Genomic DNA, 57,671 nt, shown 5'->3' with positions numbered 1-57,671 from the left:
CATGTGGGCATGGGTGCTTCATCGCATCAGTGGCGCAACGATTTTCTTTTTTCTGTTTGTCCACGTGATGGACATGGCGATACTGCGTGTCAGTCCCGAGACCTTCAACGAAGTCGTCTCGACGTACAAAACCCCGCTCATCGGCATGATGGAGTACGGCCTGGTTGCCGCGGTGCTTTTTCACGCGCTCAACGGGATCCGGATCATCTTGATCGACTTCTGGTCCGAAGGGCCGCGCCACCAACGGAAGATGCTGTGGATCGTCGCAGTCACATTCCTGGTGCCGCTGGTGATGGCAGGGGTAGTAATCGGCATCCACGCGTGGGAGCACTTCAAATGAGCACACCCGATCTGCAACTCGGTCCCGGCCAGGTCGCGCCGGTTTACCAAACCAGCTACGACCGTCCAGCGAGCCTCGATAATCCGCGCTCGCCGCGGCGCCGGGCCGGCATCCCGAATATCGAGAAATTCACCTGGCTTTTCATGCGATTCTCCGGTATTGCCTTGGTATTCCTGGCAATCGGGCACTTGTTCATCATGCTGATGTGGGACAAGGGCGTTTATCGCATCGACTTCAACTTCGTCGCACAGCGCTGGTCGTCCCCGTTCTGGCAATTCTGGGATTTGGCGCTGCTCTGGCTGGCGCAATTGCATGGCGGAAACGGCCTGCGCACCATCATCGATGACTACAGCCGCAAAGACGTGACGCGCTTCTGGCTGAACAGCGTGCTGTTGTTGTCGATCGGATTCACCTTGGTGCTGGGCACGTATGTGATCGTGACCTTCAACCCCAACATCTCCTGACCCGAGACCCCTCGAAAGGCGATCCGTGATCCAGCAACACCGATACGACGTAGTGATCGTCGGCGCAGGCGGCGCCGGGATGCGCGCCGCGGTTGAGGCGGGTCCGCGCGTGCGGACCGCGGTGCTGACGAAGCTCTATCCGACCCGTAGCCACACCGGCGCCGCCCAGGGCGGCATGTGCGCTGCGCTGGCCAACGTCGAAGAGGACAACTGGGAGTGGCATACGTTCGACACCGTCAAGGGCGGCGACTATCTCGCCGACCAGGACGCGGTGGAGATCATGTGCAAGGAAGCCATCGACGCCGTACTCGACCTGGAGAAGATGGGGATGCCGTTCAACCGCACCCCCGAGGGCCGAATCGACCAGCGCCGCTTCGGCGGACACACCCGCGACCATGGCAAGGCCCCGGTGCGCCGGGCCTGCTACGCGGCCGACCGCACCGGCCACATGATCCTGCAGACGCTCTACCAAAACTGCGTCAAGCACGACGTGCAGTTCTTCAACGAGTTCTACGCACTCGACCTGGCACTCACCCAGACTCCGACCGGCCCGGTCGCCACCGGTGTGGTGGCGTACGAGTTGGCGACGGGAAATATTCACGTCTTCCACGCCAAGGCCATCGTCCTGGCCACCGGCGGTTCCGGCCGGATGTACAAGACCACCTCCAACGCGCACACGCTCACCGGCGACGGCATCGGCATCGTGTTCCGCAAGGGACTTCCCTTGGAGGACATGGAGTTTCACCAGTTCCATCCGACCGGGCTGGCCGGCTTGGGCATCCTGATCTCCGAGGCGGTACGCGGCGAGGGCGGCCGATTACTCAACGCCGACGGTGAACGCTTCATGGAGCGTTACGCACCGACGATCGTCGACCTGGCACCTCGCGACATCGTCGCGCGCTCAATGGTTTTGGAAGTCCTGGAGGGACGCGGCTGCGGCCCGCACAAGGACTACGTCCACATCGACGTCCGTCACCTCGGCGAAGAGGTACTGGAGTCCAAGCTGCCCGACATCACCGAGTTCGCCCGCACCTATCTCGGTGTGGACCCGGTGCACGAACTGGTGCCGGTCTACCCGACGTGTCACTACGTGATGGGCGGCATTCCCACCACCGTCGGCGGACAAGTGTTGCGGGACAACACGAATACCATTCCAGGTCTGTACGCCGCCGGCGAATGTGCCTGCGTGTCGGTGCACGGCGCCAACCGACTCGGCACCAACTCGCTGCTGGACATCAACGTCTTCGGACGCCGCGCCGGCCTTGCCGCGGCCGCCTACGCCCAGGGCCACGACTTCGCGGACATGCCACCGGAACCCGCGGCGATGGTGGTCAATTGGGTCAGCGACATCCTCTCCGAGCACGGCAACGAGCGTGTCGCCGATATCCGTGGCGCCTTGCAGCAGTCGATGGACAACAACGCCGCGGTGTTCCGCACCGAGGAAACCCTCAAACAGGCGCTCACCGACATCCATGCCCTCAAGGAGCGGTACTCCCGAATCACCGTGCACGACAAAGGCAAACGCTTCAACAGCGACCTGCTGGAGGCCATCGAGCTGGGCTTCCTGCTGGAGTTGGCCGAGGTCACCGTGGTCGGCGCGCTCAATCGCAAGGAGTCCCGTGGCGGTCACGCCCGCGAGGATTACCCGAACCGCGACGACGTCAACTTCATGCGCCACACCATGGCCTACAAGGAAGGCACCGACCTGCTCAGCGACATCAGGCTGGATTTCAAACCCGTTGTGCAGACCCGCTACGAGCCGAAAGAGCGGAAATACTGATGACCGCAGGCGACACCATCGAGAAGAGCGACACCCAGGAGCCACCCTTGCCGCCGGTTCCCGACGGCGCAGTGATGGTGACCCTCAAGATCGCCCGTTTTAACCCCGACGATCCCGATCTATTCACGGAAACCGGTGGCTGGCAAAGCTTCCGGGTGCCGTGTCTGCCCAGTGACCGGTTGCTGAACCTGCTGCTCTACATCAAGGGCTACCTGGACGGGACGCTGACCTTCCGCCGGTCCTGCGCGCACGGCGTGTGCGGCTCGGACGCGATGCGGATCAACGGCGTCAACCGGTTGGCGTGCAAGGTGCTGATGCGCGACCTCCTTCCGAAGAAGAAGAACAAGAAGCTGACCATCACGGTGGAACCGATCCGCGGGCTACCCGTGGAGAAGGACCTCGTGGTCAACATGGAGCCGTTCTTCGACGCCTACCGGGCGATCAAGCCTTATCTGATCACCAGCGGCAATGCGCCTACGCGGGAACGGATTCAGAGCCCCACCGACCGCGCCCGCTACGACGACACCACCAAGTGCATCCTGTGCGCCTGCTGCACCACCAGTTGCCCGGTGTTCTGGAACGAGGGCAGTTACTTCGGTCCGGCCGCGATCGTCAACGCGCACCGCTTCATCTTCGACAGCCGCGACGAAGCCGCCGCCGAACGACTCGACATCCTCAACGAGGTCGACGGGGTGTGGCGCTGCCGGACCACCTTCAACTGCACCGAAGGCTGCCCGCGTGGCATCGAGGTGACCAAGGCCATCCAAGAGGTCAAGCGCGCGGTGATGTTCTCCCGGTAGCTCTTCCGCCGGTCAGCCGGCAGCGAACGGCCGGGCCATGACCGAGTGACGGAATCCGTAACGCGGGACCGCTCCACCGAACTGGCCGGCCGATTGCCCCATGCGAGCCATCGGTGCGCCCATCGGCACTCCGCCGACCCCGGCTTCTGCTGCGGCCGACTGAACCGTGAGACCTGTACTCATGGCCGAAGCGGGGTTGGCCAGCGGCGCCGCCGATGCCCAGCCTGCGGGTACCGACAGGCCGCCCACGGGAAGCGCGCGCCCCAGTTCTGCGGCCACGCCCGCGCCGGCGCCGCGCACGCCTGCAGCGGCGGAAGCGCCCAATGCCTGGGCACCGCTCTCGAGGGCCTTTGCCGCAGCGGATGCCGCGGGTGCCAGGCCTTTCATGAATGAACTGACGGCGGTGACGGCGCTGGTCGCCTGCGCCGCGTTGGTCGCCAAGGGCATGAACGGGGTGATGAATTTGCCGTAGAAGGCCATCGCCTGGTCGATCGACGTCGGCACCGCGGGCAAGCCGAGGCTCTGCAGTGTGGCGGGGATGGCTGATGTCACTTTCGACAGAGCGTCTCCGACGGCCGTCTCGGCGTTGCCGACGGCAGCCGCGGCAGCCGCGGCTTCTTGCTGGACCAGCCCGGACGGTGTGGCGACCTGGGGCGCCGGCTCGAAGTCAGTCAACTGCGTCGCCACCGATGCGGAGGCCGCGTAGCCGTACATGGCGACGGCGTCCTGAGCCCACATCTGGCCGTACTCTGCCTCGGTGGCAGCGATCGCCGGGGTGTTCTGCCCCAGGAAGTTGGTGGCGACCAAGGCCGCCAGCAGCGCGCGGTTGGCCACGACCATCGGTGGTGGAACCGTCATCGCAAACGCGGCCTCGTGCGCGGCCGCTGCGGCGTGGGCCTGTGCAGCGGCCAACTCGGCCAGTGCGGTGCTGGACTGCAACCACGCCACGTAGGGAGTCGCGGCGGTCGCGAGCGCTACCGAAGCCGGTCCCAACCACGGACCGCCAACCAGTGCGGTGACAGTCGAGTGGTACGCGGTCGCGGTGAGGTTCAGGTCTGTGGCCAGCGAACCCCATGCGGTCGCGGCGGCCAGGATCGATCCCGGTCCCGGTCCGGCGTACATCCGTGCGGAGTTGATCTCCGGCGGCAGCATTCCGTAGTCCATGTCTGAGACCCCCTTCTTGCGTGTGTCTTCGGTAAGTCATGATTCAGGCCACCGCAGTGGTTTCCAGCAACTTCCCCTGGGTCGTGGTGACGAACATTCGACACCTCTTCGGAGATGGCGACCTGACAGCGAGTACATCGCTGAACTGGGTATATACGCAGATTAACGGCTTTGTATTGACACAGTCAACACTACTGTCGATATACTTCAACACTCACCGTGATTTTAATTGACACCACGTTGACAGCAATCGACAGTCCCGTTGAAGATAACCAACAGCATGTTGGTGCCCAGCTACCGAAAGGCAAGGTCAACGACATGCCCGAGCTCGCAACCCTTAGAGATCATGTGCGGGCCTCCCGAGGTCGCCGCCGGTCGCACCCATCGGGCGACGACCGCGAACGAGCGATCTTGGCGACCGCCGAGCGCCTGCTCGAAGAACGACCGCTCGCCGACTTCTCCGTCGATGATCTCGCCAAGGGCGCGGGCATTTCCCGTCCGTCGTTCTACTTCTACTTCCCGTCGAAGAACGCCGTGCTGCTGTCGCTGCTCGATCACGTCAACATGCGGGCACGGTCCGCCGTCGAACCGCTGCGCGAAAAGCTCTCCGGCCATCCCGAAACCGACTGGCGCGCCCGCATCGAGGCATTCTTCGAAGTCACGGGATCCCAGCGGGCCGTTGCCGTCGCGGGCGCGGCGGCCAAGGCCACCAACCCCGAACTGCAAGCGATGTGGTCCGACCTCATGAGCGGATGGATCGGCCACACCACCGCCGCTATCGAAGCTGAACGCAAGCGCGGCGCTGCCCCCAACACCGTCCCCGCCAAAAACTTGGCGACCGCCCTGACCCTGCTCACCGAACGGGTGATGGTCGCAACCTACGCCGACGAGAGATCAACCATTCCCGAGGCCGAAGCCGTCGACACCCTGGTGCACATCTGGTTGGCCAGCATCTACGACCGCTGAACGGCACGAGTGCTTGACTGCACAACATGCAACGCACACCCGAGTTGGCCCGGAAGTTCTACGACCGCTTCGAGCCGATCCATGCCATCACATACTTCGCACCGGAGGTGCGTGCAGCCCTCGACGGTCTGGGCTATCGCGGATTCTGGATGGGGTACTTCGCCGCCCGGTCGGCACCCTTCGGGCCGGTGCCGCCGCACGTCGTGACGGCGACGTTCTACAACTTCGCCCACACGCGAGTCGCCAAGTCGCTGCCGGCGGCGTGGGAGATCGCCGGGCCGCAACTCGCCTTGCGGGCCCGGCAGGAATCCGCAGTGGCCGTACTTCGCCGTTGCGGCCTGGATGACGACGAAAACGTCAACACCGCAGCACAATTGGCGATCCGCGCCGCGCAGCAGACTTCGGTCAGCGCACGGCCACTGTTCGCCGCCAATGTCGCCCTACCCGTGCCTTCGGATCCGGTGGCCGCGCTGTGGCACGGAACCACACTGTTGCGCGAGCACCGCGGCGACGGACACATCACGGTATTGGCCGCCGCGGGAATCTCGGGACGAGAATCGAATGTGTTACACACCGCGGCCAACGCGCTGCCACGGGAGTACATGAAGCAGATCCGGCACTACGAGGACGCCGAATGGTCCGCATGCGAAGAAAGCCTGGCAGACCGGGGCCTGCTCGCGCCGGACGGATCACTGACGCCCGCCGGACATGACCTGAAGAACGACATCGAGGCCGCCACCGATCAGCTTGCGCTGCGGATATTCGACGGACTCGACGACGCCGAACTGCAGGAGTTGTTCAGTGCGCTTACCCCGCTCGCGCGGCTGGTGATCGCCGCAGGCGATGTACCCACCACCACGCCCATGAGTGTTCGCCGCGACTACTAGCCCGGTAGTCGTCGTCGGGCGCGAGCGCGCCACCCTCGTATTCGGTCATCAGGCTTTCGACCACGCCGTTCCATGACTCACCGTCTACACAAAGGTGGCTGGCGGTGAGCACCAGCCGATCCGGCGTTCCGGGAAGCAGGGACACCGCGAACAACCGTCCGGTGCGCATGTCGTAGCCGCCGCGCTGCCTGGCGATCACCTCGGGCACCGTTGCCCCAGGTGGTTCCACCGCCCAGCTCCAGCCGCCGCCCGGCCGTGACAGCCAGCGGTCCCGGACTGGTTCGAATACTGCGCCCAGAGTTGGGTTGGCGTCGAAGACCGCGTCGACCGCTAGCCGGATCCCCGACTGGTCCAGCCTTGAGTCGGCCACCAACACCTCGGTGTGCGCCGAATCTTCAAGGTCGCTCAACACTGACTCTTCTGCGATCGCCCAGTATGACGATGTTCCCCGCTCCACCGATTCAGCTTCGGATGGTGCTCTTGGAGGATCCTTGGCGGATTCTTGGAACTTTCTTGTCACACATCTTCGGGCTGGCGCGTCAGGTAGATATGACACAGAAAACTCGCATCGAACCCCTGCCCCCCAAGCGCGCCGGCATGCTGGTCCGCACTATGTACCGAGTCGCCAAGAAGCGCTTCGGCGAGGTCCCCGAACCGTTCACGATCGTCGCTCATCACCCGCGGCTGCTGATCGCCAACGCCGTGCACGAGACCATGCTGCAGAGCGCGTCGCGCACTCTTCCGGCAAGCGTGCGTGAGTTGGCCGTGTTCTGGACCGCACGCACCATCGGCTGCTCCTGGTGCGTCGATTTCGGGGCCATGCTGCAACGCTTGGACGGCTTGGACGTCGAGCGCCTCAAGAGCATCGATAGTTACGCCACCTCCCCCGCATTCAACGACGACGAGCGGGCCGCGATCGCCTACGCCGACGCGATGACCAGCGATCCGCACTCGGTGACCGACGAGCAGGTCGCAGACTTGCGCACCCGCTTCGGCGAGGCCGGCGTGATCGAGCTGACCTATCAGATCGGCATCGAGAACATGCGGGCGCGGATGTACTCAGCGCTGGGGATCACCGAGCAGGGCTTCAATTCCGGTTCCGAAACAGGAGGGGCGTGCCGGGTGCCCTGGGCGGACACGGCTGAGCGCTGAGCGGGGGGCGGAGCGCAGCAGTCACAGGAGCCCCACCAGTCCCCGTCGGCCGACCATTAGGCGATTGCAAAATACGCTATCGCCGGTGATATCGCGGGGTGGTTGGCGCGTACTGATATCGCCCGTGATAGCGCATTTTGCAATCGCCTAATGGTCCGCTTGCGGTTACCAATGTGACTACTGTGATCTCCCGCGGTGCAGACCGCCCTCTCATCTGCCCAATCCTCAGCAGAGCCACGTTCGACCTGCCTACCATTCGCCAAGGTAGATGGGAGGCGACGATGTCGTCCTATGTGATTGCTGCACCCGAGGCGCTGGCCGCCGCGTCGGGCGACTTGGCCGGGATCGGACAGGCGATCGAGCAGGCCGCCGCTACCGCGGCACCCTCGACGACGGGGATTCTCGCGGCCGCCGGCGACGAGGTGTCGTCGGCTATTGCGGTTTTTTTCGGCAACTACGCCCAGGAGTTTCAGGCGCTGACCGCGCAGACAACGCTGTTCGGCAACCAGTTCGAGCGTGCGTTGAGCGCGGCCAGTGCCGCGTACGGGGCCGCCGAGGCGGCCAATGCGTTGCCGTTGCAGTCGCTGGGCGCTGCTGCGGCGACCGTCGGCTTCGGGGGCAGATACACCGCGACACTGGGAGCGTTGCTCAACTGGGCGACCAATGCGGTCGGCCTGGGCAGGTGGGTGAATTTTCCTTCCACCGTGGCCTTCGCGGGCCCCAATGGCGTGACCGGAGTCCGGATCGGGTTCTCGTTCCTGCAGATTCCGCTCGGCCAGGCCTCGATCCTGGGAATTCCGCTTGGCCCGATCAGCTACCCGGCCCCCGCGTTGTGGTATTTCCCGACGCAGGCAAGCGGGTCGGTGAACGCCGTCGGCACCACCTATCTCCAGCACGGCTTCGGCGCCTTCGGCTGGCTGTATCAGCCGCTGGCGATGCAGACGGCCACGCAGACCAACAGCGTCGTCGTGACGCCGACCATCCCGTCGATCCCGCTGCCCTTCGGCATCTGGCTGAACAGTCCGGAGATGCAGCAGGGCGTTGGCTCGTTGTTCCTGGGCAATCAGCCGGCGCTGAATATCAGCGCGAACCAGACCGGTTTTCACGGCACGCTGCCGCAGGACTTCGTGCTGACAGGGCACTCCGCCGGCGGTGGTCTCGCGACGCTGGCCGCCAGCAACTACCTCACCATGCTGGGGGCAGGCACCAACCACTTGCAAGGTGTGGTGATGTTCGACGGGGTCGCCGGCAACGCCACGGCGTTCGGCAACGCGATAGCGAATCTGCAGGCGGCGAATGTCCCCGTCTATACGGTGGCTGCGCCACCTCAAGCGTGGAATGCGTTCGGCGCCACAACGACTCAACTCGCCAGCTTGTACCCGAACCAGTTCAGCGGGGTCACACTCGTCGGCGGCTCGCACGTCGACTCCATGCTCGGCGATGGTCCCGTCATCGATTTCGTCCTGCAGTTGATCACTCAGTTCTCCCCACCCGGCAACACCGCAGCGGTCTACACCCTGTCCACCGGGTGGATCAACGACTTGTACGCCGGCGGCACCCCAGCGCTTCCGATATACGGCATTTACGGACCCACCGGCCCCTACATACCTCCCGGCGGGCAGCAGATCACCCTGGGCCAAGCCACCGGCATCGTACTGCCGTAACCGACCAGAGGGCGTAATTCCCACGGCGCAAGCCGTTTTCGACGACGTCAATCTGGCTTTTCGGACCAGCACCGTCGATAGTCAAGCAACACAACTTATTTCGCTGAGAGCGAACTACTGCGACGCCCGCAGCGGCGACCCGGTGAACTTGTCGGGATTGGCGATATCCCATAGGGCGACGACCTTTCCGTCGCGCACCGTCATGGCGGTGATGCGGGGCGCCATCTCGCGACGCCCTTCGGCTGCAGCGAATCCGGGTGTGTAGGAACCTAATTCGCCGTTCACGAGTGCCAGCTGATGTTCAGTGTAGAAGTCGTCGCCGTACCGGTTGGCCAGTCCGAGCATGAACCGGATGACCTTGTCCACGCCGTGAATGACATTGACCGCCGTCGACACCTTGCCATTGGCGTCGCCGGTGAAGATCACGTCGGGATGCAGCAGCGACACGATGGTCTCGATGTCGCCGGCAGACATGGCGGCCATCAGTTTGCCGACGACCTCGGCGTGGCCGGGGTCGGCCTTCGGCGGCGGCGCCGAGGCGACCGCCTTCCGGGCCCGCGACGCGAGTTGCCGCGCGGCGGCTTCGTTGGTGCCCAGCACATCGGCGACTTCGGCGAAGGGCACGGCGAATCCGTCGTGCAGCACGAACGCGACCCGCTGGTCAGGGTTCAGTCGTTCCAGCACCACCATGGCCGCGAAACGCGCGTCTTCGGCAGCCACCACCGCCGACAGCGGGTCCGTGGTGTCGAATCCGGTGACCACGGGTTCGGGGAGCCAATTGCCTTTGTAGCTTTCGCGTCGGTAGGTCGCCGAGCGCAACCGGTCCAGCCCGAGCCGGCTCACCACAGTAGTGAGCCACGCCTGCAGGTTGTCGATCGCAGTGTCCTGAGTGCTCCAGCGCAGCCACGCGTCCTGGACGATGTCTTCCGCGTCGGCGACCGTTCCGGTCAATCGGTAGGCGACCGACATCAGGTGAGGTCGCAGCGCCTCGAACTCTGAAATCTGCTCGGCTACCGGCATGAAGGGAGCCTATCTCGATGGGGCGCTAGAGTCTGAAAACAAGATGACTGAGAACCTTTGGATGCATTTCGCCCAACACGGCAACGGCATCGCGCCGCCGGTCATTGTGCGCGGCGAGGGCGTCCACATTTTCGACGACCGCGGCAAGCGCTATCTGGACGCGCTTTCCGGCCTTTTTGTGGTCCAAATCGGTTACGGCCGTGCTGAACTCGCGGAAGTCGCCGCCCGGCAAGCCGAGAAACTGGCGTTCTTCCCGCTGTGGGGCTATGCCACTCCGCCGGCGATCGAACTAGCCGAGCGTCTAGCGGGCCACGCACCGGGCGACCTCAATCGGGTGTTCTTCACCACCGGCGGCGCGGAGGCGGTTGAGACGGCGTGGAAGATCGCCAAACAATACTTCAAGCTCAAGGGCAAACCCGGTAAGTACAAAGCCATTTCGCGATCGGTGGCATTTCACGGCACCCCGCAGGGCGCGCTGGCGATCACCGGACTGCCGTCCTACAAGCACGACTTCGAGCCGATGACGCCGGGCGGCTACCGGGTGCCGAATACCAACTTCTATCGGGCTCCCGAACCTTTTCGCGATGACGAGAAAGCCTTTGGCCGCTGGTCCGCCGATCGGATCGCCGAAGCGATCGAATTCGAGGGGCCCGAGTCCGTCGCCGCTGTCTTCCTGGAACCGGTGCAGAACGCCGGCGGGTCCATCCCGCCGCCCCCGGGCTATTTCGACCGGGTCCGCGAGATCTGCGACGAGTACGACGTGCTCTTGGTCTCCGACGAGGTGATCTGTGCGTTCGGCCGGACCGGGTCGATCTTCGGCTGCGACGACATCGGCTACGTGCCCGACATGATCGCCTGCGCCAAGGGTCTGACGTCGGGTTATTCGCCGCTGGGCGCGTTGATCGCCAGCGAAAAGGTGTTCGAACCGTTCAACGACGGCAAGACGACGTTGCGCCACGGCTACACCTTCGGCGGTCACCCCGTGTCGGCGGCGGTGGCCACGGCCAACCTCGACATCATCGAACGCGAAGGCCTCACCGACCACGTCAAACAGCAGGCACCCGCGTTCCGCGCCACTCTGGAGAAGCTGTACGACCTCCCCATCGTCGGCGACGTCCGCGGCGAGGGCTTCTTCCTCGCGCTCGAACTGGTCAAGGACCAGACGACCAAGCAGACGTTCACCGACGAGGAACGCTCAGCGGTGCTGGGACAGGCCAGCGCGGCGATGTGGGAGGCCGGACTGAACTGCCGCACCGACGAACGCGGCGACACCGTCATCCAACTGGCACCCATCTTGACCAGCGGCCAAGCCGAGTTCGACACCATCGAATCGATCCTGCGCGGCGTGCTGAGCGACATCAACATCCACTGAAATCGACGGCGCGACAACGCACCTCACGCCCAGAACCGGCGTTTACGCACCGGCCGGTCCTGGCCGGCCAGTGCCCGCTTGACCGCATCGATCCCCACCAACACCTGCTGACCCTGCGGCGCTGTCGGGTCTTGCAAGAACCGAGCCAGCGCGGCGCACAACAGGTCGAGTGCGGAGCGCAACTCCGGACCAGTGGCCGCATCGCGATGGTGCCTCAACTCGGCGAGCACCGCATCGAGTCCGGTACGCCGCACCTGGGTCCCCTTCTCCACCTGCTTGAGCAGCTTCTCCAGCGACCGCGGCGCTGCGGGCTTCTTGGGCGCCGGCAGTGGAACCGGGATGGGCGCCTCCACCGTGCGATCCGCTACGCCGTCCGGCGCTCCGCCGGGGGCGGCTCCGGCGTACATCGGCGGCGCAGCCTGGGCGTACACCGGCGGCGCGCAGGTAGGCGGGGGCGGGGGCATCATCGCGGCGGGCGCGGGCATCATCGCCGCGGGCATCGCCATGCCAGCGCCTGTCGCAAACACTCCGCGGGCCGCGAATCCGACGTTTGTCGCCCAGCCCGATGGCTCCTCGACGGGCTGGATCACCTCGGTGAGCGGGCCCGCGTCGGTGCGTTCCGGATCGACGGCCACGAACGCGGTGAACCGCGAGAGCACGCCGAACCGGACCGAGTGCGCGACGAGCTGGGCGGCCAATTCGTCGTCAGCCGAGTAGCCGCCGGAGTACGCCGCATAGTCGTCTTCGAGGTCCCGCACCACCGAACGTGCCCAGATCGTGCGCACCGCAACGGCTTCCGGCACCGGCCGGGCGGTCATTGTCGTGGTGAAAGGTCCGCCAGGTGCGTCGGCGTCGACGCGCAGCACGGCTCCCGGTGCGGCAACGCGGTAGCGACCGGAGATCACGCAGGGCACCCCGGCAAAGGCGTCGGGCAATCTGCCTGGCGTCACGCTGTTTTCGATGATCTCGACGCTCTCCGCACTGACTCGTAGGCCGGTCAGCGCCGGACGCCCGATGGTCCGGGCCAATCGCGCCATCGCCTCGTCCAACCGCTCCTCGGATTCGACCAACTCCGAACGGCCCCGGCCCAGTTGCGCGAGCCGGTCCAGGAAGCCGGCATTGACGGCGCGGTCGATGCCCACGCAGTAAATGCGGGTGTTGCCGACGGCGGACGCCAGCGTCCGCAGCAGGTGGTCCTCGCCGGCGATCTGACCGTCCGTCACCAGCACCACGCTGGCCTGCCGGTCGGCGCCGGACTCGGTCAGAATCTCCATCGCCTTGTACAGCGGTCCGACCATCTCGGTGCCGCCCCGGCTTTCCAGCGATCCCAGCCACGAGGCCGCCGCGAACCGGTTCCGGTCATCGCCGGCAACCAGACCTTCGGCCAGGTGTGCGGGAGTGTCGATCTGGTCGTCGAAGGCCAGCACGCAGAATCGGTCGGCGGTGTCGAGCATGTCCACGATGCGGCCCGCGGCCCGTCGCGCGGCGATCATCTTCCAGCCGTGCATGGAACCCGAACGGTCCAGCAGCACCACTACATCCCTTGGTGCGCTGGATGTTTCGGCGGGCGGGACCAGCGTCACCGACCAGGTGCCCTCTTCCCCGTCGGCGTCCGGGACCAGCAGGGCCGACGAGGACATGTCACTGCGGTCAATGCGGAAGCGCAGCACAAAGTCGCGGTCGGCCCGGGCGCCGGGCTCCACCCGCAGCTGAGTCGCTCCATCGGCGGCCGCGGCGGCCATCGCCGTGGACAGGCTGGACCGCAAGTCCGAGACTGCCAGCCCGGCTCCGTCGATGGTCAGCGAGATCTGCAGGTCGGGGCGCTCGTCGCTGTCGATGAGACGTGGCGGGGTCACCCGCGACGCATCGGGCACCGCGTCGGTGTCGGGCGCCACGCCGGCTCCGGTCTGATCGCCGCCGACCGCGCTTCCGGTGGTGTAGCGAGGCGCGACCACCAACGGGAATCGGAACGTGGCCTCGCCGTCCTCGAACGACAACGGACCGGTCAGTTGCATCTCGATGGTGGCTTCCTCGCCGGGGCCGATGTTGCCGACCCGCACCGAGAACACGTCGGAGCGGTCCTCCTCGACGATCGCCGCGCGCTGACCGGAAACCACGGCTTGCTCGTAGTCGGCGCGCGCCTGTCCGCGTTCCTTGAGGACACCCACCACCCGACGGCCGGCCAGGTCGGCCGCGAAATCGGTCACGCCGGCGCGGGCCGGAAGTGGGAACACGTAGGTGGCCTCGATGGTGGTGTCGCCGGAGTTGACGAACCGCTGCCGGACCGTGGACGTGGCCGTCATGCCCACGATCGCGGTCGCCACACTGAGGGCCTTGAGCGGCAGGGAACGCCCGTCCGCGGAACTCAGCTCGCCGCAGGTCGGCCTCCCCGCCGTGGCCGGTCGCGCGGATCGCACGGTTTCGATGGGGAGCAGGGGCAACAACTGAGCACTCATAGGGAGTCCTTTCCAGGGGTGGCGGTGCCGTCGGGAAGAGCGGCGAGGAGGTTCAGGAGCGGCTGCGCGGCACTGCGCAGTGCGTCTAGCGGAGGCAGTGGGCCGTCGATCAGCAATGTGACAGTGTCGGAAAGCCGGACGGCCTGCATGCTGGTCACGGCCGGCGGCAGGGTCGCCGGCATTGCGGCGACAACAGGCTCCGCCGCGGTTTCGGGGACGGTGCGCCAGAACGGGCCGGCAGCGCGGGGCGCTTGCGGCGCAGACTCGGGATCGCCCAGGCCAGGCGGCATGGCGGCGTCCGGGATTGCGGCCAGCGATTCCACTTCACTGGTCGACATTCCCTCCAATCGCTGGGCAATATCGTCCAGCGACAGACCTTCGCCCTGCAGTCGCTTGATGGCAACCAGACGCACCAGATGCGTCCGCCCGTAGGTGAGCGCGCGGCCTCGGGTGCCCGGCCGGGGCAACAGTCCCCGTGCGGTGTAGTACCGCACCATCCGCTCGGCCGGAACCGCCTTGGCCTGGCGATTGTCCGGCGCGGCGCCGGACGCCTGCACGGCGGCGGCGGCCGCGGCAGCGAATTCAGACAACGTCAACAGTGGAGTCATATCATTTGACAGTGTCATCTACATTTTCGACACTGTCAACTGCACGTCGCCAGCTCCGCTGTCCGAACTGCAACTTCCGTCTCATCAGTCACAGCGCGGCAACCTACGGTCACGTCCAGGATCGCTTAATCTGCTTTGCGATGCCCATCACACGGACCTCTTTGCGCGCAGCATCGTGCCTGGCTGCAGCGGTTTTCGCGATCACGGGATCAGGCGCGCTGCTGACGTCGGCAGGCCTGCCCAGTGCGCTGCCGATTGCCCGAGCAGAGCCTGGTGCCGCCATCAACGCCGCGGCCGAGAACTGCCCGTACAAGATCAACACCCCGCCCGCGGTGGACTCTTCGGAAGTGCCGCGGGCCGGTGAACCGCCACTTCCGCTGGCGCTGCCCCCGAGCCCCATCGGCGGAAACGCGCTCAGCGACTGCGGAATCGTCGCCGCCCCCGGCACTGCCCCGGTGCCGGGCGACGTCTCCGCCGAGGCCTGGGTGGTAGCCGACCTGGACAGCGGCGCGGTCATCGCCGCACGCGATCCGCACGGCCGCCACCGGCCCGCCAGCATCATCAAGGTGCTGGTGGCGATGGCATCCATCAACGCGTTCAACCAGAACAAAGCCGTCCCCGGGACCGATGACGACGCGGCCGCCGAGGGCACCAAAGTCGGCGTCGACGCGGGCGGCACCTTCACCATCAACCAGTTGCTGCACGGCCTGCTGATGCACTCGGGCAACGACGCGGCACACGCGCTGGCCGTGCAACTCGGCGGCATGCAGGCCGCACTGGAAAAGCTGAACCTGTTGGCCGCCAAGCTCGGTGGACGAGACACCAGGGTGGCGACGCCGTCCGGACTCGATGGACCCGGCATGAGCACCTCGGCCTACGACATGAGCCTGTTCTACCGCTACGCCTGGCGTAACCCCGTCTTCGCCGACATCGTCGCCACCAGGACGTTCAACTTCCCGGGCCACGGCGACTCGCCCGGCTATGAGCTGGAGAACGACAACCAACTGCTCTACCACTACCCCGGCGCGATGGGCGGCAAGACCGGCTACACCGACGACGCGGGCCAGACGTTCGTCGGTGCGGCCAACCGCGACGGACGGCGACTGATGGCGGTGCTGCTGCACGGCACCCGCCAACCCATTCCCCCGTGGGAGCAGGCCGCGCACCTGCTGGACTACGGCTTCGGCACCCCGCAGGGCACCAAGGTGGGTTCGCTGATCGAGCCCGACCCGTCACTGGTCACCCCCAAGGAGAGCCCGGCAAGCCGGGCGCCGGAGAACAATCAGGCGGCGGGTCTGATGTCGGCCGCCGATGCGATGCCGATCCGGGTCGGGGTCGCCGTGATCGGCACAGTCATCGTGTTCGGATTGATCCTGGTGGCGCGCTCGATGAACGGTCGGGCGCAGCATTAGGTGTCCGCGAGGGTTTGCCGAGCACGTGGTTGACCGCCCAACCCGGCCTATGGCAGCGTTCACCGCATGACGGCCCTTTACCAGGACGCCGGCCTCACCCTGGATGAGGACGGAATCACCATTCACCGTTACTACTTCCCGTTCGGCACGTCAAAGCGGGTCGCGTACAGCGCCATTCAGGGCATCAAGCGAGAGCAGATGAGCTGGTCGTCCGGCAAAGGGCGGATCTGGGGCGCCGGCGATCCGCGGTACTGGTTTCCGCTGGACGTCCATCGCGGAAAAAAGGCCACGCTGCTGGTGCTGGATGTGGGGCGCCGCGTGCGACCGTGCATCACTCCCGAGGATCCGGAGGCCGTGATCAAGTTGCTGAAGGCCAAGGTGAAGGTCTGAGCGGTCCACGGAAGCGCGGCTGGCTCGTCGGCCTCACCGCGGCCAGCGTAGGGATCATCTACGGCTACGACCTCTCCAGCATCGCGGGCGCGCTGCTCTTCATCACCAAGCAGTTCGACCTCACCATCCGACAGCAGGAGTTGGTGACCACCACGGTGGTGATCGGCCAGATCGTCGGAGCGCTGGGCGCGGGCGTGCTCGCCGACGCGATCGGGCGCAAGAAGTCGATGGTGCTGATCACCCTCGGCTATGCGCTGTTCGCGCTGCTGGGCGCGACGGCGGTCTCGGTACCGATGTTGCTGGTCGCGCGGTTGCTGCTCGGTGTGACCATCGGAGTCTCGGTGGTGGTGGTGCCGGTGTACGTGGCCGAGTCGGCACCCGCCGCAGTGCGCGGATCGCTGCTGGCGGCGTATCAGTTGGCCACGGTCAGCGGCCTCATCGTCGGCTACCTGGCGGGCTATCTGCTTGCCGGATCGCAGAACTGGCGATGGATGCTGGGGCTCGCGGCCGTCCCCGCCACCATGTTGCTCCCGTTGCTGCTGCGGATGCCCGACACCGCCCGGTGGTATCTGCTCAAGGGTCGCCTCGACGACGCGCGCCGGGCGCTGCTGCGCGTCGAGTCCGAGGCGACCGTCGACGCCGAATTGGCCGAAATCGCCCGCGCGGTGAGCGAAGACCAGAACACCCCCGGTGGCGGCCTCTCGGAGATGCTGCGGCGGCCGTATCTGCGGGCCACCCTGTTCGTCGTCGCGCTTGGCTTCCTGATCCAGATCACCGGGATCAACGCGATCATCTACTACAGCCCGCGATTGTTCGCGGCCATGGGTTTTCAGGGCTACTTCGCGCTGTTGGCGCTGCCGGCGCTCGTGCAGGTCGCCGGTTTGGCAGCGGTGGGCGCCGCGCTGTATCTGGTCGACCGGGTGGGACGACGCCCGATCCTGTTGTGCGGCATCACCATGATGATCGTTGCCGACGCGGTGCTGATCGCCGTCTTCGCCCGCGACTCCACCGGTGGCGGCGCGGTTCTAGGGTTCGCCGGAGTGCTGCTGTTCATCATCGGTTTCAGCTTCGGGTTCGGCTCGCTGGTTTGGGTTTTCGCCGGGGAGAGCTTCCCGTCTCATCTGCGCTCGGTGGGATCCAGCGTCATGCTGACCTCGAACCTGACGGCCAATGCGATCATTGCCGCGTTCTTTCTGACCATGCTGCATGTACTCGGCGGCGCGGGGGTTTTCGCGGTGTTCGGATTTTTTGCCGTGGTCGCCTTCGTCGTCGTCTACCGCTTCGCCCCGGAGACCAAAGGCCGCCAACTCGAGGACATCCGGCATTTCTGGGAGAACGGCGGGCGCTGGCCGGCCGAGAACGTAGGGACCGGGTGACACTGATCCAGGCCGGGACCGTCGTCATCGGCGGCGAGGTGTGCCGTCCGGGCTGGGTCCATACCGACCGAACCCGGATCCAAGCCTGCGGAGCAGGTCCGGCACCCACACCGGCCGACGTCGAACTGCCCGATTCCGTTGTGGTGCCAGGCTTTATCGACATACACGTACACGGCGGCGGCGGCGCGTCCTTCACCGGCGGGGACGCGTCCGCCGTCGAACGGGCGGTCGCGTTCCACCAGCGGCACGGCACCACGACCACGCTGGCCAGTCTGGTCACCGCCGCGCCCGCCGAACTGATTTCGTCTGTCGCCGTGCTCGCCGACGCCACCCGCCGCGGCGTCATCGCCGGCATCCACTTGGAAGGCCCCTGGCTAAGCACGAACCGTTGCGGCGCACACGATCACACCCAGATCCGACCACCCGACCCCGCCGAAATCGACGCTGTGCTGGCTGCCGCCGACGGCACGATCCGGATGGTCACGCTGGCCCCCGAACTCCCGGGCGCCGACGACGCAATCCGGCGCTTTGTCGGCGCGGGAGTGGTGGTCGCCGTGGGCCACACGGATGGCACGTACCTGCAGACCCAGCAGGCCATCGCACTGGGCGCCACCGTGGCCACCCACCTGTTCAATGCCATGCCGCCGCTGGATCATCGGGCGCCCGGACCCGTGCTGGCGCTGCTGGCCGACCCGCGTGTGACGGTCGAACTCATCGCCGACGGTGTTCACCTGCACCCTGACGTGGTGGCGGCGGTGCTCGCCTGGGTCGGCGCCGACCGGGTCGCTTTGATCACCGACGCGACGGCGGCCGCCGGATCCGGGGACGGCGAGTTCCAGTTGGGCTCGGTGCCGGTCGTGGTGGCCGCGGGCGTGGCCCGGGTACGCGGCACCGCGACGATCGCCGGCAGCACTGCCACCATGGATCGACTCTTCGGATCGGTAGTTGCCAACGGGCTGGGTTCGGACGCCGCCCTGCAGGCTGCGGTGCAAGCCACCTCGGTGACGCCGGCCCGCACGCTCGGACTCGACCGGGTGGGCACCCTGCAAACCGGATTTGCCGCGAATCTGGTCGTGCTGGAACGTGACCTGCAGGTATCGGCGGTCATGATCGACGGAGAATGGCGACAGTCCCCGACGAGCGGAGGCGCGTGATGGCCTGGCTCGTCCTGGTGGTGTCAGGAGTTCTCGAGGCGGTGTGGGCGACCGCGTTGAACAAGTCCGACGGCTTCTCGCGGCTGGGGCCGTCGCTGGTGTTCGCTTTCACCCTGTTGTTGTCGATGAGCGGCCTCGCGTTTGCGATGCGCAGTCTGCCCACCGGAACCAGTTACGCGGTATGGGTCGGCATCGGTGCGGTGCTCACCGTCGGCTACGCCATGCTCACCGGCGATGAGGCCGCCTCGCCGATCAAGCTGGTGCTGATCACCGGCGTGGTCGGCTGCATCGTCGGGCTCAAACTGGTCGGCTAACGGTCGCGTCGCCTGCGCGTGAATCGAGACAACGTCAACGCGCCCACGGCTCCCGCGGCCACGGCGGCCAACGTCTGGCGGGCCCGGAGTCCGTCGTCGATCTGGACGCGCGGGCTGATGATCGCGGGCGCGGGGGGATCGACGTGATACTCGCGCTCGTCGTCTTCCGAGGTCGCGGCCCACGCGGTCGCGAACAGCAGCAGCGACCAGGTGACGAACGCGAACACCATCAACCCCAGCACCGGCCCGAACGTCGCACCCGCGGGGCTGCGGACCACCGTCTGCAGATAGATAGAACCCACCTGTTTGAACAACTCGAACCCGAGAGCCGCGATCAACCCGGCCCGCATCGAGCTGACGAAGCTACCCGGTTCCCGCGGCAGTCGGGCGATCATCCAGGTGAACAGCAGCCACGAGACGAGCAGTGACACGAGTATTGATATACCCCGGAAGAGTTCGTCGAAGATCGAAAACTCGGGAATGTGAAACCATCTGAACACGGCGCGCATTGGACCCGTCTGACCCAGCGCGCTCATCGCGACGGTAGTCGTGATCACCAGAAACGTTCCCAGCATCGCCGTCAGATCCGACAGTTTGGTGCGTACGTAGCCCGCCGGGTCGACCGGCTGTTCCCACATCTCGCTCAACGCTTCGCGCAGGTGCCACATCCAGCCCAGGCCGGCCCAGGACGCGGTGGCCAGCCCGATGACACCGACCGAGGTACGAGCGTCGATCGCCGAATTCATCAGATCGACCAGTTGCTGGCCCAAGTCGCCGGAAACCGTGATCCGGATGTTGTCGTCGATGGTCTTCAGCAGCTCAGGCCGCGCCGACAAGGTGTAGCCCGCTACCGCGAAACCAACCATCAGCAAAGGAAATAACGCAAAGATCGTGTAATACGTGAGCCCAGCGGCGAAGAACGTGCCCTTCTGCTTGCTGAAGCGCTGATACGCCTTTACCGCGTGGTCGAGCAACGGATGGCGGTCTCGCAACCGAGCCAGGAATCCCGGCTTGGCGCCTTCGGCCATACGACCACCTATTCGCTTTGCGGAAGAAAACCCAACCGATCGTAGACCCGCTGCACAGTCTTGCTCGCGACCTCGTTGGCGCGCTGCGCACCGCGCGCCAGCACCGCCTCCAGCTCGCCGAGATCCGCCGTCAATTCATCGACTCGGGCCTTGATTGGACTGACATATTCGATGACCGCCTCGGCGGTTTCCTTCTTCAGGTCGCCGTAGCCGCGTCCGGCATAGCCGTCGACCAACGTGTCGATGCTGACCCCGGTGACCGCCGATTGGATGCTCAGCAGGTTCGACACACCCGGCTTGGCTTCGGTGTCGTAGCGGATCTCCCGGTCGCTGTCGGTCACGGCGGAGCGAATCTTCTTGGCGGACTTCGCCGGATCATCGAGCAGGCTGATCAGGCCCGCGTCGGTGCTGGCCGACTTGCTCATTTTCGACGTCGGATCCTGCAGGTCGTAGATCTTGGCGGTCGCCTTCGGGATGAGCACGTCGGGAACCACGAACGTGTCCGGGAAGCGGCTGTTGAATCGTTGCGCGATGTCGCGGGCCAGCTCGAGGTGCTGACGCTGGTCCTCCCCTACCGGCACCAGGTCGGTGTCATAGGCCAGCACGTCGGCGGCCTGCAGCACCGGGTAGGTGAACAGGCCCACCGTGGTGGAGTCGGCCCCCTGCTTCAGCGACTTGTCCTTGAACTGGGTCATCCGCGATGCCTGGCCGAAACCGGTGAAACAGCCCAGCACCCAACCCAATTGGCTGTGTGCGGGGACGTGGCTCTGCACGAAGATGGTGGCGCGGTCGGGATCGATTCCCAGCGCCAGGTACTGCGCGGCGGTGATCAGCGTCCGGCGCCGCAGCGCCGCTGGGTCCTGCGGGATGGTGATCGCGTGCAGGTCCACGACGCAGAAGAAGGCGTCGTGCTCGTCCTGCAACCCGACCCATTGCGCCACCGCACCCAGGGCATTGCCGAGGTGCAGTGAGTCGGACGTGGGCTGCACGCCGGAGAAAATCCGGCGGGATCCGGTAGGAGTGCTCATGATGCCCCGATCTTTTCACGGGCGCGCCGGTCCTCGCCCCGGCAGCTTGCGATACCGGCGGTACCGCATTTACTGTCGGATTCATGCCAAGCTTCCACAAGGGCGCCGAGAGAACTCGCGAGCCGATTCACCTCGGACCCCGCGATGGCTCTGCCGAACCCATTCTGCTGCTGCATCCTTTCCTCCTGTCCCAGTCGGTGTGGGAAGTAGTCGCCCAGCAACTGGTCGAGAACGGCAACTACGAGGTGTTCGCCCCGACCATGGCCGGCCACAACGGCGGACCGAGGGCGGGCACCTACTTCCTTTCGTCGGCAGTGCTGGCCGATCACATCGAACGCCAGATGGACGAGATCGGCTGGGAAACCGCCCACATCGTCGGCAACTCGCTGGGCGGTTGGGTCGCGTTCGAGCTGGAACGGCGAGGCAGAGCACGCAGTGTCACCGGTATCGCCCCGGCGGGTGGGTGGACGCGGTGGACACCGGCCAAGTTCGAGGTGATCGCCAAGTTCATCATCGGCATCCCGATGCTGGCATTGGCGTGGCTGCTGGGGCCGCGCGTGCTGCACATTCCGTTCAGCCGCCACCTGTCCACCTACGCGATCAGCGCGTCCCCTGACGGGGTCGGCGAGCGCGAACTCAGCGGCATCATCGATGACGCCGCACACTGCCCGGCGTACCTGCAGCTGCTGGTCAAGGCGGTGCTGATGCCCGGGCTGGAGGAACTCGCCGATACCGCCGTCCCGTCGCAGTTGGTGATGTGTGAAAAGGACCGGGTCGTCCCGTCCCCGCGGTTCAGCCGGCACTTCACCAAGTACCTGCCCAAGAATCATCGGCTCGCCAAGTTAGACAACGTCGGGCATGTGCCGATGTACGAGGCGCCCGGCAAGGTCACCGAAGTGATCGTCGACTTCCTCGAGGAGTGCCTGCCGTCGTCGCGGACCCCGGGTCTGGCCGAGGAGCCGCCTGCGTCTGCATAGTTGGCAGGCATCCGCCGCCATACGATAAACTTCGAAGCGGTCATGAGTGCCAGCGTCAAGCCCCGGCTCGCTGGCCGGCAACCCTCCAACCGCGGTGGGGTGCCCCGGGTGATGACCAGGTTGAGTAGCCACAAGCGGCTACGCGGCAAGCGCGGGTCCCAAACGGACCCCTAAGCCAGATAGGGGACATTCCATGAGCACTGACGCCACTATCGAGACCGATCCGACTGCGAATTGGTCGTTCGAAACCAAGCAGGTGCACGCCGGCCAGCAACCGTGCAAGGCCACCAATGCGCGGGCCCTGCCGATCTACCAGACCACGTCGTACACCTTCGACAACGTCGCGCACGCCGCAGCCCTGTTCGGGCTCGCCGAGCCGGGCAACATCTACACCCGCATCGGCAACCCGACCACCGACGTGGTCGAGCAACGCATCGCGGCACTCGAAGGCGGCGTGGCCGCGTTGTTCCTGTCCTCCGGGCAAGCCGCCGAGACGTTCGCCATCCTGAACCTGGCCGGTGCGGGTGACCACATCGTGTCCAGCCCACGGTTGTACGGCGGAACCTACAACCTGTTTCACTACTCGCTGCCGAAGCTCGGTATCGAGGTCAGCTTCGTCGAGAATCCCGACGACCTGGACTCGTGGCAGTCGGCGGTGCGGCCCAACACCAAGGCGTTCTTCGCCGAGACCATCTCCAACCCCCAGATCGACGTGCTGGACACGCCCGCGGTCGCCGAGGTGGCGCACCGCAACCGAGTGCCGCTGATCGTCGACAACACCATCGCCACGCCCTACCTGATCCAGCCGCTGACTCAAGGCGCCGACATCGTGGTGCACTCGGCGACCAAGTACCTGGGCGGGCACGGCTCCGCGATCGCCGGGGTGATCGTCGACGGCGGCACTTTCGACTGGACCAACGGCAACTTCCCCGGTTTCACCACGCCCGATCCCAGCTACCACGGTGTGGTGTTCGCCGAGCTGGGACCGCCCGCCTACGCACTCAAGGCCCGCGTGCAACTGCTGCGCGACCTCGGCTCGGCGGCGGCGCCGTTCAACGCGTTCCTGGTGGCCCAAGGCCTGGAGACGCTGAGTCTGCGGGTGGAGCGGCACGTCGCCAACGCGCAGCGGGTCGCGGAATTCTTGGAAGGCCGCGACGAGGTGACCTCGGTGAACTACGCGGGACTGCCCAGCTCGCCGTGGCACGAGCTGGGAAAGAAGCTGGCTCCCAAGGGAACCGGGGCCGTCCTGGCATTCGAGCTGGCGGGTGGCGAGAAGGCCGGCAAGGCGTTCGTCGACGCGCTGAAGTTGCACAGCCACGTCGCCAATATCGGTGACGTGCGCTCGCTGGTGATTCATCCCGCGTCGACCACGCACGCTCAACTCAGCCCCGCCGAGCAGTTGGCCACCGGCGTCACGCCGGGCCTGGTGCGACTTGCCGTCGGCATCGAGGGCATCGATGACATCCTGGCCGACCTGGAGCTTGGCTTCGCCGCTGCCCGGGTATTCGGCAGCTCTGACAGCAGCAGCGATCCGCAGGCCGTGGCGGCGTTCTGAGGGGATTTCCGATATGACGATCTCCGACGTACCGACGCAAACGCTGCCCGCCGAAGGTGAGGTCGGCCTCGTCGATATCGGTTCACTGACGCTGGAGAGCGGCGCCGTGATCGACGACGTACACATCGCCGTACAGCGCTGGGGCGAGTTGTCGCCGACCCGCGACAACGTCGTCATGGTGCTGCACGCGCTCACCGGCGATTCGCACATCACCGGGCCCGCCGGGCCGGGGCACCCGACACCCGGTTGGTGGGACGGGGTCGCCGGGCCGGGAGCGCCGATCGACACCAACCGCTGGTGCGCGCTGTCCACCAACGTGCTCGGCGGTTGCCGCGGGTCCACCGGTCCGAGTTCACTCGCCCGCAATGGAAAACCTTGGGGCTCAAGGTTTCCGCGAATCACGATCCGTGATCAGGTGGAGGCGGACCTGGCCGCGCTGACCGCGCTGGGAATAACCGAGGTGGCGGCGGCGGTTGGTGGCTCTATGGGCGGAGCCCGAGCGCTGGAATGGATCGTCGGCCATCCGGAACGTGTCCGGGCCGGGTTGTTGTTGGCGGTGGGCGCGCGCGCCACCGGCGACCAGCTCGGCACTCAGACCACCCAGGTCGCGGCCATCAAGGCCGACCCGAACTGGCAGGGCGGCGACTACCACGAGACGGGGCGTGCACCCGATGACGGACTGCGTATCGCCCGCCGCATCGCACATCTGACCTACCGCGGCGAGGTCGAACTCGACCGGCGGTTCGCCAACGCCGCGCAACCCGGCGAAGACCCGGCCGCCGGCGGCCGTTACTCCGTGCAGAGCTATCTGGAATATCAGGGCGACAAGCTGGTGACACGGTTCGACGCCGGCAGCTATGTGACCCTGACCGAAGCGCTCAACAGCCACGACGTCGGCCGAGGCCGCGGCGGGGTGCACGCGGCGCTGACCAGATGCCCGGTTCCCACCGTCGTCGGCGGTGTCACCTCCGACCGGCTCTACCCGCTACGGCTGCAGGACGAACTGGCCGAACTGCTGCCGGGCTGTGGGGGTGTGCGGATCGTCAAGTCCATCTGCGGCCACGACGGGTTCCTGGTGGAGTCCGAGCCGGTGGGCAATCTGATTCGGGAGACCCTCGAATTGGCTAAAGGTGCGGGCGCAGGGTGTCCAAGGTGACCCGGTCCAAGCGTGATCGCTCCCTGTCATTCGGCTCTGCGGCGGCCGCCTACGAACGGGGCCGCCCGTCGTATCCGCCCGATGCCATCGATTGGCTGCTGCCGGCCGGGACACAGCGCGTGCTCGACCTCGGAGCGGGCACCGGCAAACTGACCACCCGACTGGTCGAACGTGGCTTGGACGTGGTGGCCGTCGACCCGGTTCCCGAGATGCTGGAAGTGCTGACGGCTTCGCTGCCGCAAACTCGCGCCCTACTCGGAACCGCGGAAGAGATTCCGTTGGAGGACAACAGCGTTGACGCGGTGCTCGTCGCCCAGGCATGGCACTGGGTCGACCCGGCGCAGGCCATCCCAGAGGTGGCCCGAGTCCTGCGGCCGGGCGGCCTGCTGGGCCTGGTCTGGAACATACGTGACGAACGGCTCGGCTGGGTGCGCGAACTCGACGACATCATCGGGCGCGACGACGATCCGGTGCGCGACCGGGTTACGCTGCCGGCGCCCTTCAACGAGGTGGAGCGCCATCAGGTCGAGTGGACGAATTACCTGACGCCGCAGGCGCTTATCGATCTGGTCGCCTCACGGACCTACTGCATCAACTCGCCCGCCGAGGTGCGTACCAGGACCCTCGAGCAGGTGCGTACATTGCTGGCCACCCACTCGGCGCTGGCAAACTCCGCCGGGTTGGCGCTGCCTTACATAACCGTGTGTGTGAGGGCCACGCTGAGCTAGCATCTGCTCCATGGCAGCCCGCCGGCCCCTGACGGGCCGTGCGGAGGAACTTCGCCTCGTCGGCCATGCAGCAGTCAACAACGCGGCCAGCGGTTGACGGATCCCTACCCGCGCCGTTCGTTCAGAGCGTTGTCCAGCTTGCGGTGGGCCAGATCGAGCAGCGTGCAGACGCTTTCGGGCTCGATCTGGAGGTAGTCACAGATCACCTCGTCCGCGATGCCTGCGTCGTGCAGGCGAATCGCCAGCGCATGCGCTTCGGGCAGGCTGCGCAAAGCGGCCTCGTACTCGTCGCCCGTCGTCATGACCATCCTTCGCGTCGCGCTGCCATCGCGGCTGTGCTCGACGATGCCGCAAAACGCACGGTGTCGGAACGTACCCAACTACCCGATTTACGGATGCGTTCCTCATCCGACTACCTGAAATACAGGGAGTAATCGGCACTTCCGGGACCAGATCCAGGTAGTCGATCGTCCGGTGGCCTCGGCTAGCCGGCAGCCCAGTCGTCGATCGACCTCGCCGCGACAAGTAAACGTCGCACAAGACACGCCAGTGGGCGTGGGCGTGCTTTCTATTTCGGTGCGCTCAGTTGCGCAAGCGCCTACGGCCCGGTGCCCGTGAAGATCAAGCCCGATAGCCGCGACCCGAGGTTGCCGAAGCCCGAGTTGACGGCCGAGGCGAACAGTGCGAGCGTGCTGCGGTTGTAGATGCCGGAGATGTCGGTGCCACGGTTGAGCAGGCCGGATAGTTGGGTGCCGAAGTTGGCAACACCCGACAGCGAGCCCAACGAGGGATCCGAGACCGAGTTGAGCCAGCCTGAAACGCTGCTGCCCAGGTTCCAGAAGCCCGAGTTGCCGCCATCGCCGGCGTTGAAGAAGCCCGACGACGGCGTGGTGCTGGTGTTCCAGAAGCCCGGGTTGCCGGGGATGTCGATGAAGGGCACGACGATTGGGCCGACGATCGACGCCGCGCGCATATCGAACGCGATGCGGTCCAGCGCGATGGTCGGGATGTCGATGGTCGGCAAGCCGTTCGACAACGCCAGCCCCAGCGGCAAGGCCAGACCGCTGGTGGGGATGGTGAAACCTGGCCAACCGACCGACAGCGGGAGCCCGATGGAGACCGGCTGCACCGGAATGCCGAAGCCGGGGAACGTGACCGAACCGGAATCGAACCGAATCGGCGTGATCTGGATTGGGTCGACCACGGAGCTGTTACCGCCCATCGAGGGAGTGGAGACGACGACCGGACCCGGAGGGAAAAAGCTGGTTGTCAAGACCATTCCATTGGAACTCGCGCTCGTCAGGACGATGCGCGACGTGCTGATGTCGATCAGTCCAGACGGGACTTGCAGGGTGATCGATGCGATGTTGATCGGCAGTAGGTCGATGGTCGGGTTGATGCTGACGTTGATCGACGGTATCGGGATGGCGGGGATGGCGATCGGGCCGATTCCGCCAGTTGCGGTGAAGTACCACGGTATTGACGGTATGTGGATGGGTGGGACGACGGTGATCGGACCGACTCCGGCGATGAGATCGGCTCCGACCGCGGAGAACTGCGGCACCGTGTAGCCGACGTAGAGGCCGCCCAGGCCCTGGTAGTTGCCCCGCCAGATGGCGCCGTTGTTGAAGTTGCCGGCCAGCAGCGCGCCCGTGTTGACGTTGCCCGAGTTCAGCACACCGGTGTTGGAGTTGCCGGCGTTGAGCCAACCGGTGTTGATGTTGCCGGCGTTGAAGTCCCCGGAGTTGGTGTCGCCGGCGTTGAAGCTGCCGGTGTTGTGGTGCCCGGCGTTACCCAGACCGGAGTTGAAGCCGCCGGCATTGAAGAGGCCAGTAGAGGCCGTTCCGGAGTTGCCGATGCCGGTGTTGTGGCTGCCGGAGTTGAACAACCCGAAGTTACCGGTCCCGGTGTTGAAGAGGCCGATGTTGCCGGTGCCCGAGTTGAAGAATCCGAGGTTGCCGGAGCCGGAGTTGAAGGCGCCGAAGCCGGTCAGGTTGTCACCAGTCAGGCCGATGCCGATGTTGTTGCTGCCGGTGTTGGCGAACCCGAAGTTGCGCACCCCGAGGTTGGACAGCCCGATGTTGTCGCTGCCGGCGTTGGCGAACCCTACGTTGCCGACCGCTAGTGCGCCGTTCAGGCTCGAGTTCGCGAATCCGAAGTTGCCGCTGCCGATGTTGCTGAGCCCGAAGTTGCTGTCGCCGATGTTGCCGAAGCCGAAGTTACCGGCCCCGATGTTGCCCGCACCCAGGTTGATGTCGCCGATATTGCCCAGACCGAGGTTGGCGCTGCCGAGGTTGCCCAGCCCGACGTTGAGGATCGTGACCGGGTTGAGCGAGGTGCCGCCGTTGAGCACTCCGGACAGCTGCTGACCGATGTTGCCCGCACCCGACAGCAGCGCTGGGGTACCCAGCGGCAGCGAGCTGGTGTTGTAGAAGCCCGACACTCCCGAACCCAGGTTAAGCAGACCCGAGTGCAGGGTGCCGACGTTGGCGATGCCGGAGCCGGCCCCGAGCAATGCTTCGGGTGCTTGGTTCCACCAGCCCGAGACCGCCGTACCGAAGTTGCCGAACCCGGAGCCGCCCCCGCCACCGAGGTTGAAGAACCCCGACGACGGAGTGGTGGTGCTGTTGCCGAAGCCCGGGGTTCCCGGGGAGTCGACGAACGGAATGTTGCTGGGAATGACGAAAAGCTCGCCATCCACGCGCGCCGGGATCTGCGGGAATGTGATAGCCGGAATGGTCAACGCCCGAGTACCGGCATCCAAGCCCAAATTGATCAGATTCGCTGCAGGGAACGTCAGGCCACCCGGGAAAACCGTGATCGCATCCAAACGACCCGGAACCTGGAAACCAGCCCGTATGACATCAACGTTCAATCCAGGAGTGTCAAAAGGTGCCAGGAGAGCGATGATTTGGGCGTTAATCGGGCCCGTGGTGCCCAACATCGTGCCGCCGGACACGATATTGCCCCGCGGGGGCTGACCGACAGCAAAGGGCGGGGGCAGACCGAACGCGTACCAGGTCGGCCCGAAGGCTCCGGTCGGAGTCCAGATGATGATTGGCTCGATCTCCATGGTCGAGCCGATCGATGCGGCCATGTTGAGAATGGCGTGGAGGTCCAGTGCGGGTATGCGAACCGACGGAATTCGGATCGGCCCAACGTTGACGCCCCCGTTGAAACGCGGTTCGAGAGCGGGAATGTCGATCTGGGGAATGGTGAACGATCCCATGGCGACGTTTCCGCCGAGGACGAAGTGAGTTTCGGGCACCGGGATGTCTGGGATGACCACGGGGCCGAAGTTGAAGTTCCCGTGGACCTCGAGGACCGAGATACGAGGGACCGGGTATTCGTAGTGCGACTCGAAGAGACCTTCGTAGTTGCCCCGCCACAGCAGGCCGTTGCTGAGGTTGCCCGACATGAGGACGCCGGTGCCGACGTTGCCGGTGTTGAGGATTCCGGTGTTGGCGTTTCCGCTGTTGAGCCAGCCGGTGTTGATGTTGCCCGGGTTGAAGTCGCCGGTGTTGGTGCTGCCGGCGTTGAAGCTGCCGGTGTTGTAGCTGCCCGTGTTGAACAGCCCGGTGTTGTAGACGCCGGTGTTGAACAGCCCGCTGCTGGCGATTCCCGCGTTGCCGATGCCGGTGTTAAAGCTGCCCGAGTTGAACAGCCCCCAGTTGCCGTTGCCGGTGTTGAAGAAGCCGACGTTGTTGGTGCCCGAGTTGAACAACCCGATATTGCCGGCCCCGGAGTTCAACCCGCCGATCCCGGTGAGGTTGTTGCCGGTCAGCCCGATGCCGATGTTGTTGTTGCCGGTGTTGGCGAACCCGAAGTTGCGCACCCCGAGGTTGGACAACCCGATGTTGTCGCTGCCGGAGTTGGCGAAGCCAAAGTTGTTGTTACCCAGCAGGCCCGCGCCCAGCCCGGTGTTGGCCAACCCGATGTTGCCGTTGCCGAAGTTGCCCAGACCGAAGTTGACCTCACCGACATTGCCCAGGCCCAGGTTCTGTAGGCCGATGTTGGCCGCCCCGACGTTGGACATCCCGACATTGCCCAACCCGGCGTTGAACGTGCCTACGTCGGCCAAGCCGAGGTTGAGCAGCGGAGTCTGGTTGAGCGTGGTACCCACCGAGGACAGTCCAGCCAGCTGCTGGCCGATGTTGCCGATGCCGGAGAGCAGGGCCGGCGTCCCCACCGGCAGGCTGCTGGTGTTGAGCAGACCCGACAGACCGGTGCCGAAGTTCAGCAGACCCGAATGCAGCGTGCCGGCATTGAGGTACCCCGACCCCGCCCCCGTCAGGGCCGTGGTCGCCTGGTTCCACCAACCCGACAACCCCGCACCCACGTTGCCGAAGCCCGAAGTCCCGCCCGCACCGGCGTTGAAGAAACCCGACGACGGTGTGGCACTGCTGTTGAAGAAACCCGGGGAGGCCGGGATGTTGATGATCGGGACGCTGCTCGGCGGCACGGTGATGTTCAGCGCAACCGACAATGGCAGCGGATCGATGGTGAAACCACCCGGGAAAATGGTGATGGGATCCATAACCCCGGCCCCGGTGATCGTGAGCGGGATCGCGTTCTGCGGAATCGACAGACCATTCGGGAACAATGTGAACGCCGGCATCCCGCCCACGACATTGATGGCGATCGGAATGGGATCCGTTGCGATCTGCGGAATGGTGACGCTGGGGAACCTTATTTCCAGCGACCCGGTGCTCGGTTGACTCGGCCCCATGTGGATTTTGATGCCCTCGGTAGGTGCCGAGATCCAGTTGAAGATCCCGAACGTCCCGGTGGAGTTGGTGTTACCGATAGTCCAAATTGCGTTGTCAAAACGCATGGTGAGCAACGGAAGGGTGAATGTCCGTGCCGGCGATCCCGCCGAATCCAGTGGAATTGTCAGTACCAGTCCGCCAAGGTTTGTGGCGGGCAGTAGCACGATGGGGTCGATCTGGATCGTCTCGTCGATCAGCAGGTTGAATGCAGGAACGTTGATCGGTGCGATGTCGAAGGGGCCGATGTTGACGACTTCGTTGATGTTGAACAGCGACATTCCGGGGATGTCGATCTGGTCGATGTTGATCGGGCCCAGGTTCAACGTTTCGTTGAGATTCAGCACGGTACTGCCGGCGATGTTGGCATTGATGGTGAGGGTGAATAGGCCGTGGAAGTCGCCGTTCCACATCAACCCGTTGTTGAAGTTGCCGACGTTGAAAGCGCCGGTGTTGACGTTGCCGATGTTGAACATGCCGGTGTTGGCACGCCCAGCGTTGAACCAGCCGGTGTTGATGTTGCCGGGGTTGAAGTCGCCGGTGTTGGTGTTGCCGGCATTGAAGCTGCCGGTGTTGTAGTTGCCGGCATTGGACAGGCCGGTGTTGAAGTTGCCGGCATTAAAAAGGCCAGTAGAGGCCGTTCCGGAATTGGCGATGCCGGTGTTGTAGCTGCCGGTGTTGAATAGCCCGACGTTGCCGGTGCCGGTGTTGAAAAAGCCGATGTTGCCGGTGCCGGAGTTGAACAGCCCGACGTTGCCGACTCCGGAGTTGAGGCCGCCGATGCCGGTTTGGTTGTCGCCGGTCAGCCCGATGCCGATGTTGTTGTTGCCGGTGTTGGCGAAGCCGAAGTTGCGCAGGCCGATATTGGCAAGGCCGATGTTGTCGCTGCCGGCGTTTGCGAAGCCAAAATTGCTGTTGCCCGGCAGGCCGACAGCTAGGCCGGAGTTGGCGAACCCGAAGTTGCTGTCGCCGACGTTGCCCAACCCGAAGTTGCCGTCGCCCAGGTTGCCGAACCCGAAGTTCTGGGCGCCGAGGTTGCCGCCACCGAAGTTGATGCCGCCCAGGTTGCCGGCGCCGAAGTTGAAGTCGCCGACGTTGGCGAACCCGAAGTCCGCGGTGCCGACGTTGCCCAACGCGAACAGGTTGCGCACATCGATGTTTTGCAGTTCGGCGAAGAACGTCTCGATCGGCGACGGGCCGCCCCCACCGCCGCCGCCGTCCCCGGCGAACAGGGAACTGATCTCGCGGACCAAACCCATGATGTTGACCCCGGACAAGTTGTTGCCCAACAGGCCGAACCCGGACAGCCTCGCTGGGGTGGTGAGGTCGTTCAGGTCGCTCACATTGAAGAAGCCAGAAATGTCGGTGCCGACGTTGAGCAGACCCGAGGCCAGCGTGCCGGAGTTGCCGATACCCGACAGCGACCCCACCGCCCCACGCGCCTGGTTGAACCAACCCGAGAGCGCCGCACCGGAGTTGAAGAAGCCCGACCCTCCGCCAGCGCCGGAGTTGTAGAAACCCGACGACGGATTGGTCGACGAGTTCCCGAATCCGGGAACGCGTGGGATGTCGATGATCGTCACATCGAGGGGTCCGGCGGTGGTGGCAAAGTCGAAATTCAGCGGAATAGCTGCGATCGTCATCCCCGGGATCGTCACCGCGGGCGTGTCCAGCGAGAAATTAATTGGAATGGTGCGCGTCATCGACATCCCGTTGATCACCGACGCCGCAATATTGATCGGTGGGATGTCCAATGGAATAGTCCGACTGAAATTAATCGGATCCAAGATCGTCGGCGCGATCGTCTGCGTCAGCGGATAATCGATGAGCGCTATGGGGATGTTGCCGAATGGTATTGCATCTACAACTCCGGCTATGGTACCGAAGTTCGGTATAACCAGACCGAGGGCAAATTGATCTATCTGCAGTTCGGAGATGGTCATCGGCCCGACGCGTAGTCCGCCCCCGATATTGATGGCGTCGAGCAGGGTGGCACCCGGGGCGGTGAAGCTGGCGATGGTGTTGCCGCCGAAAGCGATGCGGATCGCGGGTATCGGTACGTCGGGCACGGTGAAGTTGTAGGCCGCGCCGCCGTTGATGGCGATGTGGATGGGGGGCAGCAGGTTGATGTCGGGGATGACGATGGGACCCACCCCACCGGTGCCGGTGAAGTGGATCGGGAACTCGGGGATTGTGCTCCCGTAGTGCAGACCGACAAGGCCCTCGTAATTTCCGCGCCAAAGCATGCCGTTGCTGGCGTTGCCGGAGATGAAGGCGCCGGTATTGATGCTGCCCGAGTTCACCAGGCCGGTGTTCGCATTGCCGGTGTTGAGCCAACCGGTGTTGGTGTTGCCCGGGTTGAAGTCCCCGGAGTTGAAGCTGCCCGCGTTGAAATTGCCGGTGTTGTAGCGGCCGGCGTTGGCGATACCGGTGTTGAAGACACCGGTATTGAACAACCCGGTGCTGCCGACCCCGGAGTTACCCACGCCGGTGTTGAAGCTGCCGGAGTTGAAGATCCCGAAGTTGTTGTCACCGGTGTTGAAGAAGCCGACGTTGTTGGTACCGGAGTTGAATAGGCCGTAGTTGATGCCGCCGCTGTTGAAGCCGCCGATGCCGGTCAGGTTGTTGCCGGACAGCCCGATGCCGATGTTGTTGTTGCCCGAGTTCGCCCAACCGAAGTTGCGCAGACCGACATTGGCGAAACCGATGTTGTCGCTGCCGGCGTTGGCGAACCCGACGTTGCTGTTGCCCAGCAGGCCAGCCGCCAGCCCGGTATTGGCGAACCCGAAGTTGCTGTTACCGAAGTTGCCCAGCCCGAAGTTGCCGGCGCCGACGTTGCCGAAGCCCAGATTCTGCAGGCCGATATTGCCCGCGCCCAGGTTGGAAACCCCGACATTGCCAAAGCCGAGGTTTCCGAGACCGACATCGCCCAGCCCGAAGTTGGTGATGCTGCTGCCCGGATTGAGCGCGGTGCCCGCGGACAACACACCCGACAGTTGCTGACCGACGGTGCCCACGCCGGACACGAAAGCCGGAGTCCCGACGGCGGTGGTGGCGGTGTTGAACAGTCCGGAGACACCCGAGCCGAAATTCAGGAGGCCCGAACCAGCACTGCTGAAATTGGCGATGCCCGAACTCGCCCCTAGCAACTCGGTGGGTGCCTGGTTCCACCAACCCGACACCGCAGTGCCGAAGTTCCCGAAACCCGATACCCCACCACCGCCGGTATTGAAGAAGCCCGAAGACGGCGTGTTGGTCGCGTTCCCAAAGCCCGGATTGCGCGGGATATCGATGGTCGGAACCTGTATCTGCCCCACTAAAACGGTGCCGTCGAACACCGCGGGAATGGTGTTGAGCGTGAAACCATTGGGCAGCAAATTGAACGGATTGGTGCCACCGGACAAGTTGGTTACACCCGCCGAAGCCTGCGGGAAAGTCAGCCCGTTCGGAAAGAACGTGAAAGCATCATTACCGCCACTGATATTAACAATTACCGGAGTTTGAGCCGGGAAAGAGAACCCATTCGGGAACAATCGAATCTGACTGGTCGCAATGTTGAAACTCACCGGAATCGGAAGCCCTACATTCGCTCCACTGAGCCGCGGGCCGGTAATCTGCAGAGGGGATATCCCGAAACCAATAGTCCCTCCGCTATCTGCGAAGACCGTCCCAATGCGCAGGAGCGGGTTGGCGAGTTTGAACGATCCGATCGAGAGGTCGATCGATCCCGCGTAGGGGTTGAAGATGGTGACCGGGGCTATTGAATTGGCACCCAGGCCGACCGATCCGAGTGCTTGCAGTGGGATGGCGGGAACGGTGATCGGGGGGATGGTGAATGGGCCCAGTGCGATGTTGGCGTTGGTGACCGAGAAGTGCACGGCGGGAATCGGGATCGGCGATACATGGACGGGGCCGACCCCAGCGATGGCGTGCAATGTGACCGGGAACTGGGTGATGGTGGTGCCGTAGTAGAGCCCGAACAGGCCCTCTTGATTGCCCCGCCACAACATGCCGTTGTTGCCGGTGCCGGTCATGAACGCACCGGTATTGATGTTGCCCGGGTTCAACACACCGGTGTTGGAGTTGCCGATGTTGAACCAGCCGGTATTGGTGTTGCCCGGGTTGAAATCGCCGGAGTTGGCGTTACCCGCGTTGAAGCTGCCGGTGTTGAAACTGCCGGCGTTGGCGATACCCGTGTTCAGCACACCGGTATTGAAAAGTCCAGTACTGGCCGTTCCTGAATTGCCGAGACCAGTATTGAAGCTGCCCGAGTTGAACAAACCCGTATTCCCGGTCCCGGTGTTGAAGAACCCCACGTTGCCGCTGCCCGAATTGAACAACCCGATATTGCCGTTACCGGTGTTGAGACCGCCGATGCCGGTGAGGTTGTCACCGGTCAGGCCGATACCGAAGTTGTTGTTGCCCGTGTTGGCGAACCCGAAGTTGCGCAGGCCGGCATTGGCGAAGCCGATGTTGTCGCTACCGGCGTTGCCGAACCCGAGGTTGGAGTTGCCCGCGAGGCCGGCTGTCAGTCCCGAGTTGCCGAACCCGAAGTTGCTGCCCCCGACGTTGCCCAGACCCCAGCTGCCATCGCCGATATTGCCAAAGCCCAGGTTCTGCCCGCCGATGTTTCCCGCACCGAAATTGATATCCCCGACGTTGCCGAAACCCAGGTTGTAGTTGCCGACATCGGCCAACCCGAGGTTGGCGATGAAACCCCGGTTCAGCGTGGTGCCCACCGAGGCCATGCCTGAGAGCTGCTGGCCTACATTCAAAGCGCCGGACAGCGACGAGGGGGTACCCATCGCCTGGGTGGCGGTGTTGTAGATACCCGACGCACCCGAGCCGAAGTTCAGCAGGCCCGAGTTCAGGGTGCCCGCATTGAAATAGCCAGAGCCCTGCCCCAGCAACCCGGCGGGCGCCTGGTTCAGCCAGCCCGAAACGCCGGCACCGATATTGCCGAAGCCCGATGTCCCACCGGCACCGGAGTTGAAGAAACCCGACGACGGCGCCGTGGTGGTGTTCCCGAAGCCAGGCGTGGGTGGGTTATACACATGCTGCACCGGCACCGAACCGATAACGGTCCCAATCGCGATATTCAACGGAATGCGGTCAATGGTGATCCGCGGGGTGGTGAACCCGTCGATCTGCGCATCGATATCAATGCGTAACGGCAGCGGCTGCGCCGGCAAACTGAACCCCGGAATCGTGAAACCCGTCGTACCCAATGACACGCCCGGCACCAAAGCCAGCGGCCCATTGGGCACGCTAATTCCATTCGGCAGGAGCGTCACCGCAGGTGTAAACCAGTTAACCCCCAACTGGATCTGCGGAATACTCGTGTTGAAATCGATCGGGCCGATTAGCGTCTGGTTACCGTTCGGGTCGGAAATTCGTACCACGGGAATATTGACGGTTCCCAGTGCGGCGAACGGGCCGATCGGGAACGAGGCGGCGAAATTCTGCGCCTGGAAAAGCGTGATCGATGAGAGACTCAACGGCCCGATATTGATCGGGAACATGGTGCCGCCGCCGAATGCCGGAATCGTGATCGACGGTATGACCAGCGGACCCAGGTTGATGGTTTGGTGAATGCTGATCGGGATCGTCGGCAGGATCTGGATCGGCAGCAGCGAGATCGGCCCGATACCGCCGTTGAGTCCCAAGCCGATCGGGACTCTGGGCAGCGGTGTTCCGGCGTCCAGTCCGACCAGGCCTTCGTTGTCGCCCACCCACAGGAACCCGTTGCTCTGGTTCCCGGCAATGAAAGCTCCGGTGTTGACGTTGCCCGGGTTGGCGATGCCGGTGTTGGTGTTGCCGGTGTTGAACCAGCCCGTATTGGTGTTGCCCGGGTTGAGGTCACCGGTGTTGAAGTTCCCGGTGTTGAACGTGCCGGTGTTGTAGTTGCCGACATTGGCCAGACCCGTGCTGCCGATTCCGGTGTTGAACAGTCCGGTGGCCGCCGTCCCCGCGTTACCGATCCCGCTGTTGTAATTACCCGAGTTGAACAATCCGAAGTTGCCGGTGCCCGAATTGAAGAATCCGACGTTCCCGGTACCGGAGTTGAATAATCCGATATTGCCGCCGCCGGTATTGAGACCGCCAATACCGGTCAGGTTGTTGCCCGTCAATCCGATACCGATGTTGTTGTTGCCCGAGTTGGCGAAGCCGACGTTACCCAGGCCCATGTTCGCCAGACCGAAGTTGTTGGCACCGGAGTTGCCGAAACCGATATTGCCGGTGGCGAGTGCCGCGCCCAGGCCGGAGTTGCCGAACCCGAAGCTGCTGTTGCCGATGTTGCCGAACCCGATGTTGCCGTTTCCGAGGTTGCCGAAGCCCAGGTTCTGCCCCCCGAAATTGCCTGCACCCAGGTTGATCTGACCGTTGTTACCGAAACCGAGGTTGAAGTTGCCGACGTTGCCCAGCCCGGCGTTGAGTTGAAGGGCCTCCCCCGCGGCGGCACCTATCGCCGCGGCCGGGCCGACGATGCCCGACGGGCCCTGGGTGAAAGGCTTCAACACCGACGCAATCGCTGACGCACCAGCGTGATAGCCGAAGATCGCGGCTACATCCTGGGCCCACATCTGCTCATAGAGCGCCTCGGTGGCCGCGATCGCGGGCGCGTTCAGGCCGAAAATGTTCGACAGCGCCAACTGCACCAGTTCGGTCCGGTTGGCTGCCACTGCAACCGGGTGCACCATGGCGGCCAGCGCAGTCTCGAAGACGCCCGCCACCGCCCTGGCCTGCACCGCCGTCGCGTCGGCCTGGGTCGCCACCGCACTGAGCCAACCGACATACGGGCCGGCGACTTCCGCCATCGCCGCAGCCGCCGGCCCTTGCCATGCCCCGTTCGCCAGGCCCGCCGTCACCGAACCGAATGTGGCCGCGGCCGACCACAATTCGGCACCCAGCCCTTCCCACGCCTGGGCCGCCCGCATCAGCGGTGCCGTACCGGCACCCGCATACATCAGTGCGGAGTTGATCTCCGGTGGCAACACCGGAAAATCCATAACCCAAATCCCTTCTCGGGTGACGACCACGGCGATCGCCCGGTGGACGTCACTCGCGTTCGTCCGATGACCATAGACCAGAAAGTCCCGTTGCCCCCGATTTCACCAGCATCGAGGGTGCCCCGAACGCCAAATCGCCAAGAATTAACACCACTGGGGGCAAATTGCACTGATATATGTGCAACTTGCACATCGACCGGCTCAGCAGGACGTTGCGGAACTGCTGCTCCATTGAATTCATTCGACGGGGTTAAGGCACCCCTCCCCCGGCATCGCCGGCACCGCGATCGCTTCCCCTACCCAGCGTCCGACCTGCGGCGGATAGCCCTGCGGACAGGCGATTTCGCGACGCGGCACGGCGCCGCGAACCGCGGGACGGCGGCCAGCAAACGACATCTGGACACAGCTGCGCAGGATGCACGGACCGCTGTGCAATCTGCACAAAATTTACTATTGTGCAAATTGCTGTGGCCGGTGTGCAGGTTGCACATCGCCGCAGGTCACTTCGCCACCATCCAGCGCAACGCGGCGAAACTCAATTTCTACGCAACGAAAGGGGTCTTGCAGCATGGCCGCGCGGAAACTAATTTCCCGACCGGAGTCAATTTTTCGTCGCTTGGTGAATGGTGAATTGCCGGCACCGCGCGACATGAAATCAAGGCGGTGGCGTGCGTGCGAGGGCCGCAATGTTGAGCGCTTTCCTGTTCACGCAATTCGCCGAGTTGTTCCGGCGATCTGCAGCGGTACCCCGTCCGCAGGAGTGCCACCCAGCGGCATGAACAGGAGCTTAGCCGTTGACTCCGTTGGTTCCGGCCGCGCCGAAGATCGCGCCGCCGGTCCCGCCGCTGCTGCCGGCGCCGCCGACCCCGCTTATCCCCACGGAACTGAGGCCGCGACCACCGCCGTTGCCGCCGTTGCCGCCGTTGCCGATCAGCCTGGCGTTGCCCCCGATGCCACCAATGCCGCCATCGCCGCCTTTGCCCTGGACCGCCGAACCGCCAGCGCCACCGGCACCACCGCCTGAGCCGTCTCCGAACAGGCCGGCGCTGCCTCCCTGACCTCCGGCGCCGCCATTGCCCGCACTCGCGGCAAAGGTGGCCGACCCGCCGGCTCCGCCCGCCGCGCCGAGCCCGCCATTGCCGTAGAAAAGTCCGGCTTGTCCGCCGCTACCGCCGGCGCCGCCCACTCCGCCGTTCTTCGAGCTGAACGGCCCGATCGCGGCATCGCCGCCCACCGCACCCGCCCCACCGTTGCCACCGGTGCCGAACAGGCGCCCACCGTTGCCGCCGTTACCCCCGGCCCCGCCCGCGGCGACAAATGCACTCGCGGCGCCGGCGCCGCCCTGACCGCCGTCCCCGGCAAAGAAGCCGCCGTTGCCGCCGTTGCCCCCCGCCCCGTTGACCCCGTACTCCGTCAGCAAACTGCCGGCCCCACCTGCTGCGCCGGCGCCACCGGCACCGCCATTGCCCCAGAATCCCGCGTTGCCGCCGGCACCACCCACGCCACCGTTGCCACCAGCAATGGTTGTCGAACCGATCCCACCTATGCCCGCGCCGCCACCGACTCCGCCGTTGCCGAACAACACCCCACCGGTGCCGCCCGCTCCGCCGGCCCCGCCGGCCCCCGCTACCGGACCCGGTCCAAGTACGCCGCCGTCACCACCGAGTCCGCCGCCTCCACCGTTGCCCCACAGACCGGCGTTGCCGCCGGCACCGCCTGCACCGCCCATCGCCCCACCAAATGCCGGACCGCCCGCACCACCGATGCCGCCGTTGCCATACAGCCAGCCGCCGTTACCGCCGCGACCGCCGGCAAAGGTTTGCCCACCTTCTCCGCCGGCGCCACCGTTACCGATCAGCCCGGCTGATCCACCTCGGCCACCCGCCTGCCCCACGCCACCCGACCCGCCGTTGCCGCCGTTGCCGTAGAGGATGCCGCCGTCACCGCCGGCCGCACCGGTCCCGTTCAGGCCGTTGGCACCGTCACCGATCAACGGGCGGCCGAAAAGCGCCACGGCCGGCGCGTTGATGATGTTCAGCGCCGCCTGTTCGACGTTGGTCGACTCGGCGGCAGCGTACTGCGCGCTACCCGCGTTGAGGGCTTGCACGAATTGGGCGTGGAACGAAGATGCTTGTTGATTGAGCGATTGAAAGGCCTGAGCGTGGTTGTTGAACAGCGCCGCGATAGCCCCCGAGACCTCGTCGCCGCCGGCCGACAGAAGTCCCGTGGTGGGAAGGGCCGCGGCAGCACTGGCCGCACTGATCGACGATCCGATTCGGGCCAGATCCGTTGCCGCCGCGGCTACAAACTCCGGGAAAGCGATCACAAACGACATCGAAAGCCCCTTCGGAACGAATTACTTCAATACCGGACAACCTCATCCGACATGCAGAAGCGTAAGCGTTACGACGCGCTTCGCGATGAGATCATAAGGGCGGAATTCGGCCTGAAACAGCGGCTTTGTCCGCATTCACCCAGGTCCGTGCAACTTGCACTGATATCTGTGCAACTTGCACATGCCTGAGGTCAGGCGGATGTGCGTGGACGTTCAGGTCAGAAGTTGAGCCCGGAGTACATGACCTGATCGGGGTCGTACTGCTGGCGGACTGAGGTCAGTTGCGACAGGTTCGACCCGAAGTAACGCGCCGCCGAAGTGTTGGCTTCCAGGTAATTGACATAGCCACCCGCGGAAAACTGTTGCACCGCCTGGTGCGCGGTGGCCACCCAGGTACTGGCGGTGGACACGTGCGCGGTTCCGGTTTCCACGTACCACTGCGCGACGGCGGCGTGGCGGCGCCACGGAAACGCCGTCGCCGCGGGGTCCACGTCGCCGACGGCACCGGTGAGGGTGTCGACGATGACCGACGCTGGCCCTCCCGTGGTCGGGTACTTGCCGAGGGCACCGACGATGGCTTGCGCGGCAGCCGAGTTCAACGTGCCGATCACATCGGACCCGGCCACGAAGCCCCGCGGCGAGCTCGTGGAGCTCCCACCGGCCAGGTACGTCACCAGATCCATGTGGCTCATCGTCTTGTGTTCTGTTGCCGTTGCCGCAACCCCCACCGCAGCCTTGATCGCCTCAGCCACCGCCTGACCGGAACCTGCCGGGCACGTCGCCAGCACATGGCAGTTCCCCTGCGACCCGTTGACCGAGAGGTCGACCAGACCCCAGGTGTTCCGATCGGCTGCCGCCAGCCAGGTCTGCCAACCCGTCAGCACCTGCGCAGCTGACGACGGAGCGAAATCGACGCGCACCACATCAGAGTCGGCGGTTGGAAATGTCGCCAAGGTCAGCGACGTCGTCACCCCGAAATTGCCCCCGCCACCGCCGCGTATTGCCCAGAACAAGTCCTGGTGCTGGTCCGCGGACGCGGTGACCGTCTGACCGTTCGGTAAAACCACCGTCGCCGACCTGAGCGCATCCGCAGCCAGACCCGCGTGCCGGGAGTCGGCACCCATTCCCCCGCCCAGGGTCAAGCCCGCTACCCCCACAGTCGGGCAACTGCCGGTAGGGATAGCTCGGCCGGCCCCTGCCAGCGCCTGCTGTATCGCAAAGAGTTGGGTCGCCGCCGGCACCGTCACGGTGCCCGCGCCGTTGTCAACGTTCACCCCGCCCTTGAGACCGCGCAGGTCCAGCACCATCGTGCCGTTAGCCGTCGAGGCACCGACGTAGGAATGCCCGCCCCCGCGGGGCGCCACCTTGAGCTTGTTCGTGGCCGCGAACGCGACCGCCTTCTCCACATCGGATTGCGAGGTCACCGTCACGACTGCCGCCGGACTGGACGCGTTGTAGTTCGAGTTGAAAACCTGCTTGCCGCTGGTGAAGGAGGCGCCGTCGGCCGGCAGCAGTATTCGCCCACCGATGGAGGAGGCCAGACTGCTCCACGCGCCGGTCGGATCGGCCCACGCCCGTACCGTCGGGAGCAGCGCCGTAGTCGCCATCGCGCCCACCGCGCCGCGTAGAAAGTCCTGGCGAGAGATCATAGGCTCGCATTGTTCACCGTCGCGGAGCCGAAACGAGTTGTCCTCCAACGTGTCGCGGCCAGCGTGACGCGATCGTGTCGTTACCATCGCGGCCGCAATGCCAGCTCAGTAGCCGATGACATCCCGGGCCGCGGTCAGAAAACGCCTAGCTCGTCAAACCTTTACGCCATCGTGTCCCGAATGAGACCGCCGTAGAGAAGGGTTCGTTAGGTCGCTTGAGTGCCGCTGGAAATCTGGTGCTCTCCAACACATTAGGGAGCTCACATGAAGTCATTGCGCCACCAACCGATAGCGGTTCGCCTGCTGGCGGGAACCGCAGGAATCATGGCCGCGGCCGCGGCCTTCGCCGCTCCCGCCGAGGCCAGCCCCGTCGACGACGCCTTCCTCGGCGCGCTGGGCAACGCCGGGGTCAACTTCGGCGACCCGATGATGGCGGAATCGTTGGGCCAGTCCGTCTGTCCGATGCTGGCCAAGCCCGGCGGGAACTTCGCCGCGGCCGCAACACGCATCAGGGGCAGCAACGGCATGTCGCCGGAGATGGCGAGCATGTTCACCACCATCGCGATTCAGATGTACTGCCCGTCGATGATGGCCGACGTCGCGAGCGGGAAAATACCTGGTGGGCTGCAACAAATACCGGGCCTCGCGGGCATTCCGGGTCTGGCCGGGATACCGGGAATGCCTGGCGCGTAATTGGATGGTCGCGACCCGCTGCGCCCGGCTAGCCGGTGCCCAGCGGGTCGATCGTCCACGCAACGTAGACCATCGCGGCGCCGACCGCAGCCGTGGTGAGGAAGTCGGTGCCCCTGCTGCGCACTACCAGCAGGCCGGCCCGCTCCTCGGGTAGGGCCAACCGCAGCGCCGCAGCCACCCCCACGGCAATGCCGATCAGCAGCGCTCCGCGGCGCCAGAAGTTGGCCCCTGCCAGCCCGAACGCCACGAGGAAGATCAGTCCGACGAGCATGATCGGCCACTGGGCGCGGCAAGCGCGCCCCAGGATGGCCCGAACGGTCATCGGCGAGTCACTGCTGTTCGGCCAGTTCGACCACATTGGTCAGCAGGAAGGCTCGGGTCAGCGGTCCCACGCCGCCCGGGTTGGGTGATACGTGGCCGGCCACCTCCCACACATCGGGGTGCACGTCGCCGGCGAGTTTGCCGTCGATCCGGCCGACGCCGACGTCGACGACGGCCGCGCCGGGGCGCACCATGTCAGCGGTCAGCATGTGCGGCACGCCGACGGCGGCCACGATGATGTCGGCTTGCCGAGTCAGCGCGGGCAGATCACGAGTTCTGGTGTGGCACAACGTCACTGTGGCATTTTCGGAGCGGCGGGTGAGCAGCAGACCCAAGGGTCGGCCCACCGTCACGCCGCGGCCGATGACCACCACGTGCGCGCCCTCGATCGGCACGTCGTAGCGCCGCAGCAGGTGCACGATGCCCCGCGGGGTGCATGGCAGCGACGCCGGAGTGTTCAGCACCAGCCGACCGAGATTGGTCGGGTGCAAGCCGTCGGCATCCTTGTCTGGATCGACGCGTTCCAGCGCAGCGTTCTCGTCCAAGTGCTTGGGCAGCGGCAACTGCACGATGTAACCGGTGCACTCGGGGTTGGCATTGAGATCGTCGATGGTCTCGTTGAGCGTCGCGGTGGAGATGTCGGCGGGCAGGTCGCGCCGGATCGAGGTGATGCCCACCTTGGCGCAGTCGGCGTGCTTGCCGCGGACATACGACTGGGATCCGGGGTCGTCGCCGATCAAGATGGTGCCCAGGCCCGGCGTGCGGCCCGAGGCGATCAGTTTCGCCACTCGCTCTTTGAGGTCGACGAAGATCTCGTCGCGGGTAGCCTTGCCGTCCAGCGTGATTGCGCCCACGCCAGACAGTCTGGCATGCCCGGTTCGGCATCGAGCCTGCAGCGGCGACCCCGAGCCTGCATCCTCCGGCGACCCCTGGCCAGATTTCCCAACTGACACCGCAGTCTCGTCGCAGTGGGCGCAGCCTCAGCGCTCTTGCGATCACCGATAGGCTCTCGATATGTCTGCTGCCCCAGACGTCCTGAGTCCCGCCGAGCTCGGTCCGCTCACGCTGCGGAACCGGACCATCAAGGCGGCCACGTTCGAGGGGCGCTCCCCCGACGCGCTGGTGAGTGACGACCTGATCGAGTTCCACCGGCAGGTGGCCGCGGGCGGGGTCGGCATGACCACCGTCGCCTATTGCGCAGTCTCGCCCGGCGGCCGCGCCAGCGGCAACCAGATGTGGATGCGCCCGGAAGCGGTGCCGGGGTTGCGACGGCTCACCGACGCCATCCACGCCGAGGGCGCAGCGGTGAGCGCCCAGATCGCCCACGCGGGCCCGGTCGCGAACGCCGCCGCCAACAACGCCCCCGCACTGGCACCGGTGGGGTTCATGAACCCGGCCGCGAATGTATTCACCAAAGGGGCGACCCGCGATGACATCGACGAAGTATCAGCCCAGCACGCCGCCGCTGCCCGGCTGGCTATCGACGCCGGATTCGACGCCCTCGAGGTCCATCTGGGGCACAACTACCTGGCGAGCGCGTTTCTGTCGCCGCGGATCAACACTCGCGACGACGAGTTCGGCGGGTCGCTGGAGAATCGGGCAAAGGTCGCACGTGAGCTGGTGATGGCCGTCCGTCGCGTGGTGGAGCAGCAGGGAGCGCGGATCGCGATCACCGCCAAGCTCAACATCGCCGACGGTGTGCGCGGCGGCATCAGCGTCGAAGAATCGCTGACCACTGCCAAATGGCTCGAAGAAGACGGCGGGCTGGACGCGATCGAACTCACGGCTGGCAGCTCTTTCGTCAACCCGATGTACACCTTCCGCGGCGACGCACCGACCACGCTGGACCTCGGGGGCAAGAACTTCTACCGCGAATACCCCTACCACGAGGCCTATCTACTGGACGACGCCAAACTGTTCCGCGCCGAACTGTCGATGCCACTGATACTGCTGGGTGGAATCACCAACCGGGACACCATGGATCTGGCGATGGCGGAGGGTTTTGATTTCGTCGCGATGGGACGGGCGTTGCTGGCCGAGCCGGACCTGATCAACAAGATCAAGGCCGACGGCGACCAGCGGACCGTGAAGTCGGTGTGCACACACAACAACCAGTGCGTGCTGAGTATCTACAGCCGCACGCAGTGCGTGGTCACCGGCGCCCCGGACCAAAAGACGGGTTAGGGACCCTTTCGGCGAAGCCGACACGAACCCGGCACGGCCGCGGGCCGAGGCAGCCAACGGCCGACAGCCACGTGCGCCGGCCGCTGACCCGACCCTCGATACACGGGTAGGACATGCCGCCTTCACCGAAATCGCCGGCATATGTATAGGCGCTAAAGTTGGACCGATGCCTACGCCCGCCCCGCCCGCGTTGACGGTTCGCCACGACGGGTCCGAGCGCACCTTCGCGGCGGGCCACGATGTGGTGGTCGGCCGTGACCTGCGCGCCGACATGCGAATCACACATCCGTTGATCTCGCGCGCCCATCTGCTGCTGCGCTTCGACCAGGGTCGCTGGCTGGCGATCGACAACAATTCCCTGAACGGCACGTACGCCAACGGCCACCGCGTGCCGGTGGTCGATCTACACGATGGCCAGAGCGTCAACATCGGAAACCCAGACGGGCCACTGCTCACCTTCGAAATCGGGCGGCACGTCGGACCGGCCGGCCGCCCGCCGCAGACCGAGTCGATGCGCATCCCACCGGCCCCGCCGTCCGGCAATTTCGCGGTCGCCCCGCCCGGTCCGGCCGGCCCGCCCGCTGCGGCAGGGACTGGTCGGCAACCGAACTGGGGCGGCAGCCCACCGCCGGCTCGGCCGAATCCCGGTGGCCCCCCTCCCCCACCGCCCGGCGGGCAACCCATGTACCCGAGCAGCGCTGCCCCCTGGCCGCCGCCGGGATACCCCATGAGCGGGCAGCCGCCGCCGTCGTCGTCGAACTTCCCGGCGGCGCCACCGCGGCAGGCGCCACCCGGGCCGCCACCACCTGCCGGGGCCAAGCCCCCTGAGCAGGGGAACATCGCGACCAAGATGTTCCAGGCCCTGCTGACCAAGACCGGCTCACACGAGAAGCCCAAGGGGTCGGTCACACTCGGGCGATCGACCGACAATGACATCGTCATTCAGGACGTGCTCGCTTCCCGTCAGCACGCGTTTCTGACCCTGACACCGCTGGGCGCGGAGATCCGCGACAACAACAGCGTCAACGGCACATTCGTCAACGGGGTGCGGGTCGGGTCGGCGATCCTGACCGAAGGCGACCTGGTCACCATCGGCAACGTCGACCTGGTGTTCAGTGGCGGCACGTTGGTGCGCCGCACCGCGGTGGCCACCCGGACCGGCGGCCTCGAGGTCAACGCGGTCACCTTCACCGTCGAGGGCGGAAAGCAACTCCTCGACCACATCTCGCTGACCGCCCGACCGGGCACCCTGACCGCCATCATCGGTGGGTCCGGCGCAGGCAAATCCACGCTGTCCCGGCTCATCGCCGGGTACACCAGCCCCAGTACCGGCAATGTGACCTTCGAGGGCCACGACATCCACCACGAGTACGCGTCGTTACGCAGCCGGGTCGGCATGGTCCCGCAGGACGACGTCGTGCATCGCCAGCTGACCGTCAATCAGGCGCTCGGCTACGCCGCCGAACTGCGGTTGCCGCCCGACACCAGCAAGGGCGACCGCGCCCAGGTGGTGGCACAGGTACTCGAAGAACTCGAACTGACCAAGCACGCCGACACCCGCGTCGACAAACTGTCGGGCGGCCAGCGCAAGCGCGCGTCCGTCGCGCTGGAACTACTCACCGGGCCGTCACTGCTGATCCTCGACGAGCCGACCTCCGGTCTGGATCCGGCGCTGGACCGCCAGGTGATGATGATGCTGCGTCAACTCGCCGACGCCGGCCGCGTGGTGCTGGTGGTCACGCACTCGGTGTCCTACCTCGACGTCTGTGATCAGATCCTGCTGCTGGCGCCCGGCGGCAAGACCGCGTTCCTGGGCACGCCTGACCAGATCGGCGCGGCCATGGGCACCACCAACTGGGCCGACATCTTCACCAAGGTGGGCGCCGACCCCGACGAGGCCAATCGCCGCTTCCTGGAAGGCAGGCAGGAGCAGCAAGGTCCCGCCGCGGCCAGTCCCGCGGCCGACCTCGGCGAGCCGGTGAGCAACAACGGGTACCGCCAGTTCTCCACCATTGCCCGCCGTCAGGTGCGGTTGGTCATTTCCGACCGCGGCTACACCGTGTTCCTGGCGCTGCTGCCGTTCCTTATCGGTGTGCTGACCCTTACCGTCCGCGGCAAGACCGGCTTCGACATGGCCGATCCGCTCAGCAGTGCACCGAATCAGCCGGGGCAGATCCTGGTCATGCTCAACGTCGGCGCGGTGTTCATGGGTACCGCGCTGACCATCCGCGACCTCGTCGGCGAACGGCCCATCTTCAAACGTGAACAGGCCGTCGGCCTCTCCACCGGCGCATATCTGGCGGCCAAGATCGTGGTGTTCTGTGCATTCGCGACCGGGCAGGCCGCCATCGCCACCACCATCGCGGTAGTCGGTTGGGGCAAGCCGATATCGGGTGCGGTGCTGCTGGGTGACGTCCGACTCGAACTGTTCGTCACCGTCGCGGCGACTTGTGTGACCTCGGCGATTCTCGGCATGGCGTTATCTGCGATCGCCAAGTCCCAGGACCAGATCATGCCGCTGCTGGTCACCGCGATCATGTCCCAGCTGGTGTTCTCCGGCGGCATGATCTGGGTGACCAACCGTGCCGTACTGGACCAGTTGTCGTGGGCCACGCCGGCCCGGTGGGGCTACGCCGCGGCGTCGTCGACCATCGACACCCACCGCCTCACCCCCGGCCCGACCGACCCGAAAGATCAGCACTGGAACCACACCACCGGGGCGTGGCTTTTCGATATGACCATGCTCGCGCTGTTGTGCATCATCTACAGCAGCATTGTCTGGTGGCGAATCCGGCTAAAGCGCCGATAAGTCGGAGTTCGGCTCTACTGTGAGCTCATGAATTCGTCATCGCGACCGGTCCTGACCGTGCGATCAGAGCGCGTCCACCGAGACTTCGCGGCGGGCCCGGATGTGGTGGTGGGCAGCGACTTACGCGCCGACCTGCGGGTCGCGCACCCACTGATCTCCCGCGCCCATCTGCTGTTGCGCTTCGATCAGGGCCGATGGGTCGCGGTCGACAACAACTCGCAGAGCGGGATCTTCGTCAACGGCAAGCGGGTGCCCGCCCTCGACATTCAGGACGGCCAGACCATCAGCCTGGGCAGTCCGGACGGGCCGCGCCTCACCTTCGCGGTCGGACAAAAGGTTGGCAACGTCGGCCTTCTCCCGCCGACTGACAGGTTGCAGACAATCGCGCCACCCACCGGGGCGCGCCCGTTGCGGCAGCCCGCCCCACCTGATGACGGCGCGCAGCGGACCACGCGCATCCCGATCATCCCGCCCGACGCGGCCAGGGCGGGCCGCCAGGCGCAGGCCGACCTGCCACCGACCCGAGCGGCGCAGCACAACCTGGTGCCTCCAACCCAGGCGGCGCAGCCGAACCTGGTGCCTCCAACCCAGGCGGCGCAGCCGAACCTGCGTCCACCCGCCGTCTCACAAGACGAGACCGGGACGGTCCGGTCGCCCAGTGTCGGATCGGGGTCCGCGACGTTGTCCGCCCGGATCGGACGAGCCGACGACAATGACATCGTCATCTCGGACGTACTGGCCTCGCGCTACCACGCTCAGCTGGCCCCGACGCCCGTCGGCACCGAGATTCGCGACCTGGGCAGCATCAACGGCACCTTCGTCAACGGCATCCGGGTCGGCTCGGCGATCCTGACCGACGGAGATGTCGTCACCATCGGCAATGTCGACCTGGCATTCACCGGCGGCCTGCTGGTTCGCCGCACTGAAGCCGCGACTCGCACCGGCGGCCTCGAGGTTCGCGACATCGTCTTCGCCATCGACGGCAAACGCCTGCTCGACAACGTGGCGATGACGGCACGCCCGGGAACACTGACGGCGATCATCGGCGGGTCGGGAGCCGGCAAGAGCACCTTGTCCAGGCTGATCGCCGGCAACACCACACCCACCTCCGGCTCGGTGACCTTCGAGGGCCACGACATCCACACGCAATACGCCTCGCTACGCAGCAGGATCGGGATGGTCCCGCAGGACGACGTCGTGCACCGGCAACTGACGGTCACCCAAGCGCTGAATTACGCGGCCGAGCTACGTCTGCCGCCCGACACCAGCCAGGATGACCGGGCGCAGGTCGTGGCGCAGGTGCTGGACGAGCTCGGACTGACCAAACACGCCGACACCCGGGTCGACAACCTTTCCGGCGGGCAGCGCAAGCGCGCCTCGGTGGCACTCGAGTTGCTCACCGGCCCGTCCCTGCTGATCCTCGACGAGCCGACCTCCGGCCTGGACCCGGCCCTGGACCTGCAGGTCATGACGATGCTGCGGCAGCTTGCCGACGCCGGCCGCGTGGTGCTGGTGGTGACGCACTCGCTGACCTATCTCGACGTGTGCGATCAGGTGCTGCTGATGGCACCGGGCGGCAAGACGGCGTACCTGGGTCCGCCGGGCCAGATTGGTGACGTGATGGGCACCACCAACTGGGCCCACATCTTCGCCAAGGTCGGCGCCGACCCGGACGAGGCAAACCGTCGCTTCCTGGCCCAGAACCGAGCCGAATCACTTGGGCGGCCGGCCGACTCGGTCTCGGCGCCGGCAGACCTGGGCGCGCCCGCGCACACCAGCGTGCCGCGCCAGTTCTCCACAATCGCCCGACGGCAGATCCGGCTGGTGGTGGCCGACCGTGCCTACTTCATCTTCCTGGCGGTCCTGCCGTTCATCCTGGGCCTGCTGGCGTTGACGGTGCCGGGCAGCACCGGCTTCGGTATGGCCTCGCCGACGAGTAACACTCCCGACGAGGCCGCCCAGATCCTGACGCTGCTCTCCATCGCTGCCGTCTTCATGGGCACCGCGCTGACTATCCGAGACCTGATCGGCGAGCGCGCCATCTTCAAACGCGAACAAGCGGTGGGACTGTCCACATTCGCCTATCTGGGCGCCAAGCTCCTGGTGTACTTCGTGTTTGCCGTCATCCAGGCCGCCATCGCCACCGCGATCGTGATCATCGGCAAAGGTGCACCGACGGCAAAAGCGCTGGTGCTGGGCAATCCCAGCTTCGAGCTGTTCGTCAGTATCGCCGAGACGTGCGTGGCCTCGGCGATACTCGGTTTACTGCTGTCATCGCTGGCCAAGTCCAATGAGCAGATCATGCCGCTGCTGGTGGTGTCGCTGATGCTGCAACTGGTACTGGCAGGTGGACTGATCCCGGTTACCGACCGGATCGGCCTGGACCAGGCGTCGTGGCTGATACCCGCGCGGTGGGGCTATGCCGCGTCGGCAGCCACCGTGAACCTGCGCGAGCTGGTACCCGGTTCGCTCAGCCCCGAAGACAGCCATTGGACCCATTCCAGCAGCGCCTGGCTGTTCGACATGGGGATGCTGGTCGTACTGTCGTTGGCGTACTCCGGCTTCGTCTGGTGGCGGATCCGGCTGAAGCGACGCTGACGTACCTCCCCGAGCAAGGAAATTAGGCGTCGAAGCGCAGTCCGTGCGCTAACGCGAACGCCATCGCCTGCGGGACGTCGACACGCGCACCGGTGAGCGAGGCGGTGGTCCACAGCGATGCGTCGGCGGCGGCGCCACGCAGGTCGGCCTCGTCGAGCCGGGCGCCGGTGGTGCGGGCGCCACGCAGGTCGGCGCCACGCAGCACGCACTTGCGCAGATCGGCTTCGACCAGGCTGGCTTCCCGTAGCCGACACCCGCTCAGATCGACACCGCGCAGGTCGTTGCCGCCGAGCACCGCGAGCGTGAAGTCCACTTCATCGAATTTCACCGGCCGCAGTCGGCACTGCGTAAACACCGAGCCCAACATGCTGCACTGAGCAAAATCGCTGTGCCACAACGTGGTTCGAGTGAAGATGCAATTGCGGAAAGCCGTTCCGCGATGCCGCGATTCGGTCAGGTTGACGCCACTGAAATCGCACTCGGTGAATACCACGCGTTCGGTTCGCAGCTGGCTGAAGTCCTCGTCCCGGAAGTCCTCGCCGGTGAATTCGCGGTCAGCCCACTGTTGAAAGGCGGTCAGTTGCTCGCCAGACTGGCCAGCGCGTACTCACTCACCTGGATCAACGCATCGGTGGCCGACCGTCGATCACGGGCATCCACCGAGATCACCGGTATGTGCTCGGCCAGTGTCAGCGCTTTGCGCACCTCACCGATCGGGTACCTGGGGGCGCCGTCGAACTGATTGACCGCCACAAGGAACGGCAGCCGACGGTGTTCAAAGAAGTCGACGGCCGCGAAGCTGTCCTGCAGTCGACGCAGATCGACCAGCACGATCGCTCCGATCGCGCCGCGGACCAGGTCATCCCACATGAACCAGAACCGCCGCTGCCCGGGCGTGCCGAAGAGGTAGAGCACCAGGTCCTCGGCGAGGGTGATGCGGCCGAAGTCCATCGCGACGGTGGTGGTCCGCTTGTCGGGCGTGGCATCGAGCATGTCGACGCCAGCAGAGGCATCGGTGACCATCGCTTCGGTCCGCAGCGGCATGATCTCCGACACCGCGCCGACGAACGTGGTCTTGCCGGCGCCGAAGCCGCCGGCGACGACGATCTTGGTCGACGCAGTGTCGTGCACGCCGGGGCCAGAGCGCGCCTCAGAGTCCCCTAAGACCACGCAGGGTCCTTCCTATGAGTTCGTGCCGCTCATCACGGGTCGAACGGTCGGTCAAGGTCCTGTGCACCCGAACGTAACCGGCGGTGACCAGATCACCGATCAAGACGCGCGCAACACCCAGCGGCAAATCGAGCCGGGCCGATAGCTCCGCGACCGAAAGGCGTGCCGAGCCGTCCCCGCACAGCTCGATGATCTTGCCTCGCACATTATCGGTCGGCCACTGGTGAGCCAGTCCGGCTGCTAAAGCCTGCACCGGCGCTTCCAGCGGAACGTCGACGTCGGTGCCGGTCCGCCCGGCCGTCAAAGTGTACGGGCGCACCAGGCTTGGCGCGCGAGACGTCAGGTCCGTTGTCAGTGGGTCGCGTCGGTCCATTGCGGCTCGGGCTCGGCACGGCGGGCGGACTGCACCACATTGCCCACCTGTTCGACAAGGATGGCCATCTCGTACCCGATCTGGCCGATATCGCACGACGGCATGGCCAGCGTGGCCAGGTGCGAGCCGTCGCCGACCCGCATCAACAGCAGAAACCCATTCTGCATTTCGACCACCGACTGCAGCACCTGCCCGCCGTCGAACAGCTGGGCGGCGCCGGTGGCGAGGCTGGCCAGACCGGACGCCACAGCGGCCAATTGGTCGGCCCGCTCCCGCGGCAGGTGCTCACTGGCCGCCATCGGTAAGCCGTCGACCGACACCAGCAGCGCGTGCGCCACCCCGGGGACTTCGCGAACGAATTTCGACACCAGCCAGTCCAGCGGGCTGTACGACGATTGGACCGTCATCGCTGATCGGTCTCCTCACTGGTATCGCGTGCGTGCGTCCGCCCGGAGCGCACGCCACCGAAGTGGCTGCCGATCGAGGACCGAACCGCCTCGGGATCGCGTACCGCCGCTGACTGTCGCCGCCGGTCGGACTCTGCTACCCCCGGCACCAATCGGGCCCCGGGGGTCCGCATTGGCAGGCCGTGTTCGGTGCGCGATTCGATAGGCCGGTCCTCGGCTTCGGCCGCCGCCGACCAACCGCTGTCCCAGACCGTCTGCCAATTCAGGTCGGGGCTCTGGGCCAGCTCGCGCGGGTCACCCATGATCTCGGACAGCATCCGCTGGTAGATCACGTCGTCGTCCTCTGGGTCCGACGGTTTGAGGTCCGGCGGTTCCGGCGGCGGCGGCTTGGCCGGCACGGGTGCGGGGCGCCGCGCAAAGAATGCGGAGGTATCCGACGCCGTGGTGGACTCGGGTTGCTGCCGGGTTGCCGCGGCTGGCTGGGGCGCCGCCCCCTTCTCCCACCACGGCGTCGGCAGTGGACGCTTCTCCCGGGGCTGCTGCTCCGGGGGCGGGGCGGGAGCCTCGGTGATGCCGCTCGATCCGGGACTGCGGCGCGGGAGCGCCGTCACCGGTGTACCGGCTTCGCCGCCACCGGACAGCGCTGCGGCGAGGGTGCCGTCGCCGGCCGACGGCGGGGGCCGCACGGCGAAGAACTGTCGCGCCACCTGGGCGGGGGCCGCCTGCTGTTCGGCGGGGAAAGGTTGCTGTTCCTGCTTCTGGGGCTGCTGCTGGCCCTCGACGAGTGCCGCCAGCGGCAGGTAGACCTCGGCGGTGGTGCCGGTGCCCGTCTCCCCATTCGCCGGTCCGCGCAGCCCGACCCGCACACCATGTCGGGCGGCCAGTCGTCCGACCACGAACAGACCCATGTGGCGGGCATTCTCCGGCGTCGGGTCCGGGGTCCCTTCCCGCTCGGCCTGTAGTCGCGTGTTGGCCATGCGCCGATCGGAGTCCGTCATGCCCAGGCCCGCGTCCGCGATCCGGAGCAGCACGCCGCCCTCGCTCCCCCGCACGGCGGCGACCTTCACCCGGGTGTTCGGTGGCGAGTAGCGCAGCGCATTGTCGATCAGTTCGGCAAGCAGATGGATGACGCCACCGGCTGACGTGCCGAGCACGGTGCACTCGGGTACAGTGCCGGTCTCGACCCGTCGGTAGTCCTCGACCTCGGACACGGCCGCATTGATCACCGTCGACAGCGGAACCGGTTCGCGTTGGTCGCGGGAGATCTGGGCGTCCGCCAGCACCAGCAGATTGGCGCTGTTTCGGCGCAGCCGAGCGGCCAGATGGTCCAGCCGGAACAGACTGTCCAGCCGCTCGGGATCCTCCTCATTGCGCTCGAGCCGGTCGATCAGCGCCAACTGCTGGTCGACCAGCGAACGACTGCGCCGCGACATGGTCTCGAACATGTCATTGACCAACAGCCGCAACCGCGCTTCATCGCCGGCCAGCAACAGGGCCTGGGTGTGCAGTTCGTCGACCGCGTGGGCGACCTGGCCGATCTCCTCGGTGGTGTAGACGGGCAACGGCGCCGGAGTGGGTTCGCCACCAGAGCGCACACTGTCAATTTCGCCCTGCAGGTCGGTGTGGGCAACCTGCAGTGCGCCGTCCCGCAACACCCGCAGCGGCTTGACCAGCGCGCGCGCCACCACCAGCACGATCAGCAGTGCCAGCGCGATAGCGGCCAACACCACGACCGCGTCGCGGATCGCGGCGTCGCGCCGGGAGTCGGCCTGCCCCTGCACCGATTTCGTCGCGGCTGCGGTGCCGTTGTCGATGATCTGCTCGGCGATTTCCTGGGTGGTCTGGATCGAGCGCAGCAAAGCCTGATTGTCGACCAACTGACTGTCCGGATCGGCAAGGATCGCCATCCGGCTGACCAGCTGCTGCTGCAGGTTTTTGGCATCCGGCGAGCCGACGCCGAGTACCTCGGTCATCCCGAACAGTGTCGACGGTTCGGTGCCGGCCAGGGTGGTCATCGCGGAGCGCAGCTCCGGCTCGGGCATTTCGGCGCCGCTGGTCACCAGCATCTGCTGCATCGTCATCTGCCCGCGGGCCCCGACCGCCCGGCTCAGGCCTTGCACTTGCGACCGGACCTCTGCGCTGTTGACCTGCACTGACGAGTTGATCGCGTCCTCGGCGGTCAGCAGCAGCGGCGCGTAGGTGGTGACCCGATCCTGCAGCCCGGCGCTCTTGTCGACCACCTTGTCCAGCAGCGCCTGCCCCCCGTTGAGCAGCGTGTCGACCCCGGACCGCACGTCGGCGGTCACATCGGTTTGCGCCACCCGCGTCTGCAATTCGTTCTTACGTGCCGCGAAGTCAGTCTTCGCGCCCTGTATGTCGCGTCCGGCGGAACTCGCCTTCAAAGCAACGTCCAGCGCCGACATGTACTTCGTGATCACCGGAATAACGTTGGCGCGGTCCGCGGCCAGGCGGAGCCCGCTGGAGTTGTCCATCGCCCCCTGGACCCGCAACGCCCCGAACGCGGTCGCCAGCAACAGTGGCACCAGCACGATCGCGAAGACTTTCCACCGCACCGGCCAGTTTCGCAACGACCAGGCACGCGGACGCTTGGGCGGACGCGGCGCGACGGCGCGGTCGGGCGCGAACTCGGGTGGAACCGCCGCGACCGCAGTGGTCGGGCGGGCGAACATGGTCACGGGCCGGCGGCCGTGTCGCCGGCCGCACCCGCCGCTGGGCCCGCTGGTGGGTCCACGTAAAACGAGAGCCTCATGAAACTTCCTGATTTATTCGCCGGCAGATGGCCGCGAACGGAAAAGCCTGGCAATCCGACGAGTATGACAGGCGTTCCTGGCCCTTTAGCCGACGTCATCCACAATTGTTACTGAGTAGATAAGGTCCGGAGCACCGGGGTCGGCGAACCGGCGGGCCGGCCGGGCAAACTTCCAGTTCCGATTGTGGGGAGCTATGACGAGTCGTCGCACAAGATCGCTGGTGCTGGGAGCCGCGCTCCCCCTGGTGGGCACGGCCCTCATCGCGTGCACGATGCACGTGCACACCGGTGGCGGCTCGAGTACTGCGGCGTCGACCACCGCTGCCTCGACGACGTCGACAACCACGACAACCAAGCCCCGCCCGACGTCATCCGCTACGACGACGCCGACGACGACCACCCAGGCGACCACCCCGACCGTTACCGGCGCGAACGCCAGCATCGTGGTCAAAGTCGAGTGCGGCGCGGACGGGGCCGCGGATGTCTCGGTGTCGTACGGCACGGCGCCGGCCGAGCAACATCAGGTCGGCACCGGTGGCACGCCGTCGTTTCGCGGACGTTATGGCACCTTGCCCGGCTTTGCCGATTCGACGTTGCGGGTGACGACGCGGCCCAGTCATGGCAGCTGCAAGACGACGTTGACCAGTTATCGGAACATCCAGAGCAGCGGCGACATCGTCGCATCCGGCGACAGCTCAGATCAGGTGACCTTGACCGCGGTGATCAGCACCGGGCGGTAACGCCAGTGACGGGCTAAGCGGCGTACTGCGCGACGGTCTTGTGCACCACCGCATCCACCTCGCCGGCCAGCAAGAACCGGTCCGCGACCAGCGCTTCGGCAGCAACGCGCACCGCACCGGCGTAGTCATCGCGGGTCGGGTACCGGTCGGTGACCGAGGGACGCCCCGGCGCGAAGGACAGCTTGCTGCCGACGCGCTCGTAGAGCACATCGGGCAGTTCCTGGACGTACCGGCGGGAGTTCCAGCCGGTGTAGGCGGCCAGCGGGGCGGCGATGGCGGGCAGTCGGATTCCGGCTACCTCGTTGCCGTCCGCGTCGACCGCGGAGACCAGGTCGATCAGTGACTCGCCGTGGACGTGCGCCGACGGCAGCCACGCCGGAGAGGGTGTGTTCGCGTAGCTGAAGCTGGACAGCACGTCCTTGCGGGCGACGGCTGTCCCGTCGCTGGTCCGCGGCACCCGGCTGGCGGGCGGCTCGATACCGTCGGCGACCCAGTTCTCCAGGGCGATGAGCAGCGCCCGGGTGACCGGCGTGACGTCGAGGTGGTGCACCGGGTTGGCAGCGGGCAGTGCGTCCTTGATCTTGCTGCTGCCGAAGTGGTCGGTCCCGGCCAGCAGGTAGGTGCGCACGTCGGCGTCCTCGGGCAGGTCCATGCCGGTGTGCGCGTCCACGTGTACCAGCGCGCCGTCCCCCTGCCAGTACTCGGTGGCGCTGTTGGTGAAGATCGTCTTCGGCATGCCGCCGAGTTCGCGCTGCCGCGCCAGCAGTTCGTGGGTCGCGAACGGGGCCGTGGCGCCGTTGCCCCCCGGGGTGGACGGCTGCGCGTAGCGCTGGTTGAACTCGCCACGGTTGGCGCTGGCGAAGTCGCTGAAGATTCCGTCGAAGACGGTCATGCCGGACTCGTCGATGTTGAGGCCGTCAGACAGGAACTGACGCAGCAACCGGCCGGCCTGCGAGACGCCGTACGCGAAGGTGTGGTCGATGCCGCCGGTGAGCAGGTGGTCGGTCCGCAGGTGGGAAACCACATCGCGGATCGCCAACAGGCCCGCGCCGGCGACCGGCGCCAGCGACGTCCGGTATACCAGCCGGTACCAGTGGAACGGCTGGAAGCCGCCGTCCAGCGCAACGTGGGTTTCGTCGGTGAAACGCCAGGTAGCCCGGGGGATCGTCGTCGGCTCGGCGTCGGGGGCGGTGCGCACGGTCAGCACCGCTTCGGCGTCGTTGATGTCGATCGTCGGGTAGGAGGTGAAGGTGAAAAGCGCCTCAGCGCCGGGGATCGACTCGATTTCGGGTGCCGAGAAGCTCAGCGCGTGGTCGGCCCTCGCGGCGTCGGAACGCCACTCCAGGCGCATGAATCCGGGCTCCACCTCGGCTCGCGGTGCCGTCAGGCCCAGGATTGCCGGCCCGCGCTGCACGTCCCACTGCCAGCCGCAGGAAGCGATGGTCCAACCGCGGTCGAGCAGGAAGCCGCCCTTCAACCAGGGCGCGTTGGTGGGCACGCCGCGGTTGGGCACCACGAACAGCAGCTTGCCATTCCCGCCGTCGACCGGGCGGATCAGGCGCAGGTCGGCGTCGTAGCGCACCAGGCCGTCGTGGTCGCGCGGCGCGAGCTCGAGGTCGGTGATGCGCTCGTTGGCCAGATGCGTCGGGTCGACGGCGTAGGTGACGGTCGCCTCTACGTTCTCGTAGCGGCTGTCGGCGTGCGGGTAGACGTTGTTCACCTGCACTGATTCGACTGTCATCTCGGCTCCTTGCCCTCGGCGGTGCTTTCGAGACTTAGATTTCGGCAAGGCACTTGTGGATTTCTTGCGGATCTCTTGGTGTCCTGGTGACCGCCGACGCCCGGCCGCGGCTAAGTCACGCGGAAGAGGGGCGGAATACAGAAGCAGGCCCGTGGGGTGCACGGGCCTGCCTCCTACGTGGCATGTCTTAAGGGGGCTTGGAACATGCCACAGCTACGGGGTCGCCGCTTCGCTAGAAGCGTTGACGCCACTGAGATTGCCCGAGTCGGGGCGGGTGCGACATCCACCGAATGGGTGCATGAGGGATGAATCCA

General features: G+C 65.7%; 42 protein-coding genes, 1 pseudogene and 1 riboswitch. Of the genes and pseudogenes, 23 read left to right on the top strand and 20 right to left on the bottom strand.

Annotated features, from left to right (window positions below; genetic code table 11):
* Position 1 precedes the first annotated feature (1 nt).
* Genes sdhC through ACZY1I_RS02720 form a run of 4 tightly spaced genes read left to right on the top strand, consistent with a single transcriptional unit; the run spans position 2 to position 3,384 of the window.
* On the top strand, positions 2–340 hold the full coding sequence (sdhC, locus tag ACZY1I_RS02735; protein WP_463753476.1) for a succinate dehydrogenase, cytochrome b556 subunit: 339 nt from the start codon (positions 2–4) through the stop codon (positions 338–340).
* Entirely contained in the window at positions 337–804 is a 468-nt protein-coding gene (locus ACZY1I_RS02730) for a succinate dehydrogenase hydrophobic membrane anchor subunit (protein ID WP_463752728.1), read from the top strand. Before sdhC ends, ACZY1I_RS02730 begins: the two co-directional genes overlap by 4 nt.
* A gap of 25 nt (positions 805–829) precedes the next feature.
* The gene (gene sdhA / locus ACZY1I_RS02725) at positions 830–2,584 is read left to right on the top strand and encodes a succinate dehydrogenase flavoprotein subunit (protein WP_463752727.1); all 1,755 of its coding nucleotides are present in this window, start codon (positions 830–832) and stop codon (positions 2,582–2,584) included.
* Complete coding sequence (locus ACZY1I_RS02720; RefSeq protein ID WP_463752726.1) at positions 2,584–3,384, top strand: succinate dehydrogenase iron-sulfur subunit; 801 nt, start codon at positions 2,584–2,586, stop codon at positions 3,382–3,384. The genes sdhA and ACZY1I_RS02720 overlap by 1 nt, the downstream gene beginning before the upstream one ends.
* A gap of 12 nt (positions 3,385–3,396) precedes the next feature.
* Here the strand turns inward: ACZY1I_RS02720 and ACZY1I_RS02715 are convergent, their stop codons facing one another.
* Positions 3,397–4,548, bottom strand: a complete 1,152-nt coding sequence (locus ACZY1I_RS02715; protein ID WP_463752725.1) for a PPE family protein — start codon at positions 4,546–4,548, stop codon at positions 3,397–3,399.
* A 318-nt stretch (positions 4,549–4,866) separates the two neighbouring features.
* On the opposite strand from ACZY1I_RS02715, the gene ACZY1I_RS02710 reads away from it, so the two are divergent.
* Together ACZY1I_RS02710 and ACZY1I_RS02705 are read left to right on the top strand one after the other, a co-directional pair.
* A complete protein-coding gene (locus tag ACZY1I_RS02710; protein WP_463752724.1) occupies positions 4,867–5,514 on the top strand; it encodes a TetR/AcrR family transcriptional regulator in 648 nt (215 codons plus the stop codon).
* A gap of 26 nt (positions 5,515–5,540) precedes the next feature.
* Entirely contained in the window at positions 5,541–6,401 is an 861-nt protein-coding gene (locus tag ACZY1I_RS02705) for an SCO6745 family protein (protein WP_463752723.1), read from the top strand.
* Here the strand turns inward: ACZY1I_RS02705 and ACZY1I_RS02700 are convergent.
* On the bottom strand, positions 6,322–6,810 hold the full coding sequence (locus ACZY1I_RS02700; RefSeq protein ID WP_463752722.1) for a condensation domain-containing protein: 489 nt from the start codon (positions 6,808–6,810) through the stop codon (positions 6,322–6,324). The genes ACZY1I_RS02705 and ACZY1I_RS02700 overlap by 80 nt on opposite strands.
* Positions 6,811–6,938: 128 nt before the next feature.
* On the opposite strand from ACZY1I_RS02700, the pseudogene ACZY1I_RS02695 reads away from it, so the two are divergent.
* Positions 6,939–7,553, top strand: a pseudogene (locus ACZY1I_RS02695) (carboxymuconolactone decarboxylase family protein); the annotation flags it as partial.
* Positions 7,554–7,834: 281 nt separating this feature from the next.
* Complete coding sequence (locus ACZY1I_RS02690) at positions 7,835–9,217, top strand: PE family protein (protein ID WP_463752721.1); 1,383 nt, start codon at positions 7,835–7,837, stop codon at positions 9,215–9,217.
* A gap of 114 nt (positions 9,218–9,331) precedes the next feature.
* Here the strand turns inward: ACZY1I_RS02690 and ACZY1I_RS02685 are convergent, their stop codons facing one another.
* Positions 9,332–10,237, bottom strand: a complete 906-nt coding sequence (locus ACZY1I_RS02685; RefSeq protein ID WP_463752720.1) for a sigma-70 family RNA polymerase sigma factor — start codon at positions 10,235–10,237, stop codon at positions 9,332–9,334.
* Between ACZY1I_RS02685 and ACZY1I_RS02680 the strand changes: the two genes are divergently transcribed.
* Positions 10,236–11,609, top strand: coding sequence for an aspartate aminotransferase family protein (locus tag ACZY1I_RS02680; RefSeq protein ID WP_463752719.1), 1,374 nt, complete (start codon positions 10,236–10,238; stop codon positions 11,607–11,609). The two genes, ACZY1I_RS02685 and ACZY1I_RS02680, sit on opposite strands and share 2 nt — an antisense overlap.
* A 23-nt stretch (positions 11,610–11,632) precedes the next feature.
* On the opposite strand, the gene ACZY1I_RS02675 is transcribed toward ACZY1I_RS02680, so the two are convergent.
* Both ACZY1I_RS02675 and ACZY1I_RS02670 read right to left on the bottom strand, forming a co-directional pair.
* Positions 11,633–14,065, bottom strand: coding sequence for a VIT domain-containing protein (locus ACZY1I_RS02675; protein WP_463752718.1), 2,433 nt, complete (start codon positions 14,063–14,065; stop codon positions 11,633–11,635).
* Positions 14,062–14,673: a helix-turn-helix domain-containing protein gene (locus ACZY1I_RS02670; protein ID WP_463752717.1), complete on the bottom strand. Its 612-nt coding sequence runs from the start codon at positions 14,671–14,673 to the stop codon at positions 14,062–14,064. The genes ACZY1I_RS02675 and ACZY1I_RS02670 overlap by 4 nt, the downstream gene beginning before the upstream one ends.
* Positions 14,674–14,813: 140 nt before the next feature.
* On the opposite strand from ACZY1I_RS02670, the gene dacB1 reads away from it, so the two are divergent.
* From dacB1 to ACZY1I_RS02645, 5 genes are all read left to right on the top strand, one after another.
* Entirely contained in the window at positions 14,814–16,085 is a 1,272-nt protein-coding gene (dacB1, locus tag ACZY1I_RS02665; protein WP_463752716.1) for a D-alanyl-D-alanine carboxypeptidase DacB1, read from the top strand.
* 66 nt (positions 16,086–16,151) lie between these two features.
* Positions 16,152–16,475, top strand: a complete 324-nt coding sequence (locus ACZY1I_RS02660) for a PH domain-containing protein (protein WP_463752715.1) — start codon at positions 16,152–16,154, stop codon at positions 16,473–16,475.
* Positions 16,412–17,851 carry a sugar porter family MFS transporter gene (locus ACZY1I_RS02655; RefSeq protein WP_463752714.1) on the top strand — a complete coding sequence of 480 codons (1,440 nt, stop codon included), beginning with the start codon at positions 16,412–16,414 and terminating at the stop codon, positions 17,849–17,851. The genes ACZY1I_RS02660 and ACZY1I_RS02655 overlap by 64 nt, the downstream gene beginning before the upstream one ends.
* Positions 17,848–19,005 carry an N-acetylglucosamine-6-phosphate deacetylase gene (nagA, locus tag ACZY1I_RS02650; protein WP_463752713.1) on the top strand — a complete coding sequence of 386 codons (1,158 nt, stop codon included), beginning with the start codon at positions 17,848–17,850 and terminating at the stop codon, positions 19,003–19,005. Before ACZY1I_RS02655 ends, nagA begins: the two co-directional genes overlap by 4 nt.
* Complete coding sequence (locus ACZY1I_RS02645) at positions 19,005–19,319, top strand: DMT family transporter (RefSeq protein ID WP_463752712.1); 315 nt, start codon at positions 19,005–19,007, stop codon at positions 19,317–19,319. The genes nagA and ACZY1I_RS02645 overlap by 1 nt, the downstream gene beginning before the upstream one ends.
* Here the strand turns inward: ACZY1I_RS02645 and yhjD are convergent.
* On the bottom strand, positions 19,316–20,347 hold the full coding sequence (gene yhjD, locus ACZY1I_RS02640; protein WP_463752711.1) for an inner membrane protein YhjD: 1,032 nt from the start codon (positions 20,345–20,347) through the stop codon (positions 19,316–19,318). The two genes, ACZY1I_RS02645 and yhjD, sit on opposite strands and share 4 nt — an antisense overlap.
* An 8-nt stretch (positions 20,348–20,355) precedes the next feature.
* Entirely contained in the window at positions 20,356–21,375 is a 1,020-nt protein-coding gene (trpS, locus tag ACZY1I_RS02635) for a tryptophan--tRNA ligase (protein ID WP_463752710.1), read from the bottom strand.
* A gap of 164 nt (positions 21,376–21,539) precedes the next feature.
* On the opposite strand from trpS, the gene ACZY1I_RS02630 reads away from it, so the two are divergent.
* From ACZY1I_RS02630 to ACZY1I_RS02615, 4 genes are all read left to right on the top strand, one after another.
* Entirely contained in the window at positions 21,540–22,352 is an 813-nt protein-coding gene (locus ACZY1I_RS02630) for an alpha/beta fold hydrolase (RefSeq protein WP_463753475.1), read from the top strand.
* 38 nt (positions 22,353–22,390) lie between these two features.
* A riboswitch (SAM riboswitch) is annotated at positions 22,391–22,510 on the top strand.
* Positions 22,511–22,545: 35 nt separating this feature from the next.
* Complete coding sequence (locus ACZY1I_RS02625) at positions 22,546–23,907, top strand: bifunctional o-acetylhomoserine/o-acetylserine sulfhydrylase (RefSeq protein ID WP_463752709.1); 1,362 nt, start codon at positions 22,546–22,548, stop codon at positions 23,905–23,907.
* Between the two features lie 13 nt (positions 23,908–23,920).
* On the top strand, positions 23,921–25,063 hold the full coding sequence (metX, locus tag ACZY1I_RS02620; protein WP_463752708.1) for a homoserine O-acetyltransferase MetX: 1,143 nt from the start codon (positions 23,921–23,923) through the stop codon (positions 25,061–25,063).
* Positions 25,060–25,791 carry a class I SAM-dependent methyltransferase gene (locus ACZY1I_RS02615; protein WP_463753474.1) on the top strand — a complete coding sequence of 244 codons (732 nt, stop codon included), beginning with the start codon at positions 25,060–25,062 and terminating at the stop codon, positions 25,789–25,791. Before metX ends, ACZY1I_RS02615 begins: the two co-directional genes overlap by 4 nt.
* 104 nt (positions 25,792–25,895) lie before the next feature.
* Here the strand turns inward: ACZY1I_RS02615 and ACZY1I_RS02610 are convergent, their stop codons facing one another.
* The 5 genes from ACZY1I_RS02610 to ACZY1I_RS02590 all read right to left on the bottom strand — a co-directional run bounded on the left by ACZY1I_RS02610 (position 25,896) and on the right by ACZY1I_RS02590 (position 41,551).
* Positions 25,896–26,093 (bottom strand): hypothetical protein, encoded by a 198-nt coding sequence (locus ACZY1I_RS02610; protein WP_463752707.1) that lies wholly within the window; start codon positions 26,091–26,093, stop codon positions 25,896–25,898.
* Positions 26,094–26,389: 296 nt separating this feature from the next.
* Positions 26,390–37,567 carry a PPE domain-containing protein gene (locus ACZY1I_RS02605; protein WP_463752706.1) on the bottom strand — a complete coding sequence of 3,726 codons (11,178 nt, stop codon included), beginning with the start codon at positions 37,565–37,567 and terminating at the stop codon, positions 26,390–26,392.
* Between the two features lie 237 nt (positions 37,568–37,804).
* Positions 37,805–37,963, bottom strand: coding sequence for a hypothetical protein (locus ACZY1I_RS02600; protein WP_463752705.1), 159 nt, complete (start codon positions 37,961–37,963; stop codon positions 37,805–37,807).
* 391 nt (positions 37,964–38,354) lie between these two features.
* Positions 38,355–39,902 (bottom strand): PE family protein, encoded by a 1,548-nt coding sequence (locus tag ACZY1I_RS02595; protein WP_463752704.1) that lies wholly within the window; start codon positions 39,900–39,902, stop codon positions 38,355–38,357.
* Positions 39,903–40,120: 218 nt separating this feature from the next.
* Positions 40,121–41,551, bottom strand: a complete 1,431-nt coding sequence (locus ACZY1I_RS02590; RefSeq protein ID WP_463752703.1) for an FAD-dependent oxidoreductase — start codon at positions 41,549–41,551, stop codon at positions 40,121–40,123.
* Between the two features lie 264 nt (positions 41,552–41,815).
* Between ACZY1I_RS02590 and ACZY1I_RS02585 the strand changes: the two genes are divergently transcribed.
* Positions 41,816–42,244 carry a DUF732 domain-containing protein gene (locus tag ACZY1I_RS02585; RefSeq protein WP_463752702.1) on the top strand — a complete coding sequence of 143 codons (429 nt, stop codon included), beginning with the start codon at positions 41,816–41,818 and terminating at the stop codon, positions 42,242–42,244.
* 28 nt (positions 42,245–42,272) lie between these two features.
* On the opposite strand, the gene ACZY1I_RS02580 is transcribed toward ACZY1I_RS02585, so the two are convergent.
* Both ACZY1I_RS02580 and ACZY1I_RS02575 read right to left on the bottom strand, forming a co-directional pair.
* On the bottom strand, positions 42,273–42,566 hold the full coding sequence (locus tag ACZY1I_RS02580; protein ID WP_463752701.1) for a DUF3017 domain-containing protein: 294 nt from the start codon (positions 42,564–42,566) through the stop codon (positions 42,273–42,275).
* A gap of 7 nt (positions 42,567–42,573) precedes the next feature.
* On the bottom strand, positions 42,574–43,419 hold the full coding sequence (locus tag ACZY1I_RS02575) for a bifunctional methylenetetrahydrofolate dehydrogenase/methenyltetrahydrofolate cyclohydrolase (RefSeq protein ID WP_463752700.1): 846 nt from the start codon (positions 43,417–43,419) through the stop codon (positions 42,574–42,576).
* 160 nt (positions 43,420–43,579) lie between these two features.
* Between ACZY1I_RS02575 and ACZY1I_RS02570 the strand changes: the two genes are divergently transcribed.
* From ACZY1I_RS02570 to ACZY1I_RS02560, 3 genes are all read left to right on the top strand, one after another.
* A complete protein-coding gene (locus ACZY1I_RS02570) occupies positions 43,580–44,749 on the top strand; it encodes an NADH:flavin oxidoreductase (RefSeq protein ID WP_463752699.1) in 1,170 nt (389 codons plus the stop codon).
* A 166-nt stretch (positions 44,750–44,915) separates the two neighbouring features.
* The gene (locus ACZY1I_RS02565; RefSeq protein WP_463752698.1) at positions 44,916–47,558 is read left to right on the top strand and encodes an FHA domain-containing protein; all 2,643 of its coding nucleotides are present in this window, start codon (positions 44,916–44,918) and stop codon (positions 47,556–47,558) included.
* Positions 47,559–47,585: 27 nt separating this feature from the next.
* The gene (locus ACZY1I_RS02560) at positions 47,586–50,156 is read left to right on the top strand and encodes an ATP-binding cassette domain-containing protein (protein ID WP_463752697.1); all 2,571 of its coding nucleotides are present in this window, start codon (positions 47,586–47,588) and stop codon (positions 50,154–50,156) included.
* A gap of 22 nt (positions 50,157–50,178) precedes the next feature.
* Here ACZY1I_RS02560 and ACZY1I_RS02555 read toward each other — a convergent pair whose 3' ends face one another.
* The 5 genes from ACZY1I_RS02555 to ACZY1I_RS02535 are packed head-to-tail and all read right to left on the bottom strand — an operon-like array spanning position 50,179 to position 54,802.
* Positions 50,179–50,736 carry a pentapeptide repeat-containing protein gene (locus ACZY1I_RS02555; RefSeq protein WP_463753473.1) on the bottom strand — a complete coding sequence of 186 codons (558 nt, stop codon included), beginning with the start codon at positions 50,734–50,736 and terminating at the stop codon, positions 50,179–50,181.
* Positions 50,733–51,287, bottom strand: a complete 555-nt coding sequence (locus ACZY1I_RS02550) for a GTP-binding protein (RefSeq protein WP_463753472.1) — start codon at positions 51,285–51,287, stop codon at positions 50,733–50,735. Before ACZY1I_RS02550 ends, ACZY1I_RS02555 begins: the two co-directional genes overlap by 4 nt.
* A gap of 19 nt (positions 51,288–51,306) precedes the next feature.
* Positions 51,307–51,699 carry a DUF742 domain-containing protein gene (locus tag ACZY1I_RS02545; protein WP_463752696.1) on the bottom strand — a complete coding sequence of 131 codons (393 nt, stop codon included), beginning with the start codon at positions 51,697–51,699 and terminating at the stop codon, positions 51,307–51,309.
* Positions 51,678–52,106: a roadblock/LC7 domain-containing protein gene (locus tag ACZY1I_RS02540; protein WP_463752695.1), complete on the bottom strand. Its 429-nt coding sequence runs from the start codon at positions 52,104–52,106 to the stop codon at positions 51,678–51,680. Before ACZY1I_RS02540 ends, ACZY1I_RS02545 begins: the two co-directional genes overlap by 22 nt.
* The gene (locus ACZY1I_RS02535) at positions 52,103–54,802 is read right to left on the bottom strand and encodes a sensor histidine kinase (RefSeq protein WP_463752694.1); all 2,700 of its coding nucleotides are present in this window, start codon (positions 54,800–54,802) and stop codon (positions 52,103–52,105) included. The genes ACZY1I_RS02540 and ACZY1I_RS02535 overlap by 4 nt, the downstream gene beginning before the upstream one ends.
* 268 nt (positions 54,803–55,070) lie before the next feature.
* Here ACZY1I_RS02535 and ACZY1I_RS02530 point away from each other — a divergent pair, with 268 nt between their 5' ends.
* On the top strand, positions 55,071–55,616 hold the full coding sequence (locus ACZY1I_RS02530; RefSeq protein WP_463752693.1) for a hypothetical protein: 546 nt from the start codon (positions 55,071–55,073) through the stop codon (positions 55,614–55,616).
* Positions 55,617–55,629: 13 nt separating this feature from the next.
* Here ACZY1I_RS02530 and ACZY1I_RS02525 read toward each other — a convergent pair whose 3' ends face one another.
* Positions 55,630–57,357 (bottom strand): alpha/beta hydrolase domain-containing protein, encoded by a 1,728-nt coding sequence (locus ACZY1I_RS02525; RefSeq protein WP_463752692.1) that lies wholly within the window; start codon positions 57,355–57,357, stop codon positions 55,630–55,632.
* Positions 57,358–57,671 lie beyond the last annotated feature (314 nt).

This window comes from Mycobacterium sp. IDUB_37 (genome assembly GCF_055419245.1).
Note: the sequence above shows the minus strand (reverse complement) of the source record. Positions and strands in the feature narration are given on the sequence as shown.

What these genes read in the sequence shown, in the direction of transcription:
- ACZY1I_RS02730 (WP_463752728.1), top strand. Translation starts at nt 337, where the DNA reads ATGAGCACACCCGATCTGCAACTCGGTCCCGGCCAGGTCGCGCCGGTT.
- trpS (WP_463752710.1), bottom strand. Translation starts at nt 21,375, where the DNA reads ATGAGCACTCCTACCGGATCCCGCCGGATTTTCTCCGGCGTGCAGCCC.
- ACZY1I_RS02585 (WP_463752702.1), top strand. Translation starts at nt 41,816, where the DNA reads ATGAAGTCATTGCGCCACCAACCGATAGCGGTTCGCCTGCTGGCGGGA.
- dacB1 (WP_463752716.1), top strand. Translation starts at nt 14,814, where the DNA reads ATGCCCATCACACGGACCTCTTTGCGCGCAGCATCGTGCCTGGCTGCA.
- ACZY1I_RS02685 (WP_463752720.1), bottom strand. Translation starts at nt 10,237, where the DNA reads ATGCCGGTAGCCGAGCAGATTTCAGAGTTCGAGGCGCTGCGACCTCAC.
- ACZY1I_RS02595 (WP_463752704.1), bottom strand. Translation starts at nt 39,902, where the DNA reads ATGTCGTTTGTGATCGCTTTCCCGGAGTTTGTAGCCGCGGCGGCAACG.
- ACZY1I_RS02605 (WP_463752706.1), bottom strand. Translation starts at nt 37,567, where the DNA reads ATGGATTTTCCGGTGTTGCCACCGGAGATCAACTCCGCACTGATGTAT.
- ACZY1I_RS02530 (WP_463752693.1), top strand. Translation starts at nt 55,071, where the DNA reads ATGACGAGTCGTCGCACAAGATCGCTGGTGCTGGGAGCCGCGCTCCCC.
- ACZY1I_RS02590 (WP_463752703.1), bottom strand. Translation starts at nt 41,551, where the DNA reads ATGATCTCTCGCCAGGACTTTCTACGCGGCGCGGTGGGCGCGATGGCG.
- ACZY1I_RS02580 (WP_463752701.1), bottom strand. Translation starts at nt 42,566, where the DNA reads ATGACCGTTCGGGCCATCCTGGGGCGCGCTTGCCGCGCCCAGTGGCCG.
- ACZY1I_RS02600 (WP_463752705.1), bottom strand. Translation starts at nt 37,963, where the DNA reads ATGTCGTTTGCTGGCCGCCGTCCCGCGGTTCGCGGCGCCGTGCCGCGT.
- ACZY1I_RS02720 (WP_463752726.1), top strand. Translation starts at nt 2,584, where the DNA reads ATGACCGCAGGCGACACCATCGAGAAGAGCGACACCCAGGAGCCACCC.
- yhjD (WP_463752711.1), bottom strand. Translation starts at nt 20,347, where the DNA reads ATGGCCGAAGGCGCCAAGCCGGGATTCCTGGCTCGGTTGCGAGACCGC.
- ACZY1I_RS02525 (WP_463752692.1), bottom strand. Translation starts at nt 57,357, where the DNA reads ATGACAGTCGAATCAGTGCAGGTGAACAACGTCTACCCGCACGCCGAC.
- ACZY1I_RS02560 (WP_463752697.1), top strand. Translation starts at nt 47,586, where the DNA reads ATGAATTCGTCATCGCGACCGGTCCTGACCGTGCGATCAGAGCGCGTC.
- ACZY1I_RS02565 (WP_463752698.1), top strand. Translation starts at nt 44,916, where the DNA reads ATGCCTACGCCCGCCCCGCCCGCGTTGACGGTTCGCCACGACGGGTCC.
- ACZY1I_RS02705 (WP_463752723.1), top strand. Translation starts at nt 5,541, where the DNA reads ATGCAACGCACACCCGAGTTGGCCCGGAAGTTCTACGACCGCTTCGAG.
- ACZY1I_RS02715 (WP_463752725.1), bottom strand. Translation starts at nt 4,548, where the DNA reads ATGGACTACGGAATGCTGCCGCCGGAGATCAACTCCGCACGGATGTAC.
- ACZY1I_RS02645 (WP_463752712.1), top strand. Translation starts at nt 19,005, where the DNA reads ATGGCCTGGCTCGTCCTGGTGGTGTCAGGAGTTCTCGAGGCGGTGTGG.
- ACZY1I_RS02710 (WP_463752724.1), top strand. Translation starts at nt 4,867, where the DNA reads ATGCCCGAGCTCGCAACCCTTAGAGATCATGTGCGGGCCTCCCGAGGT.
- ACZY1I_RS02660 (WP_463752715.1), top strand. Translation starts at nt 16,152, where the DNA reads ATGACGGCCCTTTACCAGGACGCCGGCCTCACCCTGGATGAGGACGGA.
- ACZY1I_RS02625 (WP_463752709.1), top strand. Translation starts at nt 22,546, where the DNA reads ATGAGCACTGACGCCACTATCGAGACCGATCCGACTGCGAATTGGTCG.
- ACZY1I_RS02690 (WP_463752721.1), top strand. Translation starts at nt 7,835, where the DNA reads ATGTCGTCCTATGTGATTGCTGCACCCGAGGCGCTGGCCGCCGCGTCG.
- ACZY1I_RS02675 (WP_463752718.1), bottom strand. Translation starts at nt 14,065, where the DNA reads ATGAGTGCTCAGTTGTTGCCCCTGCTCCCCATCGAAACCGTGCGATCC.
- ACZY1I_RS02670 (WP_463752717.1), bottom strand. Translation starts at nt 14,673, where the DNA reads ATGACTCCACTGTTGACGTTGTCTGAATTCGCTGCCGCGGCCGCCGCC.
- metX (WP_463752708.1), top strand. Translation starts at nt 23,921, where the DNA reads ATGACGATCTCCGACGTACCGACGCAAACGCTGCCCGCCGAAGGTGAG.
- ACZY1I_RS02570 (WP_463752699.1), top strand. Translation starts at nt 43,580, where the DNA reads ATGTCTGCTGCCCCAGACGTCCTGAGTCCCGCCGAGCTCGGTCCGCTC.
- ACZY1I_RS02545 (WP_463752696.1), bottom strand. Translation starts at nt 51,699, where the DNA reads ATGGACCGACGCGACCCACTGACAACGGACCTGACGTCTCGCGCGCCA.
- ACZY1I_RS02540 (WP_463752695.1), bottom strand. Translation starts at nt 52,106, where the DNA reads ATGACGGTCCAATCGTCGTACAGCCCGCTGGACTGGCTGGTGTCGAAA.
- ACZY1I_RS02680 (WP_463752719.1), top strand. Translation starts at nt 10,236, where the DNA reads ATGAAGGGAGCCTATCTCGATGGGGCGCTAGAGTCTGAAAACAAGATG.
- sdhC (WP_463753476.1), top strand. Translation starts at nt 2, where the DNA reads ATGTGGGCATGGGTGCTTCATCGCATCAGTGGCGCAACGATTTTCTTT.
- ACZY1I_RS02610 (WP_463752707.1), bottom strand. Translation starts at nt 26,093, where the DNA reads ATGACGACGGGCGACGAGTACGAGGCCGCTTTGCGCAGCCTGCCCGAA.